54 protein-coding genes and 1 tRNA gene (2 of these 55 cut by a window edge) are annotated in these 56,674 nt (G+C 71.3%); 23 read left to right on the top strand and 32 right to left on the bottom strand.

The features are described 5' to 3' along the window. Positions 1 to 284, bottom strand: partial view of a VOC family protein gene (locus EW117_RS01620; RefSeq protein ID WP_129782957.1) — the 5' portion only. Its footprint begins 106 nt before the window's first position; 284 of the gene's 390 nt are visible here — the first part of the coding sequence; the start codon lies at positions 282 to 284; its stop codon lies off the left edge, out of view. Positions 285 to 403: 119 nt separating this feature from the next. On the opposite strand from EW117_RS01620, the gene EW117_RS01615 reads away from it, so the two are divergent. From EW117_RS01615 to EW117_RS01605, 3 genes are read left to right on the top strand one after another with little or no spacing between them, the layout of a single operon-like run. Further along, positions 404 to 1,678 (top strand): molybdopterin molybdotransferase MoeA, encoded by a 1,275-nt coding sequence (locus EW117_RS01615; protein WP_129782955.1) that lies wholly within the window; start codon positions 404 to 406, stop codon positions 1,676 to 1,678. Next, positions 1,675 to 2,325 (top strand): molybdenum cofactor guanylyltransferase, encoded by a 651-nt coding sequence (gene mobA, locus EW117_RS01610; protein ID WP_242504012.1) that lies wholly within the window; start codon positions 1,675 to 1,677, stop codon positions 2,323 to 2,325. The genes EW117_RS01615 and mobA overlap by 4 nt, the downstream gene beginning before the upstream one ends. 27 nt (positions 2,326 to 2,352) lie before the next feature. Next, the gene (locus EW117_RS01605) at positions 2,353 to 2,613 is read left to right on the top strand and encodes a DUF6457 domain-containing protein (protein ID WP_129782953.1); all 261 of its coding nucleotides are present in this window, start codon (positions 2,353 to 2,355) and stop codon (positions 2,611 to 2,613) included. Here EW117_RS01605 and EW117_RS01600 read toward each other — a convergent pair. Next, a complete protein-coding gene (locus EW117_RS01600) occupies positions 2,603 to 4,021 on the bottom strand; it encodes an MFS transporter (protein ID WP_129782951.1) in 1,419 nt (472 codons plus the stop codon). The genes EW117_RS01605 and EW117_RS01600 overlap by 11 nt on opposite strands. A 94-nt stretch (positions 4,022 to 4,115) precedes the next feature. Between EW117_RS01600 and EW117_RS01595 the strand changes: the two genes are divergently transcribed. The 4 genes from EW117_RS01595 to EW117_RS01580 all read left to right on the top strand — a co-directional run bounded on the left by EW117_RS01595 (position 4,116) and on the right by EW117_RS01580 (position 9,915). Beyond that, positions 4,116 to 4,925: a helix-turn-helix domain-containing protein gene (locus EW117_RS01595; protein WP_207211712.1), complete on the top strand. Its 810-nt coding sequence runs from the start codon at positions 4,116 to 4,118 to the stop codon at positions 4,923 to 4,925. Between the two features lie 98 nt (positions 4,926 to 5,023). Continuing rightward, complete coding sequence (locus EW117_RS01590; RefSeq protein ID WP_129782947.1) at positions 5,024 to 5,572, top strand: methylated-DNA--[protein]-cysteine S-methyltransferase; 549 nt, start codon at positions 5,024 to 5,026, stop codon at positions 5,570 to 5,572. Positions 5,573 to 5,625: 53 nt separating this feature from the next. Further along, positions 5,626 to 7,182, top strand: a complete 1,557-nt coding sequence (locus EW117_RS01585; protein WP_422890018.1) for a helix-turn-helix domain-containing protein — start codon at positions 5,626 to 5,628, stop codon at positions 7,180 to 7,182. A gap of 171 nt (positions 7,183 to 7,353) precedes the next feature. Continuing rightward, positions 7,354 to 9,915, top strand: a complete 2,562-nt coding sequence (locus EW117_RS01580) for a DEAD/DEAH box helicase (protein ID WP_242504010.1) — start codon at positions 7,354 to 7,356, stop codon at positions 9,913 to 9,915. 76 nt (positions 9,916 to 9,991) lie between these two features. Here the strand turns inward: EW117_RS01580 and EW117_RS01575 are convergent, their stop codons facing one another. From EW117_RS01575 to EW117_RS01535, 9 genes are all read right to left on the bottom strand, one after another. Next, complete coding sequence (locus tag EW117_RS01575) at positions 9,992 to 10,225, bottom strand: helix-turn-helix transcriptional regulator (RefSeq protein ID WP_242504009.1); 234 nt, start codon at positions 10,223 to 10,225, stop codon at positions 9,992 to 9,994. A gap of 4 nt (positions 10,226 to 10,229) precedes the next feature. Beyond that, positions 10,230 to 11,102, bottom strand: a complete 873-nt coding sequence (locus EW117_RS01570; protein WP_129782943.1) for an ABC transporter permease — start codon at positions 11,100 to 11,102, stop codon at positions 10,230 to 10,232. Then, a complete protein-coding gene (locus EW117_RS01565) occupies positions 11,099 to 12,091 on the bottom strand; it encodes an ABC transporter ATP-binding protein (RefSeq protein WP_207211711.1) in 993 nt (330 codons plus the stop codon). The genes EW117_RS01570 and EW117_RS01565 overlap by 4 nt, the downstream gene beginning before the upstream one ends. 61 nt (positions 12,092 to 12,152) lie before the next feature. Continuing rightward, positions 12,153 to 12,581, bottom strand: a complete 429-nt coding sequence (locus EW117_RS01560) for an Rv3654c family TadE-like protein (RefSeq protein WP_242504008.1) — start codon at positions 12,579 to 12,581, stop codon at positions 12,153 to 12,155. Beyond that, positions 12,578 to 12,922: a TadE family type IV pilus minor pilin gene (locus tag EW117_RS01555; RefSeq protein ID WP_129782941.1), complete on the bottom strand. Its 345-nt coding sequence runs from the start codon at positions 12,920 to 12,922 to the stop codon at positions 12,578 to 12,580. The genes EW117_RS01560 and EW117_RS01555 overlap by 4 nt, the downstream gene beginning before the upstream one ends. A 3-nt stretch (positions 12,923 to 12,925) precedes the next feature. Beyond that, positions 12,926 to 13,144 (bottom strand): DUF4244 domain-containing protein, encoded by a 219-nt coding sequence (locus EW117_RS01550; protein ID WP_129782939.1) that lies wholly within the window; start codon positions 13,142 to 13,144, stop codon positions 12,926 to 12,928. A 185-nt stretch (positions 13,145 to 13,329) separates the two neighbouring features. After that, the gene (locus EW117_RS29945) at positions 13,330 to 14,496 is read right to left on the bottom strand and encodes a type II secretion system F family protein (protein WP_242504007.1); all 1,167 of its coding nucleotides are present in this window, start codon (positions 14,494 to 14,496) and stop codon (positions 13,330 to 13,332) included. Then, positions 14,460 to 15,620 carry a TadA family conjugal transfer-associated ATPase gene (locus tag EW117_RS01540; RefSeq protein ID WP_129782938.1) on the bottom strand — a complete coding sequence of 387 codons (1,161 nt, stop codon included), beginning with the start codon at positions 15,618 to 15,620 and terminating at the stop codon, positions 14,460 to 14,462. Before EW117_RS01540 ends, EW117_RS29945 begins: the two co-directional genes overlap by 37 nt. Then, complete coding sequence (locus tag EW117_RS01535) at positions 15,617 to 16,402, bottom strand: CpaE-like family protein (protein WP_129782937.1); 786 nt, start codon at positions 16,400 to 16,402, stop codon at positions 15,617 to 15,619. The genes EW117_RS01540 and EW117_RS01535 overlap by 4 nt, the downstream gene beginning before the upstream one ends. A 289-nt stretch (positions 16,403 to 16,691) precedes the next feature. Between EW117_RS01535 and EW117_RS01530 the strand changes: the two genes are divergently transcribed. Further along, a complete protein-coding gene (locus tag EW117_RS01530; protein WP_129782936.1) occupies positions 16,692 to 17,522 on the top strand; it encodes an HAD family hydrolase in 831 nt (276 codons plus the stop codon). Positions 17,523 to 18,007: 485 nt separating this feature from the next. Here the strand turns inward: EW117_RS01530 and EW117_RS01525 are convergent, their stop codons facing one another. Further along, positions 18,008 to 19,099 carry an NADH:flavin oxidoreductase/NADH oxidase gene (locus EW117_RS01525; RefSeq protein WP_207211710.1) on the bottom strand — a complete coding sequence of 364 codons (1,092 nt, stop codon included), beginning with the start codon at positions 19,097 to 19,099 and terminating at the stop codon, positions 18,008 to 18,010. A 190-nt stretch (positions 19,100 to 19,289) separates the two neighbouring features. On the opposite strand from EW117_RS01525, the gene acs reads away from it, so the two are divergent. Continuing rightward, the gene (gene acs, locus EW117_RS01520) at positions 19,290 to 21,320 is read left to right on the top strand and encodes an acetate--CoA ligase (protein WP_129782934.1); all 2,031 of its coding nucleotides are present in this window, start codon (positions 19,290 to 19,292) and stop codon (positions 21,318 to 21,320) included. A 76-nt stretch (positions 21,321 to 21,396) separates the two neighbouring features. On the opposite strand, the gene EW117_RS01515 is transcribed toward acs, so the two are convergent. Together EW117_RS01515 and EW117_RS01510 are read right to left on the bottom strand one after the other, a co-directional pair. Further along, entirely contained in the window at positions 21,397 to 22,857 is a 1,461-nt protein-coding gene (locus EW117_RS01515) for an amidohydrolase family protein (RefSeq protein WP_129782933.1), read from the bottom strand. Further along, positions 22,854 to 23,420 (bottom strand): flavin reductase family protein, encoded by a 567-nt coding sequence (locus tag EW117_RS01510; RefSeq protein ID WP_207211709.1) that lies wholly within the window; start codon positions 23,418 to 23,420, stop codon positions 22,854 to 22,856. The genes EW117_RS01515 and EW117_RS01510 overlap by 4 nt, the downstream gene beginning before the upstream one ends. Before the next feature lie 138 nt (positions 23,421 to 23,558). On the opposite strand from EW117_RS01510, the gene EW117_RS01505 reads away from it, so the two are divergent. Beyond that, on the top strand, positions 23,559 to 24,158 hold the full coding sequence (locus tag EW117_RS01505) for a helix-turn-helix domain-containing protein (protein ID WP_129782931.1): 600 nt from the start codon (positions 23,559 to 23,561) through the stop codon (positions 24,156 to 24,158). On the opposite strand, the gene EW117_RS01500 is transcribed toward EW117_RS01505, so the two are convergent. Genes EW117_RS01500 through EW117_RS01470 form a run of 7 tightly spaced genes read right to left on the bottom strand, consistent with a single transcriptional unit; the run spans position 24,127 to position 32,021 of the window. Continuing rightward, complete coding sequence (locus EW117_RS01500) at positions 24,127 to 25,542, bottom strand: amidohydrolase family protein (protein WP_129782930.1); 1,416 nt, start codon at positions 25,540 to 25,542, stop codon at positions 24,127 to 24,129. The genes EW117_RS01505 and EW117_RS01500 overlap by 32 nt on opposite strands. Continuing rightward, positions 25,539 to 26,363, bottom strand: coding sequence for a creatininase family protein (locus tag EW117_RS01495; protein ID WP_129782929.1), 825 nt, complete (start codon positions 26,361 to 26,363; stop codon positions 25,539 to 25,541). The genes EW117_RS01500 and EW117_RS01495 overlap by 4 nt, the downstream gene beginning before the upstream one ends. Next, complete coding sequence (locus EW117_RS01490; RefSeq protein ID WP_129782928.1) at positions 26,363 to 27,712, bottom strand: FAD-binding oxidoreductase; 1,350 nt, start codon at positions 27,710 to 27,712, stop codon at positions 26,363 to 26,365. The genes EW117_RS01495 and EW117_RS01490 overlap by 1 nt, the downstream gene beginning before the upstream one ends. 5 nt (positions 27,713 to 27,717) lie before the next feature. Continuing rightward, positions 27,718 to 28,905, bottom strand: coding sequence for a substrate-binding domain-containing protein (locus tag EW117_RS01485; RefSeq protein ID WP_129782927.1), 1,188 nt, complete (start codon positions 28,903 to 28,905; stop codon positions 27,718 to 27,720). A 37-nt stretch (positions 28,906 to 28,942) separates the two neighbouring features. Further along, positions 28,943 to 29,812, bottom strand: coding sequence for an ABC transporter permease (locus EW117_RS01480; protein ID WP_129782926.1), 870 nt, complete (start codon positions 29,810 to 29,812; stop codon positions 28,943 to 28,945). Continuing rightward, the gene (locus tag EW117_RS01475) at positions 29,809 to 30,540 is read right to left on the bottom strand and encodes an ABC transporter ATP-binding protein (RefSeq protein ID WP_129783103.1); all 732 of its coding nucleotides are present in this window, start codon (positions 30,538 to 30,540) and stop codon (positions 29,809 to 29,811) included. The genes EW117_RS01480 and EW117_RS01475 overlap by 4 nt, the downstream gene beginning before the upstream one ends. A gap of 44 nt (positions 30,541 to 30,584) precedes the next feature. After that, positions 30,585 to 32,021, bottom strand: a complete 1,437-nt coding sequence (locus EW117_RS01470) for an amidohydrolase family protein (protein ID WP_242504005.1) — start codon at positions 32,019 to 32,021, stop codon at positions 30,585 to 30,587. 258 nt (positions 32,022 to 32,279) lie between these two features. Between EW117_RS01470 and mshD the strand changes: the two genes are divergently transcribed. From mshD to EW117_RS01420, 10 genes are all read left to right on the top strand, one after another. Then, a complete protein-coding gene (mshD, locus tag EW117_RS01465) occupies positions 32,280 to 33,257 on the top strand; it encodes a mycothiol synthase (RefSeq protein ID WP_129782925.1) in 978 nt (325 codons plus the stop codon). 375 nt (positions 33,258 to 33,632) lie between these two features. Beyond that, the gene (locus EW117_RS01460; protein ID WP_129783099.1) at positions 33,633 to 35,888 is read left to right on the top strand and encodes an RNA degradosome polyphosphate kinase; all 2,256 of its coding nucleotides are present in this window, start codon (positions 33,633 to 33,635) and stop codon (positions 35,886 to 35,888) included. Between the two features lie 77 nt (positions 35,889 to 35,965). Further along, positions 35,966 to 36,919, top strand: a complete 954-nt coding sequence (locus EW117_RS01455) for an NUDIX hydrolase (RefSeq protein ID WP_129782924.1) — start codon at positions 35,966 to 35,968, stop codon at positions 36,917 to 36,919. A gap of 94 nt (positions 36,920 to 37,013) precedes the next feature. After that, positions 37,014 to 37,613, top strand: a complete 600-nt coding sequence (locus tag EW117_RS01450; protein ID WP_129783097.1) for a hypothetical protein — start codon at positions 37,014 to 37,016, stop codon at positions 37,611 to 37,613. A 337-nt stretch (positions 37,614 to 37,950) separates the two neighbouring features. Then, positions 37,951 to 38,568 carry a DUF47 domain-containing protein gene (locus tag EW117_RS01445; protein WP_129782923.1) on the top strand — a complete coding sequence of 206 codons (618 nt, stop codon included), beginning with the start codon at positions 37,951 to 37,953 and terminating at the stop codon, positions 38,566 to 38,568. Between the two features lies 1 nt (position 38,569). Then, on the top strand, positions 38,570 to 39,574 hold the full coding sequence (locus EW117_RS01440) for an inorganic phosphate transporter (protein WP_129782922.1): 1,005 nt from the start codon (positions 38,570 to 38,572) through the stop codon (positions 39,572 to 39,574). Between the two features lie 76 nt (positions 39,575 to 39,650). Beyond that, on the top strand, positions 39,651 to 41,090 hold the full coding sequence (locus tag EW117_RS01435) for a sugar porter family MFS transporter (protein WP_129782921.1): 1,440 nt from the start codon (positions 39,651 to 39,653) through the stop codon (positions 41,088 to 41,090). A gap of 200 nt (positions 41,091 to 41,290) precedes the next feature. Continuing rightward, positions 41,291 to 41,794, top strand: a complete 504-nt coding sequence (locus EW117_RS01430; RefSeq protein WP_129782920.1) for a MarR family winged helix-turn-helix transcriptional regulator — start codon at positions 41,291 to 41,293, stop codon at positions 41,792 to 41,794. Further along, on the top strand, positions 41,791 to 43,398 hold the full coding sequence (locus EW117_RS01425; protein WP_129782919.1) for an MDR family MFS transporter: 1,608 nt from the start codon (positions 41,791 to 41,793) through the stop codon (positions 43,396 to 43,398). The genes EW117_RS01430 and EW117_RS01425 overlap by 4 nt, the downstream gene beginning before the upstream one ends. Positions 43,399 to 43,556: 158 nt before the next feature. Then, positions 43,557 to 44,102 (top strand): MarR family winged helix-turn-helix transcriptional regulator, encoded by a 546-nt coding sequence (locus EW117_RS01420; protein WP_129782918.1) that lies wholly within the window; start codon positions 43,557 to 43,559, stop codon positions 44,100 to 44,102. A gap of 15 nt (positions 44,103 to 44,117) precedes the next feature. On the opposite strand, the gene msrB is transcribed toward EW117_RS01420, so the two are convergent. Together msrB and EW117_RS01410 are read right to left on the bottom strand one after the other, a co-directional pair. Next, entirely contained in the window at positions 44,118 to 44,525 is a 408-nt protein-coding gene (gene msrB / locus EW117_RS01415; protein ID WP_129782917.1) for a peptide-methionine (R)-S-oxide reductase MsrB, read from the bottom strand. Positions 44,526 to 44,638: 113 nt separating this feature from the next. Then, positions 44,639 to 46,156: a DEAD/DEAH box helicase gene (locus EW117_RS01410; RefSeq protein ID WP_129782916.1), complete on the bottom strand. Its 1,518-nt coding sequence runs from the start codon at positions 46,154 to 46,156 to the stop codon at positions 44,639 to 44,641. A 190-nt stretch (positions 46,157 to 46,346) separates the two neighbouring features. Between EW117_RS01410 and EW117_RS01405 the strand changes: the two genes are divergently transcribed. Continuing rightward, on the top strand, positions 46,347 to 47,114 hold the full coding sequence (locus tag EW117_RS01405; protein ID WP_129782915.1) for a M50 family metallopeptidase: 768 nt from the start codon (positions 46,347 to 46,349) through the stop codon (positions 47,112 to 47,114). 94 nt (positions 47,115 to 47,208) lie between these two features. On the opposite strand, the gene EW117_RS01400 is transcribed toward EW117_RS01405, so the two are convergent. Then, positions 47,209 to 47,493, bottom strand: coding sequence for an iron-sulfur cluster biosynthesis family protein (locus EW117_RS01400; RefSeq protein ID WP_129782914.1), 285 nt, complete (start codon positions 47,491 to 47,493; stop codon positions 47,209 to 47,211). 222 nt (positions 47,494 to 47,715) lie between these two features. Here EW117_RS01400 and EW117_RS01395 point away from each other — a divergent pair. Further along, positions 47,716 to 47,788: transfer RNA gene (locus EW117_RS01395), tRNA-Lys, on the top strand. 1,384 nt (positions 47,789 to 49,172) lie between these two features. Continuing rightward, positions 49,173 to 50,267, top strand: a complete 1,095-nt coding sequence (locus EW117_RS01390; RefSeq protein ID WP_242504026.1) for a Fic family protein — start codon at positions 49,173 to 49,175, stop codon at positions 50,265 to 50,267. 59 nt (positions 50,268 to 50,326) lie between these two features. Here the strand turns inward: EW117_RS01390 and EW117_RS01385 are convergent, their stop codons facing one another. The 8 genes from EW117_RS01385 to EW117_RS01350 all read right to left on the bottom strand — a co-directional run. Then, positions 50,327 to 51,271 carry an SRA domain-containing endonuclease gene (locus EW117_RS01385; protein WP_129782912.1) on the bottom strand — a complete coding sequence of 315 codons (945 nt, stop codon included), beginning with the start codon at positions 51,269 to 51,271 and terminating at the stop codon, positions 50,327 to 50,329. A 119-nt stretch (positions 51,272 to 51,390) separates the two neighbouring features. Then, entirely contained in the window at positions 51,391 to 52,575 is a 1,185-nt protein-coding gene (locus EW117_RS01380) for a tyrosine-type recombinase/integrase (RefSeq protein WP_165362403.1), read from the bottom strand. A 10-nt stretch (positions 52,576 to 52,585) separates the two neighbouring features. Further along, positions 52,586 to 54,394, bottom strand: coding sequence for an ATP-binding protein (locus EW117_RS01375; protein ID WP_129782910.1), 1,809 nt, complete (start codon positions 54,392 to 54,394; stop codon positions 52,586 to 52,588). Next, positions 54,391 to 54,603: a helix-turn-helix domain-containing protein gene (locus EW117_RS01370; protein WP_129782909.1), complete on the bottom strand. Its 213-nt coding sequence runs from the start codon at positions 54,601 to 54,603 to the stop codon at positions 54,391 to 54,393. Before EW117_RS01370 ends, EW117_RS01375 begins: the two co-directional genes overlap by 4 nt. Before the next feature lie 47 nt (positions 54,604 to 54,650). Beyond that, positions 54,651 to 55,625, bottom strand: a complete 975-nt coding sequence (locus tag EW117_RS01365; protein WP_129782908.1) for a bifunctional DNA primase/polymerase — start codon at positions 55,623 to 55,625, stop codon at positions 54,651 to 54,653. 147 nt (positions 55,626 to 55,772) lie between these two features. Beyond that, complete coding sequence (locus tag EW117_RS01360) at positions 55,773 to 56,150, bottom strand: hypothetical protein (RefSeq protein ID WP_129782907.1); 378 nt, start codon at positions 56,148 to 56,150, stop codon at positions 55,773 to 55,775. Positions 56,151 to 56,181: 31 nt separating this feature from the next. Next, complete coding sequence (locus tag EW117_RS01355) at positions 56,182 to 56,508, bottom strand: hypothetical protein (RefSeq protein WP_129782906.1); 327 nt, start codon at positions 56,506 to 56,508, stop codon at positions 56,182 to 56,184. Position 56,509: 1 nt separating this feature from the next. After that, a protein-coding gene (locus EW117_RS01350) for a hypothetical protein (RefSeq protein WP_129782905.1) crosses the window boundary here: on the bottom strand, positions 56,510 to 56,674 show its 3' portion. The gene runs 936 nt beyond the window's last position; only the last 165 of its 1,101 coding nucleotides appear in the window; its start codon lies off the right edge, out of view; the stop codon is at positions 56,510 to 56,512.

The raw sequence follows: 56,674 nt of genomic DNA, 5'->3' as shown, positions 1-56,674 counted from the left end.
CCGAGCTCTTCGAGGCGGGCGCCGATGGACTCGAGATGCGCCACGTCGTCGGCCACGAGGGCGGGGTGGGCCTTGCGGGCGGGAGTGAACGGATCCTGGACGCCGACGTGGATCTCGGCCGTCGTGCGGCCCTCCGCGTCGAAGTCGCGGAACCAGCAGAGAGCCCGGCCCGCGAGTCCGGGCGGCGTCGGCACCTCGGCCAGTCCGAGACCTTCGCCGTAGAAGCGGCGAGCGGCGTCCTCGCCGCCGGGCGGGCACGTGACCTGTACATGGTGAAGCCTCATGGCGGCCACCCTTCCGAGCAGATATCTTGATGTCAAGAGATCTCACGCTCACAGGAATCGACGTCCTACTGTGAGACACAGGAAATCCCGTCCGAACGCGGCTCGCCTAGCGTCGTCTCATGGAGTCAAGGTTGCGGAGCGTCACCGAGCACGTCGAGCGCGTGCGCGCGCTCGTCGCACCGCTGCCCGCGGCCACTCTTGATCTCGGTGACGCCCAGGGCTCGGTCCTTGCACAGGACCTGTACGCCGCCGTCTCCGTCCCGCCCTTCGACAGCGCCGCGATGGACGGGTACGCCGTGCGGCTGGCGGATCTTCCAGCCGGCGGCGGGCCGGTAACGCTCCAGGTCGCGGGCGATGTCGCCGCCGGCCGCAGCGATGTGGCCGGGATCGGGCCGGGGCAGGCCGTGCGGATCATGACCGGTGCGCCCCTCCCGCCCGGGGCGGACGCCGTGATCCCCGTGGAGCACACCTCGACCGGCCGGTTCGTCGCGGGCGCGCCTCGGGCCGAGGACACGGTGACGCTCGCCCGGCGGCCTCGATCCCACATCCGGGGCGCGGGTGAGGACGTCCGCGAGGGGCAGCTGCTCGCGCGCGCCGGGAGGGAGGTGACGGCTGCTCTGGTCGGCACGCTGGCGGCGTCGGGCACGGTACGCGTTCCTGCCCGACGCCGGCCGCTGGTCGCCGTGATCTCGACCGGCTCGGAGCTGGTGCCCGTGGGCATGGCGCTCGGGCCGGGCCAGATCACGGACTCCAACGGGCCGATGCTCGCGGCCGCGGCCCGGGCGGCCGGTGCCGACGTGGTCCGGCTGGGGCCGGTGCCCGACGACCCGGTGACCCTTCGTGCCGCGCTCGACGAAGCCGTACGCGCCGCACCGGGCGACGCGAACGGCCCGGGTGCGGACCTGATCGTCACGGCGGGCGGCGTGTCGGCGGGTGCCGCCGACGTGGTGCGGGAGGTGCTGGCGGCGCCGACTCCCGGGACCGCGGCCCAGACCGAGGGCAGCGGCGCGACCGATGTCGACGTCGCCACTGTCGCCATGTCACCCGGCAAGCCGCAGGCGCTCGCCCGCTGGCGAGGCGTGCCCTGGCTCGCGCTGCCGGGCAACCCGGTCGGGGCGTACGCGTCGTTCGAGCTGTTCGCGCGCCCGGCGGTCGACCGCCTGCGGGGCCTCGACGTCCGGGTATACCGTTCCCTCCCCGCCGCCGTGGCATGGTCGAGTCCGGCCGGCAAGCTCCAGGTGCTCCCGGTGCAGGTGTCCGACGGCGCAGCCGAACCCTGCGGCTCGCACCATGCCCTCTCCGCGCTCGCCGCGGCCGACGGCCTCGCCCTCGTCCCGCCCGACGTCGAGAAGGTGCGCACCGGCGACCTGATCCAGGTGCTGATGCTCCGATGACGGCGCGGATGCGCGAGATCGTGTACGACGCCGTGATCCTGGCCGGCGGCCGGGCCTCGCGCCTGGACGGCACGTCCAAGGCGGGCCTCGTCGTGGACGGCGCGCGGCTGCTCGACCGCGCGCTCACCGCGAGCGCACGGGCACGTCGAGTCGTGGTGGTCGGTCCTCCGGAGCTGGCGGATGCGCTGCCGGTCCGTGATCCGGCGTCGGGCTATGTGGGGCCCGCTCCCGGCCTCACCAGGGAGGACCCGCCGTTCGGCGGTCCGGTCGCCGGACTCGCCGCCGGGCTGCGCGCCCTGCCCGACCAAGGTGCCCCATGGGTGCTGCTGCTCGCCGTGGACGTGCCGCGCGCGGCCAGGGCGATCAGACTCCTGGAGTCGGCAGTTTCACGTGAACCGGTGGACGGCGCCTACCTGGTGCGCGGAGGTCGGGCCCAGTGGCTGGTCGGGCTGTACCGCCGCGCCGCCCTCGACGCCGCCCTCGACGGGATCGAGACCGACGGGGCGCCGATGAAGCACCTGGTCGGCGCGCTCCGCTGCGTCGAGGTCCCGGACCGGGCAGGCTGGAGCGACGACATCGACACCCCCGCCGACGCGGCCCGTCTCGGCGCGCGTCTCGCCGGCCGGGGACCCGACCGAGACCGCTGACCGGCGAGGAACCCGAAAGGACACGAGATGGCAGAACTCGACAGCTGGGTGGAGGCCCTGGAGGCCGAGCTCGGCCTGCCCCCCGGGACGGTCGACGTCGGCGCGGTGCTCGACCTCGCCCGCGACGCCGCGCACGCCGTCGCCCGCCCAGCCGCCCCCGTGACCACCTACGCGGTGGGTTACGCGGCAGGCCTCGCCGCCGCGGGTGACATGGCCGCGACGGCGAGCCGTGGGCCCGACGCCGCGGAGAAGGCGAGCAGCCTCGCGGCCCGCTGGGTCACCGACTGATCGGAACTGCCGTGTCGGCCTTGCTGCTCGCCGGACCGGCCGCGCGCAGAGCCCCGGCCGCGCAGCCCGCCCCGACCACGAGCACCGCCGCCGTCGTGCCGAGCGCCCAGGCCAGGCCCGATGCCAGGTAGATCCCGCCGATCGCGGCGATCGCGACCGTCTGCGCCACGAGCGGACCCGTGGTGTTGAGCGCCGAGAACGCGGCTGCCCGGTGCGGCGGGACCAGGTCGGACAGCCCGGCGATCAGCGGGCTGTATCCGGCCGCGTGCCCCGCCCCCGCCAGCACGAGGAGCGGCGCTAGACCCCACGGTGCAGCCCCGGCCGCTACCAGGGACACGACGAGCGCCAGCACGACGGGTCCCGCCACGGGCAGCGCCCGGATGACGCGCTCCGGCATCCGCGCCCAGGTCAGGCTCATGGCACCGAACCCGATCGTGTACGGGAGGAACGCGAGGCCCGCGGCGAGCGGCGTCCAGCCCAGGTCGTCCTGCACGTGCAGCGTGAACGTGAAGAGAAGGGCCGCGTAGCCGCCCATCACGACGGCGCATGCGAGCAGGCCTGCTTTCATGCCGCGCGGACGGAGCACGACGAGGTCGAGCAGAGGATGCCGCACCCGCACCTGGTGCCGCACGAACCACGCGAGGAGTACGACCGAGCCGCCGAGGGCCGCCCAGGTCCACCACGGCCAGCCGGCCTCCCGGCCCAGCGTGAGCGACGTCGTGAACGCGGCCATGCCGAGCGCGAGGACGACGATCCCCGGGACGTCGAACCGGCGGACCCACAGCCGTCCGGACCGCTCGCCGGCCGCTAGCTCCCGAGCGGCCGGCCCGCCGGCCACCAGCCCGCCGGCGGGCGGCAGCACCTGCCCCACTGCGACGAGCAGCAGCGCGCCCACCGGCACGTTGACGAGGAACACGGGCCGCCACGACAGCCCGAACAGGTCCGCCGACACCAGGAGCCCCCCGAGCACCTGGCCCAACGCGACGCCCAAGGCGAGCACCATGGAGTACAGGCCGATGGCCCGGCGCCGGTCGGCTCCCTGGAAGTGGTGCTGGATCAGGGAGAACACCTGCGGGATCAGCAGCGCGGCCCCGGCGCCCTGCACCACGCGGGCGGCGACCAGGGCGAGCGGCGTCGGAGCCAGGCCACAGGCGAGCGACGCGATGGTGAACACCGCGAGTCCCCACCGGAACGCCGTGCGGTGCCCGAACAGGTCTCCCCACCGCGCGCCGGTGACGATGAGACTCCCGAGCACCACCAGGTATCCCGAGAGAACGAGCTGCTGCATCGCACCCGTCGCGCCGAGGTCCCGCTGGATCGCGGGCAGGGCGACGTTGGCGATCGAGCCGTCCATCGAGGCCATGATCTGAGCGGTGAGGAGTACCGCGAGGAGCCAGGGCTTCCGCATGCCCCCAGGGTCCGACGGCGGGGCGGGCGCCGTCTTGAAGATCCTTGTCCGACGCTCGGGCCGGAGTGTCGGTGACCCCGCCTACGGTGGGGTCGTGCGCCGCTCCACGCCCGTCCTCACCGCACCCGAGTACTCGGTGCGGGTCGTGGCGTGCTCGGACGACCACCGCGGGTGGTCCACGGCCGAGCCGGTCGAGACGTTCGGCCTCGTCCTGCCCCGGCGCGGACACTTCCGGCTGGTGAACGGGGGTGTCGAGCAGTCGGTGGACGTCACGCAGGGTTATGCGCAGGTCCCCGGGCTGGACCAGCGTTTTGCGCACCCGTCGGGGGGTGACGTGTGCACGTTCGTCGGGGTGGGCGCCACGCTCTGGCGGGAGATCGTCGGCGACCGCCCCACATCCACCACGGTGCGGGTCGACGGCGTCACGGAGCTGGCCCACCGGCTTCTGCTCCGGACGACGCACGACGCCGCCGACCCCGCCGAACGCCTGGTCCGCACGGTGGCCGCCGCGGCACGCACCTCGGCGGCAGACGGCGGCGGTGCCGCACGGACTCCCGCCGCTCGCGCGTCCCGGGCGCGGCTCGTCATGCACGCTCGCGAGGCCGTCCTGGACGACGTCCCCGCGTCGCACGACCTGGTGAGCCTGGCGCGCGCGCTGGAGGTGTCGCCCGCCCACCTGAGCCGGGTGTTCCAGGCGGCGACCGGCAGCAGCCTCACCAGGTTTCGCAACCGGGTGCGCATGAGCCGGGTGCTCGCCCGCCTCGAGGCGGGCGACGCCGACCTGGCCGCCGTCGCCGGCGACCTGGGCTTCGCCGACCAGGCGCACCTGACCCGCACCGTGCGGGCGACGCTCGGCACGACTCCTGCCCGGGTGGGCCGTGCGTTCGGCGCTCGGGCCGCCTGACCCACCGTGCGAGCTGGGCGATGCCGATCGCCTCGATCTGCCGGTGAGCGGCGCGACCGGCATCATCAATGTCGGTGAGCCCGCCTATCGTGTGGCGCATGGACCGGAACAGGCTCGAGTTCGCCGTGATCCCCACGGCGATCGGGGAGTGTGCGCTCGTCTGGAACGAGGCCGCGGAGATCGTCGGTTCGGCGCTGCCACACGGCGGTGCCGACCAGGTGCGGGGCGCCGTACGCGGCTGGTACCCGGACGCCGTCGAAGCCCCGCCCGCCCCGATCGCACCGGCGGTCGCCGCCCTGACCCGCCTGCTCGACGACGGCGTCGGGGACCTCGCGGAGATCCCGCTGAACATGAGCGCCGTCCCCGACTTCGACCGCCGCGTGTACGAGGTGGTCAGGGCCATCCCGCCGGGCGAGACCCGCACGTACGGTGAGGTCGCGACCGAGCTGGGCGCGCCAGGGGCGGCCCAGGCCGTGGGTCAGGCGATGGGCCGCAACCCGTTCCCGCCGATCGTGCCGTGCCACCGCGTCCTGGCCGCGGGACGCCGCATCGGCGGATTCTCGGCCCGTGGCGGCCCGCGCACCAAGCTGCGCATGCTGGAGAAGGAGGGCGTCTACCTGGAGCAGCCCACGCTCTTTGACCTGTGAGCAGCCCCACGCGTGCCTCTATCTCATATATGAGTTACGGTCGTGCCGTGACTATCGTTAACACCGAACGACCGCTGACCGGATCGATCCCCGCGGTAGATGCCGCTCAGGTAGGAGCACTGGTCCGCAGCGCGCGTCAACACCGCGGCCTCACCCAGACCCAGCTCGCCGACCGCCTGAGCACGAGCCAGAGCGCAGTGCACCGCATCGAGCAGGGGGCACAGAATCTCAGCCTTGAGATGATCGGCCGGATCAGCGCCGCCCTCGACTCCGAGCTCATCACCGTCGGCGCGTCCCGGCGCACCCACCTGCACATCGAGGGCGGGCACCAGCTCTCGGGCACGATCGAGGTGAACTCGTCCAAGAACGGAGCCGTTGCGCTGCTGTGCGCTTCGCTGCTCAACCACGGTCGGACAGTGCTCCGCAACGTCGCCCGGATCGTCGAGGTCGACCGCATCCTCGACGTGCTGCGCTCCATCGGTGTGAGCGCCACGTGGGCGCCGAACGGGCGCGACCTCGAGATCGTCCGCCCCGAGACGCTCGACCTGGCAGCCATCGACGTCGACGCCGCGGTGCGCACCCGGTCGATCATCATGTTCTTCGGCCCGCTGCTCGGGCGCGAGCCGAACTTCGAGCTCCCGTACGCGGGCGGGTGCGACCTCGGCACACGCACCGTCGAGCCGCACATGATCGCGCTGCGCCCGTTCGGCCTCGACGTCGTCGCGACCGCCGGCCACTACCAGGCCACGGTCACGCCCGGCACCGGCGACCTGTCCATCGTCCTCACGGAGCGCGGCGACACCGTCACCGAGAACGCCCTGATGGCGGCGGCCGGCCGTGACGCCGTGACCACCATCCGCAACGCCAGCCCGAACTACATGGTCCAGGACCTGTGCTTCTACCTGGAGCTGCTGGGCGTGCGGATCGAGGGCATCGGCACCACCACGCTGCGGGTGCACGGGCGTTCCCGGTTCGAGACGGACGTCGAGTACACCGTCTCCGAGGACCCGGTCGAGGCGATGAGCCTGCTGACCGCCGGCATCGTGACGGAGTCCGAGATCACGGTCTCGCGCGTGCCGATCGAGTTCATGGAGATCGAGCTCGCCACCCTCGCCGAGATGGGCCAGCGGTACACGCTCAGCCCGGAGTACCTGGCGCGCAACGGCCGCACCCGGTTGGTCGACGTCACGGTCCACCCGAGCGCGCTGCGCGCCCCGATCGACAAGATCCACGCGATGCCGTTCCCCGGCCTCAACATCGACAACCTGCCGTTCTTCGCCGTCATCGCAGCGCGCGCCACCGGCACCACGCTCCTGCACGACTGGGTCTACGAGAACCGGGCCATCCACCTCACGGACCTGACCCGGCTCGGCGCGGACGTGCGGCTCATGGACCCCCACCGCCTGCAGATCACCGGCCCGACGCGCTGGCGTGGCGCCGAGGTGAGCTGCCCGCCGGCGCTGCGCCCGGCCGTGGTCATCCTCCTCGGGATGCTCGCGTCCACGGGGACGTCGGTGCTGCGCGACGTCGACATCATCGCCCGCGGCTACGAGCAGCTCGCCGAGCGACTCATCGAGCTCGGCGCGCGGATCGAGACGTTCCGCGACTGAGCTGGTCCGCCGGCTGCTGATCGGCTGCCCGCTGACCGGCTGCCGAGAGGGCACGGAAACGTTACCCGGGCGAGGGGGTAACGCAGGGGTAGCACTGCTCCCCCAGTGTTACCCCCTTGGCTGAGTAGGTCTTTCCGGGAGAGTGTCCGTCCGAGTGGGAGACTGTCCAGCGTGCCCGACGTCTCCACTCACCCCCTCCTCGACGTGCTCCTCGCCGGTGGCGCGCGCGCCGAGCGGCTGACGGCGTCGCGCGTCCTTCCGGAGCGGGCGGCGGAGCACGCCGACTGGCCCCGCTGGGCGGACGCGACGGTGGTGCAGGGGTACCGGCGGCTCGGCGTCGACCAGCCGTGGACGCATCAGGCCGTGGCCGCCGATCTCGTCCACCAGGGCCGGCACACCGCGCTGGCGACGTCGACCGGATCGGGCAAGTCGCTGGCGTTCTGGCTGCCCGCCCTTTCCGCGGTCCGGACCGCGGCGGCGGCGGCCACGCTCGACCCTGGGAACATCGAGTCGGCGCACGTCCGCCCGACGACCATCTACCTCAGCCCCACCAAGGCGCTGGCCGCCGACCAGCTCAGCGCGCTCGAGCGGGTCCTCGACGCGGCGGGCACGCGGGACGTACGGGTCGCGACCTGCGACGGCGACACCTCGCGCGAGGAACGCTCCTGGGTGCAGGACCACGCCGACGTCGTCCTGACCAACCCGGACTTCCTGCACTACGCCCTGCTGCCCAACCATCGCCGCTGGGCGCGGCTGCTGAAGGGTCTGCGGTACGTCGTCGTCGACGAGGGTCACGCCTACCGCGGGGTCTTCGGCGCGCACGTCTCGCTGGTGCTCCGCCGGCTCGCGCGCCTCGCGGCGCGGTACGGCGACGGCTCGCCCACGTTCGTCGTCGCCTCCGCGACGACCGCGGAGCCCGCCGTCAGCGCGGCCCGTCTGATCGGCGTCGCACCCGACGACGTCGCCGCCGTCACCGCGGACGCGTCACCCGCCGGACGCAGCACCGTCGTGCTGTGGCAGCCGCCCGAGATCGTCAGCTGGCGGCCGCCCAGCGACGGCGAACCGGACCCCTGGGCGCTGCCCGCCGATGAGCCGGCGCCCGACCCGGAGCCCGAGGTGGACCCGGAAGCAGAAGCCGTCGCCGCCGAGACCCCGCCGGAACACCCCCGGCGGTCCGCCACCGCCGAGGTCGCCGACCTGCTCGCCGACCTCGCCTCGGCCGGCGCCCGCAGCCTTGCGTTCACCCGGTCCCGGCGCGGTGCGGAGTCGGTGGCCCAGCAGGCCCGCGACCACCTACGCCACGCCGACCCCGACGCCGCCCGCCGGATCGCGGCGTACCGCGGCGGCTATCTGCCGGAGGAGCGCCGCGAGCTCGAGCAGGCGCTCCGCACCGGGGAGCTGCTCGGCCTCGCGACCACCAATGCGCTGGAGCTGGGTGTGGATATCTCCGGCCTGGACGCGGTGCTCATCGCCGGGTGGCCGGGCACTCGCATGTCGTTGTGGCAGCAGGCAGGCCGCGCGGGGCGGGCGGGCGCCGACGGCCTGGTCGCGTTCGTCGCCCGCGAGGATCCGCTCGACACCTACCTCGTTACCCACCCCGAGGCGGTGTTCGACGCCCCGCTCGAAGCCACCGTGTTCGACCCGGCGAACCCGCACGTGCTCGCGCCGCACCTGTGTGCGGCGGCGCAGGAGTCGCCGCTGCGCTCGGAGGACCTCGCGGCGTTCGGCGATCCCGCCCACGTGCGCGGGATCCTGGAGGTGCTGGTCGCCCGGGGAGCGCTCCGGCGTCGGGCATCCGGGTGGTACTGGACCCATCACCAGGGCGCCGCGGGCCTCACCGACCTGCGCGGCGCGGGCGGCTCACCCGTGCGCGTGGTGGAGCAGGGCACGGGGCGCATGCTCGGCACGGTCGACGCGGCTTCCGCGGACGGCCAGGTGCACGACGGCGCCGTCTACGTGCACCAGGGCACCACCTACGTGGTGGCGCACCTCGACCTGGCCGACCACACCGCCGTCGTGCAGCGGCGCAAGCTCGACTACGGCACCTGGTCCCGCTCGGTCATGTCGGTGGCCATCGAGGGCTGGGGCGAGGACGCCGAGGACCCGCACGCCGCTGTCGACGGCGAGGACCGTCCCGGGCACGACCTGGTCACCCGCGAATGGGGACCGATCACCTGGGGTCTCGGCCCGGTCGAGGTGACGTCGCAGGTGGTGAGCTTCCAGCGCCGCCGCATCCCGGACATGCAGGTGCTCGGGACGGAGCAGCTCGAGCTGCCCGAGCACACCCTCGGCACGGTGGCCGTGTGGTGGTCGGTGCCCGAGTTCGTGCTGCGCGCCGCCGACATCACCCCCGAGCAGACGCCGGGGGCGCTGCACGCCGCCGAGCACGCGTCGATCGGGCTGCTGCCGCTGCTGGCGACGTGCGACCGCTGGGACCTCGGCGGAGTGTCGACCGAGCTGCACCCGGACACCGGCGAGGCCACCGTGTTCGTCTACGACGCCTACCCGGGTGGCGCCGGCTTCGCCGAACGGGCCTACGACCTGGGCGCCACGTGGCTGCGGGCCACCCGCGACGCGATTGCCGCCTGCCCCTGCGCCGACGGGTGCCCGGCATGCGTGCAGTCACCGAAGTGCGGCTCGTACAACGCGCCGCTCGACAAGGCGGCGGCCGTGCGGCTGCTCGACGCGGTGCTGTCCCACACCCCCGGGACCGCCCCCACCGACATCCCCTGACGTCCTTGGTTGTGGGCGCGATCGTTGCGCCTGAAACGGACGCATCGTCGCAACGGTCCCGCCCACAACCAGGGGGTCATTCGCCCAGGCGCTTGAACGGGGTAGTCGAGAAGACGACCTCGACGGCGACGTCGAAGTACTCGGCGATGCGCAGTGCGAGATGCAGCGACGGGCTGTACTCGCCACGTTCGAGGTACCCGACGGTCTGGTAGTGCACCCCGAGCGCCTCCGCCAGCTCACGCCGCGAGATGCCACGTTCGGCGCGCAGCATCGCTATGCGGTTGTGAACGACGTCAGCCTGCTCTGCCACCAACTCAGTACCCCTGGGTCATATAACGCTCCCGCGCCGCCGCCACTGTGGAACCCGACTCCCGGCGGGCCATCCTGCGAAGCACGATCGGCGCGAGCACCATACCCACGACCGCCCAGACGCCGAGCACCGCGAACATCTCGAGCGTGCGCCACGACTCGCCGATCTCCGCCGTCGCCATGGACTCCGGGAGCATCGCCGACCGCGCGCCCAGCCCGAGCCAGTAGTACGGGAACGCCTGGCCCACCCACTGCAACCACTCGGGCAGCGCAGTGATCGGATAGAAGATCCCGGACGGGACGATGAGGAGCATCGAGCCAAGGAACAGCAGTCCGGTCTGCGACGCTCTCTTGATCAGAGAGCCGAGCGCGACGCTGATCGGAACGGTGGCGACCATCCCGACGAGGAAGACCAGGATCAGGAGCACCCAGGTGCGGGCATCCAGCCGTAGGTCCCCCGCGACGCTGAACGCGGGGATGATGAGTGCGACCAGGCTGACCAGCGTGGTCAGGGCGAACATCAGGATCTTGCCGACGAGATAGCCGATCATCCCGTTGGGCGTCGCCTTCGCCCGCAGGAGCGTGCCGTCCTCCCGGTCGACGGCGATCGTGCTGGCCGGCCCCGTCAGCCCACCGAACCCGATCGACATGCCGACCAGGCCCGGCAACACGCTGGCCCCCAGCGCGAAGTCCGTGCCCGGCACGGTACTGCCCTGCATGAAGAGCAGGACCACCAGGTAGATGACCGGGAATGCCAGGGTCCAGATGAGGTCGGCGGGCTCCTGGATCGAGTACTTCGTCTCGAGCCAGCCCCGGGAAAGTCCGGCGCGCACGGCCACCCATCGTGCGTCGGACCGCGTGGTCGTGGTCGTGGTCATGACTGCACCTCCTCGGTCTGCCCGGTCCGGTCCAGCCGCTCGGCCCGGTCGGTCGTGGTCTGGTCTGTCTCGGCCCGGTGGACGAGCGTCATGTAGGTGTCCTCCAGGCTGGCTCGCTTGACCTCCAGCTCGGTGGCGCCCGGGTCGCCCTCCAGAAGCTCGCGGACGAAGCTGGTGGGGTCCTGCTCCACCACGGCGTGGACGTGCCGGCGTCCGTCCGACGTCCAGCGCACCTCCGCCTGGGTCGTCAGTTCGCGAGCCAGCTGTTCCGCGGAGCCGTTGGCGACGATCGTGCCCTCGTCGAGCACGAGGATCCGGTCGGCCAGCTTCTCGGCCTCGTCGAGGTCGTGCGTGGTGAGCAGGACCGTCGTGTTCTCGAAGTCAGCCAGGCGGTGCACCAGGTCGTGGAACTCCCGCCGAGCGTGCGGGTCGAAGCCCGCAGTCGGCTCGTCGAGAAACACGAGCTCCGGCCGCCCGACGATCCCGATCGCCACGTCCAGGCGCCGCCGCTGGCCGCCCGACAATGTCTGGACCTTGGAGTTCGCCTGCTCCGTCAGGCCCACCACCTTGATCAGCTCGTCCACGTCCCACGGCCGCGAGACGTCCGCGGTCGCGAACGGGACATAGAACCGGGCGAGGTATCCCAACAGCTCCCGTACGCGCCAGCGGCCGTGGTCGCGCCACGACTGCAGCACCACGCCGAGCCGTGCCCGCCATGCCTCGTTCCCGTGTGCCGGGTCCTCGCCGAGCACCGAGACCTCGCCGGCCGACCGCATGCGGAAGCCCTCGAGGATCTCGATAGTGGTCGTCTTGCCTGCGCCGTTGGGCCCGAGCAGGGCGAGGACCTCGCCCCGGTGCGCCGTGAACGACACCCCCGTGAGCACGTCCTTCGTCCCGTACCGCATCCGTAGGTCACGCACGTCGAGCGCCACATCGCCCGACGGCGGAGGCGCACTCTCCAGCCTTGTCGCATCCTCCGTACTATTCATAGCAGGGATGCTACGAGTCGCGCCCGAGCCTGTCACTCCATTTCTCGTCCCGGTTCCCTTCTCACCCGCTCGTGTCCACCCGCGGCCCGGCCCGCGCGGACGCCCGTGCCGGGCCCAGCGCGCCGCCGAGCTCTCCGGCCGGCCCGGCCACGGCCCGTGTCGCCACCACCCGCACCACACTTCCCCCGTGCACTTCGCACGACGCCGGCTCAGCGCCGTTACGCACGACGGTCGCGGCCGCCGTCCCGCACGGATCGAACCCGTCGCGCAGGGCGGTGGCACCGGCGAGCGCGCCGAGGTCCGCCGCCGCCTGTGCCGCTCCGCGGGCGTTCTGGGCCGCGCCGAGCGCCGCGATCCCGCCCGCGAGCAGCAGGACCACACCGACCACGCCGAGGATCAGGACCGTGCCCGCACCTCGCTCAGGATCCCGCCGCCCGGAACTGCAGCGCACCACGTCTCGCGACCGGGGGTCACGCACCGCGGGGGTCACGGCTCCACCCAGGCCGCCGCGGTACCCGTGGCCCGCAGCGGCCCGGACAGCCAGCTACCCGCCACCGGACGCGTGACGGTCACCCGGACCCACTCGCCCTCGTGGGCGAGCGACATCTCGGCCTCCGGCCCGCCGACCCGCGCCACGACCGCACTCACCGCCGGCCCCTGCTCTCCGATCGCCACCGCGCGCGCCCCCGCACGGGCCGCGTCCATGGCGCGCATCTGCGCCGTGGACGCGGCCGCGAGGGTGAGCACGGCGACGAGGACCAGCACCACGACGGGTAGCCCGAGGGCCAGCTCTGCCGTGACCGTGCCCCGTTCCGACTCACGCTCCGCCATGGATCAGCCGATCGAGAGCGCCGACTGGATCAGCGACGTGAGCATCCCCTTCACGTCACCGCCCTTGAGGATCGCCATCAGCGCGCCCGCGAATCCGGCCGCGGCGATCGTCACGATCGCGTACTCGGCCGTTGCCAGCCCTCTCTCCGACTCGCGCTCGTCAGCCTCCGTCTGCGGCCCGTCCTCGGGTTCGGGGCAGGCCACCGCCGTCGTCATCGTCATGTCTCCTCCTTCTCCGCCCGTGGCGGGCCTCCCGGCCTGCGCACGAGCACCCTGTACGGCTCGCCGTGACGAGCCCCGTCCGCCGTGCGGCGGACAGCACCGGCGCGCGAACGCGCCGAAGTCCTCTTCTCTGCCTGTTCTGTTCCCCGCCGTTCCCCGCCCGACGCCGGTTACCGGGCAGCGACTCAGCCCGTGAGTAGGTCGATCCCCAGCGCGAGCAGCACCGGGACCAGCCCCACCAGCACGAACGCGGGCAGGTAGCAGGCGCCCAGCGGGAGCACGAGCCGCACGCCGAGCCGAGCCGCCGCCGTCCGCGCCCCGGATCTGCGCTCGTGCCGCACCTCCTCGCCGGCGGCCCGGAGCGCGTCACCCGGCGCGGCGCCGTCCAACCAGGCACCGCGCAGAGCCCGGACCATCGGAGCGAGCACCGCCGGGGCGTCGGCCCACGCTCGCTCCCACGTGGCGCCGAGCACGAGGGCATGGGCGGCCCGGGTGAGCACCGCGCCGTCCGGGGCGCCGACCGCCACGCCCGTCGCTTCGAGGGCGCGTGGCACACCAGCACCGGACCGCAGGGCAGCGGCCACGAGCTCCAGCACGACCTGGACGTCCACACCCGACCGGTCGACTCCCCGCGCCGCGGCGACCATCCGGTCCGACCAGACGCGCCCGGCCACGAGCAGCGCCACCCCGAGGCTGACGGCCACGGTGCCGATACCGCCGTCCGTGGCCGTGGCGACCGGGTCAGCCCCGAGTGCCCAGCCGAGGAACCCGCCGACGATCGGCAGCCACATGAGCAGCCGCCCCGTCGTCCGGGGACCGGCGAGGGCCGCGTCCCGCTCGGCTCTCGCCTCGGCCTCCACCACGAGCGTTCCCGCTACCTGTTCCAGGACTCGCCCGAGCGGGGCGCCGACGTCGAGGGCCAGCCGGGTCGCGGCGACCACCGCCTCCGCGTGCCGCGCACCGAGCAGCCGGGAGAGCCCGTCGACGTCGGGCACCCCAGTGAGGTCGACGCCGACACCGACCGCGCGGGACCACGACAGCCCGGGCGATGTCCCGGCCCGGAGCAGTGCGACCACCTGCATCACGACCACCCGGACGTCACCGCCGGGGCGATGCTCGGTGCGCGGTGTGCGACCCCGCCGAGGCACTGACGTCGCGTCCGTCTGCGGCTCGGCGCCCCGGGGGAGACCGGGGGCGACACCGAAGTCCGCGCCGTGCGCAGCCAGCACCTCGCGTAACCGGCGGCCGCAACGTGCCAGCATCAGCCAGGCTCCGACGGCGACGAGCAGACCGACGCCGAGCGGCTCCGCGATCGTCACCATGGCCCGTACCGGCCCGTCAGCTCGTCCCACGTGCGAGGTTCGATCTCGTAGCTGCCGCTCCCGTCCCAGCGCGCGGCCGTCCGCACCTCCAGCTCCCCGGCGGAGGTCCGCCCCACCAGCCCGATCTCTGCCAGATACCGCGCCCCGTGCGATCGCCGGAGGTGCAGCACCACGTCGAGCGCACCCGCGGCCTGCGCCGCGACGGCCTCCCGGGTCATCCCGGCCAGGCCGGCGAGCGCCTCCAGACGCGCCGGCACGACCGCCACGGCATTGGCGTGCAGGGTCGCGAAGCCGCCGTCGTGCCCGGTGTTCATGGCCATGAGGACCTCGCGCACCTCGGCGCCACGGCACTCGCCGAGCACGATCCGGTCGGGTCGCATGCGCAGCGCGTTCCGGACGAGGTCGGCGAGGTCGACCGCGCCAGCGCCCTCCACGTTGGCGCGCCGGGCGGCGAGGTGCACCACGTGCGGATGCGTGGGCCGGAGCTCGCGGGCCTCCTCGACTGTCACCATGCGCTCGGTGTCGGGCACCAGGGAGAGCAGAGCGGCGAGCAGCGTCGTCTTTCCGGTGCCAGTACCACCGCTGACCAGGACATTCGCTCTGCGCCGCACGAGCGACCGCAGCAGGCCGGCCCACGGCCCGGGCAGGGCGCCGCCGGCCACGAGCTCGTCGATGGTGAACGCGCGGGTCCGCAGCACTCGCAGCGAGATCACGGCGCCGGTCTCGGCGAGCGGTTCGAGGACCGCGTGCAGCCGGGTGCCGTCGGGCAGACGCGCGTCCACGGTGGGGCAGGCGTCGTCGAGGCGCTGGCCGCCCAGCGCGGCCAGCCGGACGGCGAGCGTGCGCACGCCCGTCGCGGATCCCAGGCTCATCCGGACCCGCTCGAGCCCCGCGCCCCGGTCGACCCACACGTCGTCGGGGCCGTTGACCAGCACATCCGTGATGTCGGGCGCCTCGAGCAAGGGCTGCAGCGGCCCAGCGCCGGTGAGCTCGGCCCGGGCGGCACGCTCCAGGTCGTGCAGTGCGTCGGACCCGAGCACTCGCCCGGAGTCCCGCACCGCGTCACGCACGGCGGTGTCAGCGCCCGTACGACCGGTCACGAGCCGCGCTCGGACGTCGTCGAGCAGCGAGATCTCGGTGGTTGCCGCGCTCACAGGGCACTCGCCACGTCGGCTGCGAACCGGCCGAGCGTCGCCCGGTGGGACATCGCAGGGCCCTCGCCCCGCTCGATCGCTCGGGCCAGCCCGCCGTCGCGGGCCATGGCCACCGCGACCGGCAGCCCCAGGGCGGCGGCGACGTCGTCCTCGTCGACCGAACCCGGCGCCGGGCCGCGCGCCACGACCCGCACATCGGACACACCGGCTCCCCGCAGGGCGTCGCGGACCCTGCCGGCGCCCACGGTCGCCGGCAGGGTCAGGGGCACCACGATCAGCGCGGTCTCGCACCCCGCCAGCAGTGTGCGCACGGCCAAGCCGTCGCTGCCCCGCGCTTCGGCCGCAGGACCGGCTCCCCGGCGGGTCGCACTGCCCCAGGCGCCCGGGCGAGGCAGGTCGAGCAACAGGGTCTCGCCGGCCTGCACGAGCCCGCGGCAGACGTCGAGCACCACGTCGTCGTCCGGCGGTGGGCCCGATGCGGTCCCGCTCAGCACCGGCACCATGCCCCAGCGCGGCAGGGCAGCGACCACGCCCGCGCCCTCGACCTCCCCGCGTGCCTCGACGAGGTCTGGCCAGCGCGCGCCACGTCCGCCGTCGGCCCCCAGCAGCAGGTCAGTGCCCGGCCCGTGCGGGTCCAGGTCCACGAGCGTGGCGCGCTCGCCGCTCCGCCGCAGGCCATGGGCCACGCACGCGGCCACTACGGAAGCACCCGCTCCACCGCACGCTCCGACCACGCCGATCACGCGCCCCGGCCCAGCCACCCCACCCACTGTGCTGATCATCTCCGCCTCCTCCGCCCGGCCCCCCGGACCTCGCCGGACGCCCTGCCCGGCTCCTCGTCCCGGGCGGACAGCCCGGGCTCTGGTACGAGGCTGGACGCTCCGGGCCACGCCTCGCTGCGTGCGGAGGGCCGACTGTGCACGAGCAGCGGAAAACGACGCCTGTGGTCAGGCTCGCTCGCCCGCGCCGCCGTGATCGGGGTCGTTCGCTCGAACGGACGAGTTTCATCCGGGTCGCGGAACACTCCCGCGAGAGCCGCCCTGGACCGGGCCACCCCGCTACGCTCGGCGGGTGACCGAGCAGGTTCCCCAGATCGCTCCCCGGCCGTTGTCGCGCGCGCCACGCACGGCCGCGTTCTTCGACCTCGACAAAACGATCATCGCCACCAGCTCGTCGGCGGCTTTCTCCAAGCCGTTCCTCGCGGGCGGGCTGCTCTCGCGCGCCGACGTGCTGCGTAGCGCCTACGCCCATTTCGTCTTCATGATCGGCAATGCCGACGCCGACCAGACCGAGCGGATGCGCGCACACCTGTCGTCGCTCGTCACGGGCTGGGACGTCGAGAAGGTCCGGCAGATCGTCACCGAGACCGTGCACGAGCTCATCGACCCGTACGTCTACGCGGAGGCGGTCGAGCTCATCGCCGAGCACCATGCGGCGGGCCGGGACGTCATCGTGGTGTCGGCGTCAGCCGCGGTGCTGGTCGAACCCATCGCCGCCGTGCTCGGCGCCGACCATGTGCTCTCCACCCAGATGACCGTCGAGGACGGCCGTTTCACCGGTGAGATCGACTTCTACAACTACGGCGACAACAAGGCGGTGGGCCTCCGCCGTCTCGCGGCGCGCGAGGACTACGACCTCGCGCGCAGCTTCGCCTACTCCGATTCCATCACCGACGCGCCGATGCTGGCCGCCGTCGGCCACGCTTTCGTGGTCAACCCGGACCGCGTGCTGAAGCGGCGGGCGGCGCAGTCCGGTTGGGGAATCCTCGCATTCACTCGCCCGATCGCGCTGCGCCCGCGGATCGAGCCGGTCCCGCTGCTCGTGGTGGTCGGTGCGGTCGCCGTGGGAGTCACCGCCTTGCTGGTCTGGCGCGCTGCCAGACGCCGGTCCCGGCGCCGCTGATATCCACGCGAGTATCGGCCTTCAAAGTCAGTCGACCAACGTCGGCCGACCTACCGCAAACAGTCAAGCCCAGGTAAGGCTGAAGATTTTCGCAGCCAATTGGGGACATGACAGGAATTGGCAATTGTGAAGATCAGTCCGCTCAGGTTGCTTTTATAAGCACAAGGCAGTGTGATTGTGTTCACAGCAAGTATTCAGGGCGGAAGGGACCGTGCCCAGCACGGTCACCCCGCCAGCTGGTGAGAGCGGTATCCGGCTTGAGGATGCTCCCGGATTCCGTACTCGTGGGCCGAGATCTCGCCACCGCAGTGGCCGGGCCTTCGCACTTCCGGATCGCGATCGGAAATGCGAGGAGCCCGGCCGCACGGCGAATCGTTTCGCGGAATGCACGTCGGCCGGAAAAGAATCACCGCACCCGGCATTCTCCCGGCGCACCAGGCGCCGCAGGCTCAGGAATCGTCCTCAGCCCAACCCCTCGCCGTCGGTCACCGCCACTGTGCGCGTGAGTACTGCGGCTGCATTCCCACCCCGGAATCCACGGGAAGCGTCCCGATTTTCTCGCGCAGCGTGTTCGCCGCGCGCAGCGGCCAGTACGGGTCACGCAGGGCCTCCCGGCCGAGCATGACTGCGTCCGCCGAACCCTCCACGAGAATCTGCTCGGCCTGCGCAGGCTCACTGATCAGGCCCACGGCGCTCACCGGCAGCCCGGACACCTCACGCACGCGCCGCGCGTGCGGCACCTGGTAGCCCGGCCCGACGGCGATCGACGCCGGCGCCACACCCCCGGTCGACACGTCGATCAGGTCCGCGCCGAGGCCACCGAGACGGTCGGCCACCGCGGCGACGTCGTCCACGCCGAGGCCGTCCTCGAGCCAGTCGGTGGCAGACAACCGGACCAGCACGGGCAGATCCTCCGGCCACGCGGACCGCACGGCGCGCACCGTCTCCTCGACGAGCAGCGCGCGCCTGTCGGCCGAGCCGCCGTACTCGTCGGTGCGGGTGTTCGCGAGCGGCGACAGGAACTGGTGGAGCAGGTATCCGTGCGCGGCGTGCACCTCGACCGTGTCGAACCCGGCCTCGAGCGCCCGGCGAGCGGCCGCCGCGAACCGCTCGGGAACGTCCGCCACCTGCGTGGGCGTCATCTCCGCGGGGCTGTCGTACCCCGGGAAGGGCGTGGCCGACGGACCGACTGTCGGCCATCCGCCGTCGGCCACGGGGACCGTGCCCGTGACCGGGGACCAGGGGCGGAAGGTCGACGCCTTGCGCCCCGCGTGGGCGAGCTGGACGCCGATGCGCGCCCCGCGCTCATGCACGAAGTCGACTATGTGCTTCCAGGCCGCGGTCTGCTCGTCGTTCCAGATGCCTGTGTCCTGCGGGGAGATGCGGCCCTCCGGCACGACGGCAGTTGCCTCGGTCATGACCAGCCCGAACCCGCCGACGGCACGGGCGCCGAGGTGTACGAGGTGCCAGTCGTTCGGGAGCCCGTCGACCGCCGAGTACTCGCACATCGGCGACAACCAGACGCGGTTGGGGATGGGCAGCTCACGGAGCGTGATCGGCTGGAAGAGGAGGCTCACGCCTGCGCCAACGTGGCCGGTCGCCTGGCCATTCCGCCGTTCGTCCCCCGCGGCGGGCGCCGTCTCAGGAACTGACATCGGGTTGTGAGGGGTGTCACCGTCCGGGACTACACTCACCGACCAGAGAGAACGTCAAGGCAGCGCCAACACCTGCCCGAAACGAACGCGAAGACGCGCACCGGAGGTCACCGTGACAGACACCAACCCGACGTCGGGCCCGGCATCCAGCCCCAGCCTCGAGAACCTGCTGCACGAGACCCGGAGCTTCCCGCCGAGCGAGGAGTTCGCGGCGCAGGCGAACGCGAAGGCCGACCTGTACGAGAAGGCGTCGGCCGACCGCCTGGAGTTCTGGGCCGAGCAGGCCCGGGAGCTCGTGACCTGGAAGACGCCGTTCACCGAGACGCTCGACTGGAGCGGTGCCCCCGTCGCGCGGTGGTTCGCCGACGGCACGCTGAACGCTGCGTACAACGCGGTGGACCGGCACGTCGAGGCCGGCCACGGCGACCGGGTGGCCATCCATTTCGAGGGTGAGCCGGGTGACACCCGCACCATCACGTACGCCGACCTCCAGCAGGAGGTGTCCCGCGCGGCGAACGCCCTGACCTCGCTCGGCGTCAAGACCGGTGACCGCGTGGTCATCTACCTGCCGATGCTCGTCGAGTCCGTGGTCGCCATGCTGGCCTGCGCCCGCATCGGGGCACCGCACTCCGTGGTCTTCGGCGGATTCTCCGCCGACGCCCTGCGCAGCCGGATCGCCGACGCCGAGGCCACGCTCGTGATCACGGCCGACGGCGGGTTCCGCCGTGGTGCGCCGTCCGCGCTCAAGCCGGCCGTCGACGAGGCTCTCGCCCCCAAGGAGGGCGCGCCGGCGACAAGTGTGCAGAAGGTGCTCGTGGTGCGGCGCACCGAGCAGGACGTCGACTGGGTCGAGGGCCGGGACGTGTGGTGGCACGAGGCTCTGGCCGCCGCGTCCGACCAGCACGAGCCCGTGGCCGTCGAGGCGGAGCACCCGCTGTTCATCCTGTACACGAGCGGCACGACGGGGAAGCCGAAGGGCATCCTGCACACGACCGGCGGCTACATCACGCAGGCCGCGTACACCCACAAGAACGTGTTCGACCTGAAGCCGGAGACCGACGTCTACTGGTGCACCGCCGACGTCGGCTGGGTCACCGGCCACTCCTACGTGGTCTACGGGCCGCTCGTGAACGGCGCCACGCAGGTCCTGTACGAGGGCACGCCCGACACCCCGCACCGCGGCCGCTGGTGGGAGCTGATCGAGAAGTACAAGGTCTCGATCCTGTACACCGCGCCGACCGCGATCCGCACCTGCATGAAGTGGGGCGACGACATCCCCGGCGGCTTCGACCTGTCCTCCCTGCGCGTCCTCGGCTCCGTGGGCGAGCCCATCAACCCCGAGGCGTGGATGTGGTACCGCCGCGTCATCGGCGGCGACCGCACGCCGATCGTCGACACCTGGTGGCAGACCGAGACCGGCGCGATCATGATCAGCCCTCTGCCGGGCGTCACCGCCGCCAAGCCCGGTTCCGCACAGGTGCCGCTGCCCGGCATCGCGGCGACCGTCGTCGACGACGAGGCCAAGCCCGTGCCCGACGGCGGCGGCGGTTACCTCGTGCTGTCCGAGCCGTGGCCGTCCATGCTGCGTGGCATCTGGGGCGACCTGGAGCGCTACAAGGAGACGTACTGGTCGCGGTTCGAGGGCCTCTACTTCGCCGGTGACGGCGCCAAGAAGGACGAGGACGGCGACATCTGGCTGCTGGGCCGCGTGGACGACGTCATGAACGTGTCCGGCCACCGCCTGTCCACCACGGAGATCGAGTCCGCCCTGGTGTCGCACGAGATCGTGGCAGAGGCCGCCGTGGTCGGCGCGAACGACGAGACGACCGGCCAGGCCGTGGTCGCGTTCGTGATCCTGCGAGGCGAGCACGCAGGCCGGGCGGCGACGCCGGAGGGCGCCGCCGAGGTGCAGAAGGAGCTGCGCGACCACGTGGGCAAGGAGATCGGCCCGATCGCGAAGCCGAAGAAGATCCTCGTGGTGCCGGAGCTGCCCAAGACCCGGTCCGGCAAGATCATGCGCCGCCTGCTGCGGGACGTCGCCGAGGACCGCGCGGTGGGCGACGCCACGACGCTGGCCGACTCCTCCGTGATGGACCTGATCACGGCCGGACTGGCGGCCCCGTCGGCCGCCTCGGACGACTGACCCACCCCTCGCCGAGGTCATCTGGCGAGGTAGTCAGTTGGCGAGGTAGTCACGCAGCAGACGGTTCGCTGCGTGACTACCTCGGCAGGTCAGGGTCGCGCTTGCTTCGGGCCCGCGCGGACACCAGCTCCTCCGCCGTGACCGCGAGCCTGCGCCCGTCGGCGTGCGCCGCTCGTTCGATCCGTTCCGCCAGCTCGGCGTCGGCTTGCTCGGCGAGCGGCGTCGTCCCGCGTCCGTCGCGGGCGACGCACTGCCCTCCCACGTACGTCGCGCGCAGGTTGCGCAGGCCGCACGCGAGGACGTAGGTCGCGACGACGTCCCACACGGGTCCGGTGCTCGGCGAACGGTGGTCGACAAGCACGAAGTCCGCGTACTTGCCGGCCTCGAGGCTCCCCACCCGGTCGGCGATACCGAGCACCTCGGCCGCCCCGAGGGTGTGCATGCGGAGCGCGTCGCCCGAGGAGAGCACCCCGGCGTCGTGGTGCAGCGCGCGCTGGGAGTACAGGCCGAGGCGCATGTTCGACCAGGGGTCGGAGATGTCGGTGCATGACTGGTCGTCCAGACCGATGCCTATCGGGATGCCGGCGGAGCGGTAGCGCACGACGTCGGCGACGCCGGAGCCGAGCCGCCCGTTCGACGTCGGCTGCCACACCACCGGGCTGCCGGCGGCGGCGACGCGGTCGACCATGGCGTCGCTGGGGTGAACGAAGTGCCCGAGCAGCAGGTCGGGGCCGAGCGCCCCGGCGTCGTCGTACCAGGCGAACTTGGCCCGCTGCACGGCGATCCCCTCGGCTGTCTCGACGAAGTGCGCCTGGTCGGTGATGCCGTGCTCGCGCATCACGTGCACCTCGAGCTCCGCGGTCCGGGAGGTGGCCGCCCACTGGACCGCGCCCATCACGGACACTCCCAGGTGCTGGTCGCGGCCTTTCCGCTCCGGGGCGCGCGCCGCGGTCACCTTGCGGGCGAACCGCTCCAGGACCTCATCCTCCGGGCCGGACTCGTCGTCCAGCCGGATCGCGTGCACGGCGCGCAGGCCGGCGTCGACGGTGCCGTCCATCTGGCGTGTCGTGTAGTCGTCGGGGTGCACCCGGCCGAGCACGTTGCGCGCGGTGCGCGGGTCGTACAGCCACGTGACGCCGGACTGCATGAAGTTGTACGCGCTGGTCACCCCGTTGGCGAGGAAGTCCAGCGATCCGTGCAGCGTCGCCCAGTACATGTCCTCGGCGTCGGTGTGCCGGAACAGCTCCATCATCGAGCGCACCCACGGGTACAGCGTCGCGTCGGGGGAGATGCCGCGGAGGCCGGACGTGAACAGGTGCGAGTGCGCGGACACGAAGCCCGGCGCCACTATCGCGCCGCCCGCGTCCAGCACGGGCGTGCCGTCCGTGGCGGACGGCGGATCCCCGGGCCCCAGGCCGATGATGCGGCCGTCGGTGCCGACCTGGAGCCAGCCGAAGTACCACTCGGGCCCGGCGTCCGCACCGGGCAGGAGCAGGGCGTCGACCACAGTGAGGGCGAGCGGGGCGGAGCGGGTCACGGGGTTCCCTTCGTCACGGGCGAGTGGTTCGTGGCGGGTGGCTGGCCCGACGGCGCACGAGCCCCGCCGACCTGGTGAAACTCCCGGTCGAAGTGCACCAGCGCACGCCCCTGGTCGGCCACGGCGGAGTGCACCCGCAGGACCTGCCCGACCAGCAGCAGGTGATCGCCGGCGTCGAACTCCGCCCACGTCTCGCACTCGAGGACGTGCCGCGCGTCCTCGGTGAGCACCGGAACACCGCCCAGGCCCGGCCGCACCGCGCGGCCGGCGAACTTGTCCGGGGCCTTGGAGGCGAAGACCGTCGCCACCTCCTCGCGGTCGTGCGGCAGCAGGTGCACGGCGAACCGTCGCGCCTCGCGCAGCGGCGCGAGCGTCCGGCTGGACCGGTCCACCCCGACGGCGACCAGCGGCGGCTCGAGGCTCACGCTCATCACCGCGGTAGTCGTCAGCCCTGCGGGGATGCCGCCCGCCGCCGTCGTCACCACGCACACCCCGCTCGCCAGCCCGGCCATCGCGTCCCGGAAGCCGTCGGCGACGGATTCGTGAGGCGATGTTGATGACATCAACATTCCTCCATCCTCGGTGCTCGATGTTTCGCCCGGATCACCCCGGCGCGCGGGTTCTGTTACGACTGCCGGGACGCCGCCAGATCCCCCGGCGTCGGCCGCCGTCCGGCCGTCGCGGTCCCATAGCATCGAGACATGGACGCGCTCATCGACGAGGACACCGACCCCCTGGGCCGCTCCGTCGCTCGCCTGGGACAGAGGATCCGCGCGCTGCGGCACGACCGGAGCATGACCCTCGTCCAGCTCGCCCACGCGACAGGGCTCTCGCACTCGTTCCTCAGCCAGGTCGAGCGGGGCCGGGCCCGGCTGAGCATGTCGTCCCTGTTCCGCGTCGCGACGACACTCGGCACCACCCAGCAGCTCCTGCTCGCCGAGGCCACGGCGCCGCCCGCCGGCAGCACGCCCGTGGTGCGCCGCACGGACGAGGGATCGGCCTCGTCCCCGGGCGGCGGCACGGTCCGCGCGCTCGCGCCGGCCGGCGACCGCCCGTTCGACCCGATGGAGTTCACGGGCACGTCGCGCGAGCCGGGCCCGCGCTGGGCCCACGACGAGGACGAGTTCGTCTACGTCGTGGAGGGTCACGTGCTGCTCGAGCTCGACGGTGCCCTGGAGCGCATCGGTCCGGGCGACTCCGTCTTCTATCGCGGCGGCACTCACCACCGGTGGTCCAGCGCCGACGGCGAGCCCTACCGGCTTCTGGTCGTCAAGCAACGGCTCGCGCAAGGCGACGACTGAGCCCGCGGGCGGCCTCCCGCTCGTCCGCCGTCACCAGCCGGCCGTCGCGCACCACGACCCGGCCCCCGACGACCACGTGGCGCGGACGCCGGCCCGGCGCGGCCCAGAGCAGGCCCGCTACCGGGTCCGCCACCCCTGCGTCGGCGACGCCGCCGACGTCCCAGACGCACAGGTCCGCGGCCGAACCGGGCCGGAGCCGGCCGAGCTCCGGCCTGCCCAGCCCGTCCGCCGACCCGGTGGTCGCCGCGTCCAGGAGCTCGCGTGCGGTGAGCTGTCGGCCGACGAGCGCGGAGACCTGCATGCCCAGCCGCGCGTCCGCGAGCAGGTGACCGGCGTCGTTCGATCCTCCGCCGCTCGTGCCGAGGCCCACCGTGACTCCCGCGGCGAGGAGCCGCGCCACCGGCGCGATCCCCCAGCCCATCGGCACGTCGCACCCGGGCGCGTGCGTCGCGTGCGCCCCCGACGCGGCCACGCGGCTGATCTCGTCGGAGGTGACGTCGCACAGGTGCGCGACCGTGACGTCGGGGGCGAGCCAGCCCCACTCGTCCAGCAGGTCCAGCGGACGCCGGCCGTAGCGCTCGAGCGCCGCGACGACGTCGACCTGCTCGTTGGCCTGGGTGCGGCGGCGCAGACCGCGGCGTGCCGCCACCTCCGCCAGCAGCCGGAAGGTCTCCTCGCGATCGCTGTGCACTCCCGCCGGCCCGACGGCGACCTGCACCCCGCCGTCGGCCCGCACGCCGCCGGGCGCGTCGCCGACCAGCGCCACGGCGATGGCGTCGGCGCTCAGCGCCGCCGCCTCGGGATCGTCCCCGGCGGTACCGCGCACGAGGACGAGCCGCGCCCCGAGGTCAACGGCCGCTCCGGCGGCCGCGCGGGCGAGATCCACGGTGTCCGCGGGGCCGAGCGCGGCCGGCCAGGTCAGGTGGTGGTCCGCGACGGTGGTAACCCCGCTGAGCAGCGCCTCGGCCAGCCCGGCGCGCGCCGCGGCGCCCACCAGCTCGGCGTCCACGGAGGCGCGCCGGTACGCGGCGGCCATCAGGGCGAGCCACTCGCGCATCGAAACGCCGCGGGTGCCCGGCAAGGTCCGGAACGCGGTCTGGAGCAGGTGGTGGTGCGCGTTCACAAGTCCCGGCGTGACGACGCATCCCGTCGCGTCGAGCTCGGGCACCGCGGCGCCGCCGTCCGACGGGGCGGCAGGTCCGACGCTCACCACCCGCCCGTCGCCGCCGACGACGACGTCGCCACCTGGCTCGCCGTCGTCCGCCTCAGAACCCGCACCCGGCCCCGTACGGATCGCGAGCGCCCCGCGGACGACGAGCCGTGGCGGCGCCCCGCCGACCCCGTCGACGCTCGCACCGGGCCCGCCCCCACCAGCCGGCGTCATGCCCGGTCCCGTCCGCCGAGCGCGCCCGCGCCGTCCGCCGGCGTCGTGAACCGGGATGCCTCGACGAGCGTGCGCGCCAGCTGCCCGACCGCACGCTCGAACAGCTCCTTGCCCGCCTCGGCGGTCGCCGTCGTCGGGTCGCCGATGTGTCCGTCGGGGCCGAAGTCGCTCGACAGCCAGCCGAACGACGTCGCGCGGCCGAACCCGATGTGCTCGTATCCGAGCAAGTCCTCGGGCACGCGACGCTCCGCGCTGTCCATGCGGACCAGCCCGGGGCGCAGGTGCAGCATGAGCGACGTCTCCCCGTGGCCGCCGTGCACGCCGAGCCCGTGCTCCGCGCCGGACGCCGGGACGCCGCCCTGGTCGCGCGGCGTCGCGACGTGCGCGAAGAACGTGCGCAGCCCGAACCGGCGACGCAGCTCGCGGTTCGCCACCTGGCCGAGCGCCGAGTTCCCGCCGTGGCCGTTGACGAACAGCAGCCGGGTGATGCCCGACGCCGCGAGCGACCGCCCGACGTCGACCAGGACCCGCATGAGCGTGTCCCACGACAGCCAGATCGTGCCGGGGAACCCCGCGTGCTCGTCCGACTTGGTGTACGCGAGCGGCTCCAGCAGCACGACGGACGCCTCGCCGGAGGCCGCCACCGCCCCGACCGCCGCGGCCGCCGCCTCCGTGGCGGTCACCAGATCCGTCGACACCGGCAGGTGCGGGCCGTGCTGCTCGATAGCACCCAGCGGCAGGACCGCCACCGTGTCCGCAGGCAGCGCCTCGATCTCCCGCCAGGTCAGGTCCGCGAACCGCGGCACCCCGTCCCCGCCCATCAGCGCACCCCGATGTTGATCCGCGTGTCGACCGGCGGCGCGTCCACGAGCTTGCCCGGGTTGAGCAGGCTCTTCGGGTCCGTGGTGCGGGCCACCTCGCGGGCGAGGTCCACGTGCCGGTCCACGTACCACTGGTGCGGCGAGTGCACGCCGAGGCCGAGCGCCTCGAGGCGCTCGATCCCCGCGAGCACCTCCTCCTCGGAGACGTAGTCGGCGACGACCATCGCGAGCGGGGCCTTGCCCATGAGCTCGAGATGCAGGTGGACGTCGCCGTCGTAGACGGCCCGGACGTCGTCGGGACGGTCCCAGTGTGCGTGCCCGCCGGTCTCCATGTGGAACCAGGTGCGGTCGGGGTGCGCCTTCTGCAGGAAGTACACCGGGTGGTTGTACGACATGGACGACAGCTTGTCCGTCTCCGCGTAGTCGGCGAGACTCGCGACGACGACGCCACCCGCGGCCACCACCCGCGCCTTGATCTCCGCCACCGTCGACGCCTCCGCGATGATCCGCAGGCTGTGCAGAGCCGGGTCGAGGGACACGGGAGCAGGAAGGCTCGGCACGAGCGCCGGCGGGTCGGCGGACGCGAGCCGTGGCAGGGCCGGCAGGTCAAGCAGCGAGCGGTGCACGCCCGTCATCGACGCCCAGTCCTCGAACGCGGCGTAGACCGCCACCCAGTCGCGCGCGGGGTCGGTGGCGATCTCCAGCTCCACGATCACGCCGGTCACCCCGTACACGTGCACGTAGGGCATGACGTCCGGACCGGACACGGTGAATGTGCTGCCGCTGCCGTCCATGGGCGCCACGGTGAGCGAGAGCACGTAGCCGTCCGACGTCGACCCGTGCTCGATCGTCCCCGTTCCGGCCGAGCCGCCGCCGACGAACCCGCCGATCGTGGACCCCTTGGTGGACGGGTAGATCCAGATGTCCCGGCCCGCGGCCCGCGCCGCGACGTCGATCGCGGTGATCTTCGCTCCCGCGCCGGTGGTCACCGTACCCGAGTCGTTCACCCGGATCGTGTCGAGGCCGCGCAGGTCGAGCACGAGCCCGCCGTCGAACGGCGTCGCCTGACCGTAGTTGCCGGTGCCGGACCCGCGGGGCGTCACCGGGACGTCGTGCTCGTAGGCGATGCGCAGGACCTCGGCGACCTCGTCCGCGGAGCGGGGGCGCACCACGGCGTCCGGCAGGTAGCGGCCGGCAGGCACCTTCTCCTGCAGGATCGGCGACATGCGCGACCAGTCGGCGGAGGTCTTGAGCAGCAGCTCCTCCTCGGTCGAGACGAGGTCGGTGCCGAACCGGGCGACGATCTCGGCGGCGGCCCGTGCCGCCCGCTCAGAAGTGTTGTTGGTCATCCGTCTCACTTGCCCATCGAGATCGAGTCGTCGATGAACTCGTTGGTGTACAGCGTCTCGGGGTCGATGTCCGCCGAGTCGATCTGGCCGGCGTCCGCGAGGATCGTGCCGAAGGTGTCGACGATCTCCGCCATGCGCTCGGGGTCGATCTGGCCGAACACCCCGGAGGCCGGGTCGTCCGTGACGATGTCGAGGTCCTTCTGGGCCTGGACGGAGAACTCGGCCACGCCGAGCGAATAGGTCCATCCGGTCTGGTACTGGTCCACCAGGTCGACGATCAGCTCGTTCGTGGCCTGCGGGTCCTCGAGGTAGTCGATCTGCGCCTGCTGCATGATCGGCACGAGCTTGGCGAGGCAGTCGGCGTTCTCCTCGACCTTGTCGGCACGCACGGCGAGCGCCTCCGGGTACACCGAGTAGCCGACGTCGGCGAGCAGCTGGTAGTCGACGGGCTTGTTCCACTGGGGCAGCTCGTTCTCGTAGCTGTACGGCTCGGCCGTCGCGAACGCCTGCTGCAGGATGCTCGGGTCGGACACGAACCGCTGGGGCGTCCCCTCGTAGCTGAGGTCGATCTGCGACTCGTCGATGATGCCCTGCGCGGCGAGCATCTGCGGGAACACGTCGCCCGAGGCCACGAGCGGGTCGCCGTCGGCCGCTGCCTCCTCGATGGTGGTCGCGCCCTCGTGGCTCTCGGGGTCCCACATGACCATCTGCGGGCTGGTGGTGAGCTGGGACGTCACGGTGACGACGGGGTTGTCCGCCAGCGCGGCGATCTGCGCGTCGGACGTCACGGCGCCGAGGAGGATCGACTCGTCAAGGTACATGAGCGCCGGCACCGGCTGGAAGTTCACGTTGGGCCCGCCGGGCCGCACCTCGACGTCGACGCCGGTGTCGACGCCCTGGGCCACCAGCGAGCCGGTGACCGACTTGGCCTCGGTGTCGACCGTGTGGTCAGAGCCCACCAGGGAGTACATCGCCCCGTGCTCTGCCTCCGGCTGCCAGTCCTGCTGCAGGACGACGGTCGCCGGGCAGACGTCGGCGAGGTCGAGCGGACCGTCCGCCTCGGCCGCCGGGACGTCGAGCTGTGCTGCTCCGCCTGCCTGCGCGTCGGCGGACCCGCCGCACGCTGTCAGGGCGAGGAGGGGGACGAGAGACAGCGCGGCGAACGCGAGGCGCCGGGATCTGGAAAAGGACATGAGGACTCCAGGGTGTGGTGGTTCGTTCGATGCGAGGTCAGGACGTGCCGCGGCCGTACCAGCGGCCGATGACCGCCCGGTCCAGCGCCGCGAAGACGGAGAACACCGCGACCCCGAACAGGGCGGTGAGGATGATGGCCATGAACAGGGCGTCCATGTTGAGCCGGAGCGTGTAGGTGCGCAGGAGGCCGCCGATCCCTGGCGAGCCCTGCTGGAAGAAGAAGTCGCCGACGATCGCCCCGATGACGCTCAGGCCCGCCGCGTTGCGCAGGCCCGTGAAGATCGCCGGGAGCGCCGCCGGGAACTGGAGCTTGAGGAGCCGCTGCGCGCGCGTGGCCCGGTTCAGCGTGAACAGGTCGTGCGCGTCCGGCCCGGCGGACTGGAGCCCGAACAGCGTGTTGGCGATCATCGGGAAGAGCGCGATGATCACGCACACCACGATGCGCGCGCTGAAGCCGTAGCCCATCCAGATCCCGATGAGCGGCGTGAGAGCCAGGATCGGGATGGTCTGCAGGATCACGGCGTACGGGTAGAGGATCCGCTCGGCCCAGCCCGCCTGCGCCATGACCACGGCGTACCCGATGCCCAGGACGACGGCGATCGCAAGGCCGGACAGGGCCACGCCCACGGTCTGCCACAGCGCGTCGAGCATCGGCCCCATGACTGCCGGGTTGCCGAGCGTGGTGCCGAGCACCTGGTGCAGCGGGGGCAGCAGGAACCGGCGCTCGGGGGTGAGGACGAGGTAGGTGACGGCGTACCAGACGGCGACGATGCCCGCGACGGCCGCGAGGAGCGGCCACACCTTGGCCCCGGTCGCGGCCAGCCGGCGTCGGGCGCCCGCGCCGCTCGTGGCACCCGCGCCGCTCGTGCCGCTCTGCGGGCGGCCGGTCATCGTGGCGGCGCTCATGAATGCTCCCCGAGTGCGGCGGAGACCTCGCCGGTGAGCGCCGCGAACTCGGGTTCGAAGCGGAGCTCGGGCGGGCGGGGGTAGGACCAGGGAACCGGGATGTCGGCCACCACCCGGCCGGGGCGGCCGCTCATGACGACGACCCGCGTCGACAGGTACACCGCCTCGGAGACGGAGTGCGTGATGAACAGGCCGGCGAAGTTCTTGAGCTCGAAGAGGCTCTGCAGCTCGGTCTGCATCCGCAGCCGGGTGATCTCGTCGAGCGCGCCGAAGGGCTCGTCGAACAGTGCGAGATCGGGCTCGGCGACGAGCGCGCGGGCTATCGACACCCGCATCCGCATGCCGCCCGAGAGCTGCCGGGGGTGCTGCTTCTCGAAACCGGTCAGCCCCACCAGGTCGAGCGCCTCCTGCGCGCGCCGGCGCCGGTCCGCCTTCCCGGCGCCGCGCAGCTCGCCGACCAGCTCGACGTTCCGCAGCGCGCTGCGCCACTCCAGGAGCGTCGCCTCCTGGAACACGTAGGACGTCGACGTGGCGTTCACCTCGATGTCCCCGCCGGTCACATGGTCGAGTCCCGAGGCGAGCCGGAGCAGTGTCGACTTGCCGCACCCGGACGGGCCGACGACGGACACGAACTCTCCCGCCGCCACCGCGAGGCTCACCCCCTCGAGTGCGACCGTGCCGGTCGGGAACGCCTTGGTCACGTCGTCGAGCACGAGCGTGCGCGTCATGGACTTCGGCCGTGGGGTCGTCGTACTCACTGTGCTCACTGGTGTCACCTCACGAGCTGTTCGGGTGCGGAAAGTTCTGGGGCGGCCGGCCGGGTGGACGGCCGGGCGGACTGCGGGATGGCTTGCCGGGACGCCGGCCCGAGGGCGAGGCTGCGATGCACGCGCGTGTCCGCGACGACGCGGCCGGCCGCGAGGACCACGCGCGCGTGCTCCCCGCCGGCCAGCACGTCGCCGAGCGGTACGTCCGGCACGAGGACCAGATCGGCGCGGTGGCCGACGGTCAGGCCCGCCGGCGGCAGGCCGAGCACCGTGCGCGCGCCTGCCGTCACGGCGTCGAGCGCCTCCCGCGCGGACAGGTGCGCGGCGGTCATGAGCAGCGACGTCGTCTCGAACGGGTCGCCGCTGCCCGCGGGGTTGAAGGGGTCGCGCAGGTTGTCGGCCCCCGCGGCCACGGGGATCCCGGCGTCCAGGAGCGCCCGGACGGCGGTCAGGCCGCGGGGCGCGAGGTGCGTGGCGTCGCGGCCCTGGAGATAGAGGTTGGTGATCGGCAGCGTCACGACGCCGAGACCGGCGCGTGCGACGAGGCCGACGACGGCGGCGAGCCGCTCCGGCGGCAGCGATCCGAGCCGGACGGCGTGGCTCGCGGTCACCCGCTGGGTCAGGCCGCGGGCGATCACCTGCCGCGCGAGCTCCTCGACATCGAGCACGCCGTCGTCCGGCAGCGCCGTCCGCTCATCGGCGTGCAGGTCCACGGGGAGCCCGGTGCGTTCGGCGACGTCGAGCACCCGGGTGATCTCCGCGCGGGGGTCGGAGGCGAGGTGCGGGCAGCCGCCCAGGGCGTCCACGCCACGGGCCGCCGCCTCGGCGAAGACCTCGGTGGGTGTCTGCGACCCGCCGAGGAGGCAGACCTGGAGCGTCACGGATCCCGCGAGCTCCTCGCGCAGCGTGAGGAGCGCGTCGAGCAGGCGCAGCGGATCGCCGTCGGCGGGTGCGTCGACGTGCGTGCGGATGGTCGTGATACCCCGCGCGGCGTAGCGCCCGACGGCGGTCCGCGCACGGTCCAGGACGTCGGCGCCGTCGATATGGGGCACCAGCTCACGCCACTGGGCGACTGCCCCCACGAGGTCCTCGCCCGTTCCGGCGGGGAAGCGCGCCGCGGTCAGCGCCTTGTCGAGGTGGGCGTGCGGCTCGCAGGCCGCCGGCAGCACGAGCCAGCCGCTCGCGTCCAGCCGCAGGGCGGGCTCCCCGGCGAGCGCGCGCTCCGCCGCGGGGGCACGCGACCCGCTCTCCGGCGCAACAAGATCGCGCGGCCCGCGATCCGCCACCGCGACGACCCGGCCCTCGGCGATCTCGACGTCGACGACGGCGCCGTCGACAGTCCGCACGCCCTCCAGGACGGCGACGTCGGCGCCCGCGAGCAGCGCACCGCCGTCGGGCGGACCGACGGGTAGCGCCGCGGGTCTCATGGCGTCGTGCTGCACGGCGCCTCCTCTCACAGGGCCTGGATCGACTGTGAATGTTGATCAGAGAAACATTCAGAACGCTAGGTGCGACCTGTTTCCACTGCGTGTCCGCTGCGGCGCGGCCATGTGAAACGTCACCCCTCTCGTCTTGCCGAGGTAGAACCAGGGCGAGGTAGGACCAGGGCGAGGTAGGACTCAGGCGGAGCTGCGGTTCTACCTCGCCCTGCCCCTACCTCGCTGCAGTTCTACTTCGGCAGATGCAGGAGGATGGGTCCCATGCGTATCGCTGCTCCTATCGAGATCGGCCCGCTCGACGCCGACGCCCAGCAGGCAGTCCGAGACCTCGCGGCGGCGGCGGAGGCGCACGACGGCGTCGCGCCGCTGTCCGAACAGCCATTGCTCAACCTGGGCACGGACGCGGAGTGGATCACGCACGTCGTCGCGCACACCAAGGCGGGCAGCACCATTGGCTACGTGCAGGTCGACCGGTCCGGCGAGACCGCGAGCGCCGAGCTGGTGATCCACCCGGAGCACCGCCGGAACGGCCACGGCCGCATGCTGCTCAAGACCGCCGAGCGCGACGCCACGCTCCCGTCCCGTTCGGGGGAGCCCGGCCAGCACGGCAAGCATCTGCGGGTCTGGGCGCACGGCGACCTGGAGTCGGCCCGCGGTTTCGCCTGCGCGGCCGGCCTTCGGGCGGTGCGCGAGCTCTTGTTCCTGACCCGCCCACTTGCACCGGCCGGATCCCCCGCCGAACCGCCGGAGCCCCCCGAGGCGCCCGCCGGCTACCACCTGCGCACCTTTCAGCCGGGAGCCGACGACGCCGCCTGGCTCCGCGTCAACGCCCGCGCGTTCGCTACCCACCCGGAGCAGGGCCGGATGACCCTCGACGACCTACGCGCCCGCCAGAGCGAGAGCTGGTTCGACGCGGAGGGGTTCTTCCTCCTGTTCCCGGACGATGCTCCCGGGGGCGCGGACGACGTCGACCCGGCGGCGTTCCTGTGGACCAAGACCGAGCCTGACCAGCCGGACGGCACGCGGGACGGCGAGATCTACGTGCTGGGTGTGGACCCGGACCACCAGGGCAAGGGCCTGGGCCGACTGCTGACCGCCGTCGGGCTGGCGCACCTGGAACGCACCGGAGCGACGCGCGCCGTGCTGTACGTCGAGGGCGACAACACACCCGCCCTGGCCACGTACGAGCGGGCCGGCTTCACGCGGGCCGCCGTACACGTTCAGTATGCCCGCCCGTGACGAACGCTCTCCGGCAGCGTCACCCACTGTGTACCGAACGGTGACACCATGAACCCCATGAAGGACAGCGCTGCGAGTACCTCCGTCAGGACCCGGGACAAGAATGGCCGATTCATGAAGCAGAGCCCTCGCACAGCAAGCGCAGAGACAGCAGGAACAGAGACGGCAGGTACGGAGCCGGTGGAAGCGGAGTCCATGAACGGCGTGCCCGACGACCACCGCGAGCGCGCCGACAAGCTGGCCGTCAAGCCGGCCGAGCAGCCCGCCGACAAGCAGGCCGAGAAGGCTTCCGGCAAGGACGCCGCGACGAAGACCGCCACGAAGATCCAGCGGGCCGACGCACCGACGCCGGACGGGGCCTCGGCGGACGACATCATGGACCCGCACTTCGGGGACGCGAGCCTGGCCGCGCACATCGCGGAGCACATCGCGGAGAGCCCGGCCGGGACCACCCTGCTGGAGCCCCACCTCGGCGAGCCGCTGCCCACCGACCGGTTCGCGGACCGTGAGCTCAGCTGGCTCGCCTTCAACCAGCGCGTCCTGGAGCTCGCGGAGGACCCGCGCATCCCGCTGCTGGAGCGCGTCCGGTTCCTGGCGATCTTCGCGTCCAACCTGGACGAGTTCTTCATGGTCCGCGTGGCCGGCCTGAAGCGTCGTATCGCGACGGGTATCGCGGTCACGAGCGCCTCGGGGCTCAGCCCGCGCCAGGCGCTGTCGCGCATCTCGGAGGAGGCGCACTCGCTCATGGAGCGGCACGCACGCGTCTTCGAGGACGAGGTACAGCCCGCCCTGGCCGGCGAGGGCATCACGCTGGTGCACTGGGGCGAGCTGGACACCAAGGAGCAGGAGCGCCTGCACAAGTTCTTCCGCAAGCAGATCTTCCCGGTGCTCACCCCGCTCGCGGTGGACCCTGCCCACCCGTTCCCCTATATCTCCGGGCTGAGCCTCAACCTCGCCGTCGTGGTGGCGAACCCGGCGACGGGCAAGGAGCACTTCGCGCGTGTCAAGGTCCCGCCGCTGCTGCCGCGCTTCATCGCGGTGGACGCGTCGGGCAAGCCTCGGCGCCCTGGCACCAAGAAGGCCGACCCGCAGCGCGGGCCGCTCTCCTTCGTGCCGCTCGAGGAGGTCATCGCGCAGCACCTCGACTACCTGTTCCCGGGCATGGAGGTACGGGAGAACCACACGTTCCGCGTCACCCGCAACGAGGACGTGGACGTCGAGGAGGACGACGCCGAGAACCTGCTCCAGGCGATGGAGAAGGAGCTCCTGCGGCGCCGCTTCGGCCCGCCCGTACGGCTGGAGATCGCCAAGGACATCAGCCCGCGCATCCGCGACCTGATCGTCCGGGAGCTCGGCGTGAAGGACGAGGAGGTCTACGAGCTGCCCGCACTGCTGGACCTCACGGGGCTCAACCTCATCGCCGACCTCGACCTGACGTCGCTGCACTACCCGCCCTTCGTCCCCTCCACGCACCGGCACCTCGCCGAGGTCGAGAGCGCCAAGCCGACGGACGTGTTCGCCGCGATGCGACGGCGGGACATCCTGCTGCACCACCCGTACGACAGCTTCTCCACGAGCGTGCAGACGTTCCTGGAGCAGGCGGCGGCCGACCCGAACGTGCTGGCGATCAAGCAGACCCTGTACCGGACGTCGGGCGACTCACCCATCGTGGACGCCCTGATCGACGCCGCCGAGGCGGGCAAGCAGGTGCTGGCCCTGGTCGAGATCAAGGCCCGGTTCGACGAGGAGGCCAACATCTCCTGGGCGCGCAAGCTCGAGGAGGCGGGCGTCCACGTCGTGTACGGGATCGTGGGCCTCAAGACACACTGCAAGCTGTCGCTGGTGGTGCGCCAGGAGCCGGACGGCTCCCTGCTGCGCTATTGCCACGTCGGCACGGGCAACTACCACCCGAAGACGGCGCGCCTGTACACCGACCACGGCCTGCTGACCTGCGACTCGGACGTGGGCCAGGACCTGACGCGCCTGTTCAACCAGCTGTCCGGGTACGCCCCGAAGTCGACGTTCCACCGCCTGCTCGTGGCACCCCGCGCCGTGCGGTCGGGCCTGGTCGAGCGCATCGAGCGCGAGGCGACGGCGGCACGCGCCGGCCACGAGGCGTGGGTCAAGATGAAGATCAACTCGGTGGTCGACGAGACCGTGATCGACGCCCTGTACCGCGCCTCCCAGGCCGGCGTGCAGGTCGACCTCGTGGTGCGCGGCATCTGCGCCGTGAAGGTCGGCGTCCCCGGCCTCAGCGAGAACATCCGGGTGCGGTCCATCCTGGGCCGGTTCCTCGAGCACTCCCGCATCTTCGCGTTCGCCAACTCGGTGGGCCCGGCCCTCGCGGAAGGGCCCGAGTCCGGCCCTGAGGTGTTCATCGGCTCGGCCGACCTGATGCACCGCAACCTCGACCGCCGTGTCGAGACGCTCATCCGGATCTCCGACCCGAACCATATCGGCGAGCTCCTCGGCCTGCTGGACGAGTCCATGGCGGACACGACGGCGTCGTGGCACCTGCTGCCGGACGGCAGCTGGGAACGCCCCTCCACAGGTTCGACGGGCAACGGCCTCCGCGACCTGCAGGCGGTCCTGATCCAGCGCCAACGGCGTCGGCTCGAGCCTGTCCGGTGACGGGCCGGCGGTCGGCGGTGGGCACGAGTCCGACGACGGCGGGCTCCCCCATCGGAGGATTGCACACCCCGGTCGTGATGACCGCGGGCGGGGTCGTCTGGCGCCGTCGCGGCGGGCGGCTCCAGGTGCAGCTGGTGCACCGCCCCCGGTACGACGACTGGTCGTGGCCCAAGGGCAAGCTCGAGGTCGGGGAGTCCTTCCAGGGCGCCGCGATCCGCGAGGTCGGCGAGGAGACGGGCAAGGAGATCGTGCTCGGCCGCCCCCTGCCGGGCCTGCAGTACCTGACGCCCGACGGGCGGGTGAAGCGCGTGCACTACTGGGCGTCGCGCCGCGCCCGCAAAGGACACGACACCGCCGCCCTCACGGCGCGCGTGCCGATCGCACCGGTCGACCGCACCGAGGTGGACAAGGCGGAGTGGCTGGACGTGGCCGAAGCGGCACAGCGCCTCACCCGGACGTCGGACCACGAGCCGCTGGACGCCCTCGTGAACGCCGAGGCGGAGGGCTTGCTCGGCACCCGCGCGCTGGTCATCGCGCGGCACGGCCGAGCCGTCCCGCGCACGGCATGGCACGGCTCCGAACGCGACCGCCCGCTCACCCCGCTCGGGCACGGGCAGGCGGCCGCCCTGGTCCCGGTGCTGGCGGCCTACGGCGTCGAGCACGTGATCAGCTCCCGGTGGGAGCGGTGCGCCACCACCATCGACCCATACGTCAGGGCCGCGGGGCTGCGGCCGAGCTACAGCGAGTACCTCACCGAGGCACAGCACGAGCGGTCGCCGTCCCGTGTCGCCGCCACCGTGCGCGACCTGCTGGACGAGACCACCGAGTCGTCGGTGATCTGCACCCACCGCCCGGTCCTGCCGACGGTGCTGGACGTGCTGACCCAGCACGCGTCCCGCGCGGTGGCGGACGGCCTGCCCTCGCTCGACCCGTTCCTCGAACCCGGCGAGGTGCTCGTGGCGCACGTCGCCGACACATCGTCCGGACCGCGGGTGGTGGCCACCGAGAAGGTGAGCGCGCCGGTGTGGTGACCTGGTTCGATCGGACAGTGGTGGACACACGTTCCATTTCGGCGCACTATCGGTCATCATGAGCAGCGACCAACGACCGCCGCGACGGCCGGCCATGCTGGACCCCCGGGACGCCGAAGCCCTCCCGGGTGAGGTGGACCCTGCCCTGCGCGACGAGGTCGCGCACGCGACGGCGCGTGCCCTCGTGGACCGGGCTCGCACCACCGAGGACCCGAAGGTGGTCGAACGGCTCATCCACCTGGTCGAGAACGAGGGCCTGGACACGGTGGCAGGCCTGTGGGCGGACGCCGCCGCCGTCTCGCTGCCTGGGTCGCTCTGGCGCCTGTACGTGCTGCGCGAGTGGGTACGCCGGGACATGGGCACCGTCATGCTCAGGTATCGACTCGGTGTGGAAGCCGCCCCCGTCCAGGAGGCCGTCGCGGGTGTGCCGAGCCCTCCGGAACCACGTGACCTGCAGATCCTGGCCGACGCCGTCCTGTCCGGCGTCTTCACCGGGGACCTCGCCGTCGCCCTCGAACGGGCCGGTGCGTTCTGCCGCATCCTGTCGACCGGAGCGGCGTTCGACGCGGACTCCCGCGAGGTCGCGGATCCCACCGGCGCCACCCGGATGACGCGCAGCGCGAGCTCCCTGCTGCGCACCGCCGAGGAGCTGGAACGGGCCGGTGACCTGTGGCGGACCGGCTCTCTCGAGTAGGCCCCGCACACTGTCAAGCGGGAGCCGCGCGAGGGCGCTGTGACGTCCGACCCCCTTGGCAGATCCGCTCACGCGATTAGGATGGTGCAAGCGACGCCGGGCTGCGGTAGCCCCGGGCTCCACCTCAAGCCGCTACGAGCGGCCCCGCGCCGAGAGGCGCTCCCGGTTCGGCGTCGCTCTCTCCTTCCTCTCCGGGCCGTCGATGACGGCGGCGCGGTGCTGCCTGCGCGTCGACCGCGTTTGTCACGAGTTGTCAAAGTTCGACCTTGCAAATTGGCGATGGTCGGCAACAGCTCTACGCTGAGCCTGTTCCAGAGCCCTCAGAACGGGAGCCTTCGTGCGCCTCACTCCGCGCGACACCACGTACTTCGATCTGCTCGCCGCCTCGGCCCAGCACCTGGTCCGGGGCTCGTCCCTGTTGGCGGAGCTGCTGGGAGCGGACAAGGCCGGCCGCGAGAAGCTCGCCGAGGAGATGCACGAGGTCGAGCATCTCGCCGACGAAGCCACGCACTCGGTGATGCGGCGCCTCAACCAGACCTTCGTCACGCCGTTCGACCGCGAGGACATCTCCGGTCTGGCCTCGGCGCTGGACGACTGCATGGACGAGATGGACGAGGCCGCAGACCTCATCGTCCTGTACAAGGTCGACGCCCTGCCGGACCGCGTGTCCGAGCAGGTGCAGGTGCTGCAGCGGTGTGCGGAGCTGACGGCGGAGGCCATGCCCCGCCTGCGCTCGATGGACAAGCTCGCGGACTACTGGGTCGAGGTGAACCGGCTCGAGAACCAGGCGGACAAGCTGCACCGCAAGCTCCTCGCCCAGCTCTTCGACGACCTGGCCGGCGACCCGGTCCTGCTCATGAAGCTGAAGGAGATCGTGGAGGTCCTCGAGAACGCCGCGGACAGCTTCGAGAAGGTGGCGAACATGGTCGAGACCATCGCCCTCAAGGAGTCCTGAGTTGGAGGTCGCTCTTGTCGTCCTCGTGGTCGCGCTCGCCCTGAGCTTCGACTTCACCAACGGCTTTCACGACGCCGCCAACGCCATCGCGACGTCGGTGTCGACCCGGGCTCTCACGCCCCGGGTGGCGCTCGTCATGGCGGCCGCCATGAACTTCGCCGGCGCGCTGCTGGGCACCGAGGTCGCGGAGACCATCGCGACGTCGATCGTCAACCTCGCGGGCGCCAGTACGCACGCCGAGCTCACCGTCGTGCTGTGCGCCCTGCTCGGCGCGATCGTGTGGAACCTCATCACCTGGTGGTTCGGCCTGCCGTCGTCGTCCACGCACGCCCTCATCGGCGGGCTGGTCGGCGCCGGGCTCGCCGGCGGCATGGGCGTCTACTGGTCCGCGATCGTGGACAAGGTGGTCGTGCCCATGATCGTCTCGCCGCTGGTGGGCTTCGGCCTCGCCTTCGCAGTGATGGTCGCGGTCATGTGGATCTTCCGCTACGCGGCCCCGGCCAAGACGAACCGCCGCTTCCGGATCGCGCAGACGGCGTCGGCCGCCGCGATGGCGCTCGGCCACGGCCTGCAGGACGCACAGAAGACGATGGGCGTCATCTACCTGGCGCTGCTGACGGTCGGCTGGGCCAACGCCTCCGCCGGCATCCCGCTCTGGGTCAAGCTGTCCGCCGCCGCGGCGATCTCCGCCGGCACCTACTCGGGCGGCTGGCGCATCATGCGCACGCTGGGCCGCAAGATCATCGAGCTGGACCCGGCGCGCGGCTTCGTGGCCGAGTCCGTCTCGGCGCTCGTGCTGTACGTCAACGCGTTCGCGCTGCACGCCCCGGTCTCGACCACGCACACGATCACCTCGGCGATCATGGGCGTCGGTGCCACCCGCCGACTCTCCGCCGTCCGCTGGGGTGTGGCCGGGAACATCGCCGTCGCCTGGGTGCTCACGATCCCGGCCGCTGCCCTCGTGGCGGCTCTCGCGACCTGGGCGCTCTGGCCGCTGCTGACCTGATCCCGGCGGTGTCTCGTTTTTCACAGCCGGGGATTCCGCGCGCGACGGGCCAGGCGAGCGACTTAGCATCGACGGTATGAGTTTCACCCCAGCGGCCGGGAACACCGCACGATCAGCCCACCGCAAGGCCACGGCCCTCGCCTTCGCCGCAGCGGTGGGCGGTTTCTTGTTCGGCTTCGACAGCTCGGTGATCAACGGCGCGGTGAATGCCATCGAAGGCCAGTTCGAGCTCGACCCGTCGGTCACCGGCATCGTCGTCGCCATCGCCCTGCTGGGCTGCGCACTGGGCGCCTGGGCCGGCGGCCGCCTGGCGGACCGCTGGGGCCGCACCAACGTCATGGTGCTCGGCGCCGTCCTGTTCTTCGTGTCGTCGATCCTGTCCGCCATCGCGTTCTCCGCGTGGGACCTGGCCGTCTGGCGCTTCATGGCCGGCGTGGGCATCGGTATCGCGTCCGTCATCGCGCCCGCGTACATCGCGGAGATCGCGCCAGCGGCCATGCGCGGCCGGCTGGGCTCGCTGCAGCAGCTCGCGATCACCGTCGGTATCTTCGCCGCGCTGCTCTCGGACCAGCTCCTCGCCGAGTCGGCCGACGGCGCCGCGAACGTCCTCTGGCTCGGGTGGGAGGCATGGCGCTGGATGTTCCTGGTCGCCGTGGTCCCTGCCGCGGTCTACGGCATCCTCGCGCTGCGTATCCCGGAGTCGCCCCGCTACCTCGCCGCCAAGGGGCGCGACGGCGAGGCGCGCGCCGTCCTGGCCAGCGTGCTCGGCCCCGACGAGGACGTCGACGACCGCCTCGCCCAGATCCACCGCAGCATCGCCGTCGACGAGCTGAACGCCGCGCAGGCCTCGCTCCGCGGTAACACGCTGGGACTCAAGCCGATCGTCTGGGTGGGCATCCTGCTGTCGGTCTTCCAGCAGTTCGTCGGCATCAACGTGATCTTCTACTACTCGACGACGCTGTGGCAGGCCGTCGGGTTCGACGAGAGCCAGGCGTTCCTGGTCTCCACGATCACGTCGGTCACGAACGTCGCCGTGACCTTCATCGCCATCGCCCTCATCGACAAGGTGGGCCGCCGCCCGCTGCTCCTCATCGGCTCCGCCGGGATGACCGTGTCCCTGGGCCTCATGGCGATCGCCTTCACGCAGGCCACCGGCTCCGGCGCCAACATCTCGCTCAGCGGGCCGTGGGGCGTGATCGCGCTGATCTGCGCCAACGCGTTCGTCGTGTTCTTCGGCGCCTCGTGGGGGCCGCTCGTCTGGGTGCTGCTCGGCGAGATGTTCCCGAACCGCATCCGGGCCGCCGCCCTCGGCGTCGCCGCGGCCATGCAGTGGGTCGCCAACTTCGCCATCACCATGACGTTCCCGCCGATGCTGGCCGCCTTCGGCGCCAGCGTGCCGTACCTGATGTACGCGATCTTCGCGGCGCTGAGCTTCTTCTTCGTGTTCACCAAGGTGCGCGAGACCAAGGGCATGGAGCTCGAGGACATGGGCGAGGAGAGCCGCGCCAGGGCCTGATCCTCGGCACCACCGGCTCGGCCCGCCGAACGGCGCCGCTCCCACCACGGTGGGGGCGGCGCCGTTCTCGTCGCGCCGCCGTTCTCGTGCGTGCCGTGCGGCGCAGGTCACACAGCGCCTGTCGAATCGTTTCCCGTAGAACGCTTGCTTTCGGCATCCAACTATATATAGTTGCTCTAAGCAATCAATTGCGAGGCACGATGACTTCCACACCCAGCGGGACGCCGTCCGGCACCGAAGCGCCGGCCGTCGCCCTGATCTCCGCGCTCCAGAGCCTTTCGCGCGCCCAACGGGAAGCGGCGGCACGGATCGCCCACGAGCTCGACTGGCCCCGGTCCGGCGTGACCGTGCTGCACCTGCTCACCAAGTGCGGCCCGGTCTCCCTGACAGATATCGCGGCGCACCTGCGCGTCGACCTCTCGGTCGCGAGCCGCCAGGTGAGCACGCTGGCCGACGCCGGTTACGTCGTCCGCACGGTCGACGCCGACGACCGCCGGGTCCGCACGGTCGAGCTGACCGACGCAGGACGCGACCTCGCGGCCGAGGCCTCCGAGCAGTACACGAACATGATCGACCGGGCCTTCGCCGCCTGGACGCCTGCAGACCTCGACGAGGCGACCCGCATGCTGGACCGCCTCATCGACGCCATCAGCGCGGACACCGCGCACCGGAGATCGCCCCAGAACCAGCAGGAGTTTGCATGACCAGCCCCAACACCCAGTCCGTCGTGGTCGAACCCGACCACCTCCAGGGCGAACCGCCCGCCATGACGCACAGCGAGGTTCTCCGGGCGCTGTCCGGGATCCTGCTGGGCATGTTCGTCTCGGTCCTGGCGATGTCGGTCGTGTCGTCGTCCCTGCCGAAGATCATCACCGACCTGGAGGGCAACCAGTCGGCCTTCACGTGGGTGGTCACGGCGACCCTGCTGACCTCGACGATCTCCACCCCGATCTGGGGCAAGCTCGCCGACCTCACGAACCGCAAGACGCTGATCCAGATCGCGCTGATCATCTCGGTGCTGTCGGCGGCCGCCGCCGGGTTCGCGCAGGACACCGGCCAGCTCATCACCTTCCGCGCATTCCAGGGCATCGGCGCCGGCGGCCTGCAGTCCCTGTCCGCCGTGCTCATCGCCGACATCATCAGCCCGCGCCAGCGTGGCCGGTACATGGGCCTCATGGGCTCGATCATGGGTATCGGCATGGTCGGCGGCCCCGTCCTGGGCGGGTTCCTCACCGACGCCATCAGCTGGCGCTGGAACTTCTTCGTGGGCCTGCCGTTCGCGGTGGCCTCGATCATCGTGCTGCAGCTGACGCTCAGGCTCCCGACGCGGCCGCGCGGCTCGGCCCGGATCGACGTCATCGGCGCCACGCTGATCTCGGTCGGCATCGCCACCCTGCTGCTGTGGATCACGTTCGCCGGCACCGAGTTCGACTGGCTCTCCTGGCAGACGGCGGTCATGGTCGGCGGCTCGCTCGTGGTCCTCGCGATCGCCGTGCTCGTCGAGCTGCGGGTCAAGAACCCGCTCATCCCGATGTACCTGTTCAAGAACCGCACGCTGGTGCTCGCCGTCATCGGATCGGTCGCCGTGGGCGTCGCGATGTTCGGCTCGTCGGTGTTCCTCAGCCAGTACATGCAGCTCTCGCGCGGCAAGACGCCCACGGAGTCCGGGCTGTACACGATCCCGATGGTGGTCGGCCTGTTCCTGTCGTCCACGGTGAGCGGGCAGCTCATCTCCAAGACCGGCCGGTACAAGCCGTACATGGTGGTCGGCGGCGTGCTGCTGACCGGTGGCCTGCTGCTCCTGTCGACCCTGGACTACAAGACGTCGTTCGTACTGGTGTCGATCTACCTGTTCGTGCTCGGCGCGGGCGTCGGAATGCTCATGCAGAACATGGTGCTGGCCACCCAAAACACCCTGCACATCAAGGACTCGGGCTCGGGTACGTCCACCGTGACGTTCTTCCGGTCGCTCGGCGGCGCGATCGGCGTCTCCGCGCTCGGCGCGATCCTCGGGCACAGCGTGAAGGTGGGCCTGCAGGACGGCGTCGCCGAGATCGCCCCGGAGCTGGCGAAGCAGGGGATCGACCCGGCCGCGCTCGGGTCCGGCGGCAGCACGCTGCCCGACCTGGCGTCGCTCCCGCCGATCCTGGTGGAGGTCGTCGAGAAGGCGTACGCGAACGGTATCGCCGACATCTTCCTCGCCGCCGTCCCGCTCGCGCTGATCGCGCTGCTCTGCGTGTCCCTCATCAAGGAGGTGCCGCTGGGCCACCGCTCGGGCATAGACCAGCTCAAGGACCTGAAACCCTGACCCGTCGTTTGGTTGTGGGCGTGATCGTTGCGCCTCAAACGGACGCGTAGTCGCAACGATCGCGCCCACAACCAAGCCGAGTCAGAAAAGGTGACTGGCGCGGGGGAATTCGAGCCCTCGGGCTGGGCTCCCGGCGCTCGACGCGTCATCATGGGCGCATGCTCTCGAGTACAGGCAGGTCCAGCACGGACACGTCCGAGGCGCCGGACGCCGGCAAGGGTGCCGACGACCAGTCCCTCGGCGACGACGGGGCCGGCCTGGGGCCGTTCGAAGGACTGGAACGTGAGATCCGGTTGCTGATCCGCCGCGCGCAGTCCTCGGGGACGTCGATCGCCCGGCGGGTCCATCCCGAGCTCGACGCCAGCGCGTACCCGCTCCTGGCACACATCGCCGAGCGGCCCGGCGCGCGCGGCTCGGACCTCGCCACGTTCTTCGGCGTCGGGCGCGCCACCGTGTCGCGGCAGCTCAGCCGCCTGGTGGAGCTCGGCCTCGTCGAGCGCACCGTCGACCCGGAGGACAGCCGCGGGCAGCGCATCACCCTGACGCCCGACGGCGCCGAACGTCTCGACCGGGCCCGCGCCAGCCGGGTCGCCATGCTCGAGGGGGCGCTGGCCACCTGGGAGACCGAGGACGTCGCCCAGCTGGCCAGGCTCCTCAACCGCTACTCGGCGGACATCGTGGCGTGGAAACAGAGCGGTCGCTGACCGACCTGCTCGTCGTCAGCTCTCGTCGAGCTCCTCGAACGTGAGGCTCACCGAGTTCATGCAGAACCGGTCGCCGGTCGGCGTCTGCGGCGCGTCGTCGAAGACGTGGCCCAGGTGCGAGCCGCAGGTCGCGCAGCGCACCTCGGTGCGCACCATGCCGAGCGAACGGTCCTCGATCAGCTCGACGGAGTCACCGGCGAGCGGGCTGTAGAACGACGGCCAGCCGCAGTGCGAGTCGAACTTGGTGTCCGACCGGAACAGCTCGGCGGAGCACGCACGACACCGGTAGACGCCGGTGCGCTTCTCGTCGAGCAGCTCGCCCGTCCACGCGCGCTCGGTGCCCGCCTGGCGCAGCACCGCGTACTCCTGGGCCGAAAGCTGCTCGCGCCACTCCTGGTCGGACTTCGTCACCTTGTAGGTCATCTCGACACCTCCGCGCAGTGCAACTCCCAGTCAGGGTGGGCTGTTCCCACCTTACGAACACGTCAGGCCTGCAGATCACTCGAGTGATCTGCAGGCCTGACGAGTACGAGCCGCTAGCTCGCGGCGGAGGCGTTCGGGTTGCCCGCCCCGCGGCCGCGACCACCGCGACGACGGCGGCGGGGAGCGCCCGCGCCGTCCGGCCGCGGGAAGTGGTCGGCAGCGGTGCGTCCGCCGCCGGACGCCGGACGACCGCCGCTGCGCTGCCCCGACGCCGAAGCCTGGCCGGCGCCCTGGCCGCGCGCCTGGCCCTGACGGCCGCCGCCCTGACCACCCTGGCCGGCCTGGCCGGTGCCCTGACCGCCGGACCGCGAGCGCCCGCCCTGCCTCCGGGGCTGGCCCTGACGACCCTGCGGCTGCGGGGCCGGCGGCACATACTCGACGTACGGCGCGACCTCGCCGACCAGGCTGGTCACCGTCGCGTCGCCGGGACGGACGTCCTGCGGACGCGCGGTGATCTTCGCCTTGCGGGTCAGGTCACGCACGTCGCCGCGCTCCTCGGGCAGCATGATCGTCACGACGTCGCCGCCGGAGCCGGCTCGCGCCGTCCGCCCGGAGCGGTGCAGGTACGCCTTGTGCTCGGCGGGCGGGTCCACGTGCACCACGAGCTCGACGTCGTCGACGTGGATGCCGCGTGCGGCGATGTCCGTCGCCACCAGCACCCGCACCTCGCCGGACGTGAACGCGGCGAGGTTGCGCTCACGCGCACCCTGGCCGAGGTTGCCGTGCAGGTCGACGGCGGGCACGCCCGCGGCGGTGAGCTGCTTGGCGAGCTTCTTGGCCTGGTGCTTGGTCCGCATGAACAGCACACGCCGGCCGGTGCCCTGCGCGAGCTGGTGCACCACGTTCTTCTTCGCCTCCTTGTCGGCGACGGCGAGGATGTGGTGCGTCATCTGCGGGGGCGGCGCGGCGGCGTCGTCCACGGAGTGGGTGACGGGCTGGTGCAGGTAGCGCTTGACCAGCACGTCCACGCCGTTGTCCAGCGTGGCCGAGAACAGCAGGCGCTGGGTGCGCGCCGGCGTCCGGTCGAGGATCCGCTTCACGCCGGGCAGGAACCCGAGGTCGGCCATGTGGTCGGCCTCGTCGAGCACGGTGATCTCGACGTCGTCGAGCGTGAGGTGCCGCTGGCCGAGCAGGTCCTCGAGCCGGCCGGGGCAGGCGATGACGATGTCGACGCCCGCGTTCAGCGCGGTGACCTGGCGCGACTGCGCCACGCCGCCGAAGATGGTGGTGGTCTTCAGGCCGAGCGCCTGCGCCAGGGGTGCGATCGACTCGTCGATCTGGTTCGCGAGCTCACGGGTGGGCGCCAGGATCAGCGCGCGGGGACGGCCCGACGCACGCCGCGACTGCCCCGCCGCGGCGGACCGGGCGCCGGACGTCGCGAGGCGCGTCACGACCGGCAGCGCGAACGCGAGGGTCTTGCCGGAGCCGGTGCGGCCGCGGCCGAGCACGTCGCGACCGGCGAGGGAGTCCGGCAGCGATGCCGTCTGAATAGGGAACGGCGAGGTGATGCCGCGGTCCGTCAAAACGCCCAGAACGGGCGCGGGCAGACCGAGGTCGGCAAAGGTAGTCAAAGGAGTTGGGCCTCTCGGGCTCGGTGGCGGCGCGTCTCGCGCCGGTGGTCCGCCGTGCTCACACCAGGCGGCGGGGTGCTAACCCGGGCCGGGGCCACGACGTCGGGCGGCTGAAGCCGCCCACGACCACCCACTATCTCACGTCATCGTCACCACTGGCTGCGGCGAACGTCACGTTCGGTGTGGTTCTATGTGCCGCATGATTCCCGCAGCGACCAGCTCCGCCGGACCGTTCGCCACCATCGGCGACGTGCTCGGCACCATCTGGACCAACGCGGTCACCCCGGTCGACCCGCCGTCGAACCTGGTGGTGCTCGCCATGTGCGCGATCGCCCTGGTGGTGGTGCTGTTCCGGCCCCTGTGGCACGTGACGCGGCACGTCATCACCATCGCCCACGAGGCGTCGCACGGCCTCGGCGCGCTGCTGACGGGCCGCAAGCTCGAGGGCATCCGGCTGCACTCCGACACCTCCGGCCTCACCGTGTCGCGGGGCAAGCCGCGCGGCCCGGGCATGGTGATCACGGCGTTCGCCGGCTACGTGGGACCGGGCATCATCGGCCTCGGTGCGGCGTGGCTCCTCAAGCTGGGCTACGCCGTCGGACTGCTGTGGCTGCTCGTCGCACTCCTCGCGCTGCTGCTCCTGCAGATCCGCAACTGGTTCGGCCTCTGGTCGATCCTCGTCAGCGGCACGGCCCTGGTGTTCGTCACGTGGTTCCTGGAGCCCGACGTGCAGAGCGCCGTCGCCTACGCCGTGACGTGGTTCCTCCTGCTCGGCGCGGTGCGTCCGGTGTTCGAGCTGCAGGTGCAGCGCTCCCGCGGGCACGCCCGGACGTCCGACGCCGACATGCTCGCCCGCCTGACCGGCGTCGCCGGCCTCTTCTGGGTGACGCTGTTTCTGCTGGTCACCCTGGGCGCGCTGGTGCTGGGCGGCTCGTGGATCCTCGGCGTGGCCCTGTAGGGCGGTCCGAACAGCGACGAGCCCCCGAGCGGCTGCCTGGCCGGCAGCTTCTCGGGGGCTCTCGACTGTGCGGCGCCCGGAAGGGCGCCGGGAGTCACGCCTTGGGCGTGAGCACGAAACCCGGACCCTCGGCACCGGGGTCGGTGTCCAGGGTCAGCGTCTCCAGAGCAGGGGCAGCCTGCGCCTCGACGAACACGTTGGTGGCACCCGAAGCGTCGACGACCTGGTCGTCGGGCTGCGGCGCCGGAACCAGCGCGAGCTCGAAGTTGCCGGGCTGGCCGGACGCCTGCGCGATGCGCAGCCCGCCTTCGACCGGCACGCCAGCCTGCTGAGCGAGGTCCTGGACGGCCGTACGGGCATTGTCGGTCACGGTGAGCACGTTGAGCTCCTCACATTGGTTCTCCGCGGTCCCGTCCACCGAACCAAGCCCACCCCCTCACCGCAAGCGTGAGACGCGTTTAACCCGATATCTCCCGGTGGGTGAGACAGCGAGTGACAAGCGTCGCGAGAAGACGTAGGTTGCCCCGCTCGACCGCATCTACGACACGACCGGTGCTGACCGGTAGGCTTTCTACTCGCGCCGCCCGGATGCCGGGCGCGCGGGCCTCTAGCTCAACTGGCAGAGCAGCGGACTTTTAATCCGCGGGTTCCGGGTTCGATCCCCGGGGGGCCCACCGTCGCCCCAGGTCAGAAGCAGTTCCCGACCTGGGGTGCCCGGGTTATCGGGCTCACATCCAGCGCATACCCACCGCTTACGTCCGACGCTCGCTCGTTTGCCAAGTTCTCGACTAGCTCCCAACCTTGGTATGAGGCTTGAGGCTCCATGGGTGGACCGTTGCGGGCATCGATCCCGCATGCGGCACTGACGCAAGCCCTCAGGCGTGGGCGGAGAGTTACACGGTTGTGATCCCAAGTGGATGTTCGGTTCGCTTGGCAAGTTCGCGAACATCCCAAGCTGGGTTACCAGTTCCTTGGCGAACCAAGTGGAAGCTCGGTTCGCTTGGGTTGTCCGAGACGAGCCAACCGGAAGCAACCCGATGTTCCCGGAGTCGGAGTCGGGAGCGTGCCGATGCTCGTAGACCGGGAGACTCGATGCGGAGCGTCCCCCGGAGTTACACGGTTGTGATCCCAAGTGGATGTTCGGTTCGCTTGGGAAGTTCGCGAACATCCCAAGCTGAGTTACCAGATCCCTGGCCAACCCAAGTGGAAGCTCGGTTCGCTTGGCAAGTTCGCGAACATCCCAAGCTGGGTTACCAGTTCCTTGGCGAACCAAGTGGAAGCTCGGTTCGCTTGGGTTGTCCGAGACGAGCCAACCGGAAGCAACCCGATGTTCCCGGAGTCGGAGTCGGGAGCGTGCCGATGCTCGTAGACCGGGAGACTCGATGCGGAGCGTCCCCCGGAGTTACACGGTTGTGATCCCAAGTGGATGTTCGGTTCGCTTGGGAAGTTCGCGAACATCCCAAGCTGAGTTACCAGATCCCTGGCCAACCCAAGTGGAAGCTCGGTTCGCTTGGCAAGTTCGCGAACATCCCAAGCTGGGTTACCAGTTCCTTGGCGAACCAAGTGGAAGCTCGGTTCGCTTGGGTTGTCCGAGACGAGCCAACCGGAAGCAACCCGATGTTCCCGGAGTCGGAGTCGGGAGCGTGCCGATGCTCGTAGACCGGGAGACTCGATGCGGAGCGTCCCCCGGCGTTACACGGTTGTGATCCCAAGTGGATGTTCGGTTCGCTTGGGAAGTTCGCGAACATCCCAAGCTGAGTCACCAGATCCCTGGCCAACCCAAATGGAAGCTCGCTTCGCCTGGGTCGTCCGAGACGAGCCAACCGGAGCAACCCGATGCTGGGCCAGCGCTCTGCGCACGCCAGGACCTAGTCTGCAAGGGTTGTCTGGCTACTGAGCGTCCCAGAAACCAACTAGACACGGCAGTTGCTTGTTAGAAACCAACTGATCCGACAGTAGAGTTGGTCTGTGGACATCGAACGGTTCGCTGCTAGCCCGATCGGGGCGCTGCGCCCTATCCGGGGAGTCGACGGTCGCTATAAGAGGCCGTACGAGCACATGGCGTACGCCCCTGACCCACTGGGCGACGAGCCGGTCCTAGAGCCGGCGACCTGGCGCGCCGTAACGAGAGCCAGTCGCGCCATAGCGAAACTGGACCAGGCGTCCCGTCAAGTACCCAACCCGTCTCTGCTGCTTCAACCGACACTTCGGCGCGAAGCGCAAAGTACGTCGGCGCTAGAGGGAACGTTCGCACCGATGGAAGACGTGCTCGCAGCCGATGCGGCCGAGCCAATGCGAAACGAAGCGCTCACAGAGGTCATGAACTATGTTGCCGCCGCTTCAAGAGCCTTTGAATGGATATCGAAGTACGGCGCACTCTCCGTGTCGCTGATTGAAAACGTCCATGGCGTATTGGTGAAGGGCACCAAATCGGAGACGGTTGATGCGGGGCGCTTCCGCACCTGCCAGGTCGCGATCGGTAGTTCCAATGGGTCGGTCGAGAGTGCTAGATTCGTTCCGATTCCACCCGGGGTTGAACTAGAAGCGTCCATCAGAGATCTCGTGGACTGGATCAACCCCACCAAGGATCGAGAGCCGCTAATCGCTGCCGCGATGGCGCACTATCAATTCGAGTCACTCCACCCGTTTAATGACGGGAACGGCCGAATTGGCCGACTTCTGATTGTCCTACAGTTGATGATCGACGGGGAGATTAGCGAGCCGCTGCTGAGCGTCTCACCCTGGTTCGAAGCCAGGAGGGTCGAATACCAGGAGCACCTGGCCGAGGTTTCGGCAACCGGGGACTGGAATCCATGGGTTCGATTTTTTAGTGCGGGCATTGAAGCTTCAGCCATCGATACAGCGCAGCGCATAGATCGAATGCTCGACATCCAGGAGGACTACCGCGCGCGTCTTCAGGGTGCAAAGATCCGTGGCGGACTTGCTCGCGATATCGTGGATATTCTTATTAGTTCGCCGTATGTGACTGTGCCCAGCTTGGCGCGGCGATTTGGAAAGTCCCAGCAGGGTGTCGATCTGGCCGTGCAGAAGCTAGTTGACCTCAAGATACTTACCGGCCCGCACGGGACATACAATCGGATGTTCATGGCGAACGACATCTACTTGGCGATTGTCGACCCCGTCCAGTCGTGATCGCATGCGGCAGCTGATCGGCGGCGCTGGCGATGACCGCAGTCACTTCACGGCTAACTTCACAGGTCAGTCAGGCCAGCTGCCGTCACTCGAACGAGGCTGCCGTTCTCGCGTGCCACAAGGTCGAAGCCAAGAGCGTGAATCAGCTCGACCAAGTCGGGGGCGGGTCGGACAGGCAGCACCACACAGCAGTGTGTTAGGCCATTGACGAAACGCCGGTAGTCGAAGAGCTGACCGATCGCGACTCGCACCATGTTGCGAGTGCTAGTGGCCTTGACCTCGTAGAGCACGCCGTTCGTAGAGTCGAACGTGTCTGTCAGTAGTCGCACACTCGATTCCGGCACCGATAAGCGGAGGCGACCGACCTTGCGACCGCCCGACCGAAGAGCAGCTTCGAGCTCTGCCATCAGCTCGGCCTCATGGCGCTCCGCGACCGTGCCCTCTCGGGCCGCGACGTCGTACGCCTGCACCACGTTGTTCTCGGGCGGCAGGAACTCTTGCGCCGGCACGGCCGCGGGAAGATCCGACAAGGTCTCCTCAGCGGCCGGCGGCTCTGCCTCGACCGGCAGTAGCTTGAACACCAGAACGGTTCGCTGGAGCCCGTCAGAATCGAGTGACTCCTGCCGGCGCCATGGCGCGCTCGGGTCGAGGCGGAAGGAACCGATGTATCGCTGCGGCTTGCCGCCCTTCTGAGTGGCCTCCGGCACCGCTTCAAAGACGCGAAGGGCCATCTCCCGACTCGCGTGGTCGCGGATCGACCGGTTGCCCCGTATGAACTCCTGATCGCCGTGCTGACCATCGCCGGTGTAGTAGAACGCCCCATCGGCCGCCCAGCCGTCGAAGTTGTAGCCGTGGCGCCGGCCCACTGCTGGATCGGAGTAGATCATCACGTTCTTCGACGTGGCCGAAGACGAAATCCCATTCTGCGGCGACCCACCGAACCGCTCGGCAACCTTGGCACGAGTCGTCACTGTTCCGATCGCTATATCCCAGTCTTCAGCCATATCGCCAAGGTAGCCGCCACCACTGACACGGACTCCCGCGAGCGGAAGCCGCCGAGGGCCGCGGGCACCAGAATCAAACGCTATTCCGGTACCCGCGGCCCGATCAGCTGGCGTGACTCTCAGGCGCCGAACTGTTCCAGAATCTCCCGCTGGTCCGGCCCCACGTCCGGCGTCGCGACGTAGTACTTCGCCGTGATGGCCGAACTCGCGTGCCCAAGCTGCTTTGCGGCAGCCGCAATGTCCGCGCCCCTCTCCACAGCCGTTCCGACGCTCTTACGGAACGTGTGCGGCGTGATCCACGTCCACTTTGGGTGCTGCTCGCGGAACTTCCGCCACTGCTTCTCGACCGTGCTTCCCTCCCGGAGCCCCTGCACCGCGGAAGGGAACACCAGACCGAGCGGCCCCGGCGGCACCTCGGCAGCACGCCGTTCCAGCATCGCCATGGCGAACTTCGGCACCAAGTAGCCGCGCGGCTTCTTGCCCTTCGTCGTGTCCTGCCGGAACAGGCCAACGCCCTTCTCCCGGACCACGGTGCCGGTCAGGTAGACGATGTGCTCGTCAAGGTCCACCTCTGACCAGCGCAGCGCCAGCGCCTCCCCGATGCGGCACCCCGTGGCGAGCATGACGTCCACGAGGTCGGGGAGGTCTCGTGCCACCGCCTTGGCGTCATCGGCGAGCGTCGCGCGCAGCTCGACGACGCCGGCGACATCCAGTGCGCGAACGTCCTTGGATAGCGTGGCGGGAACCGGGGTGACCGAGCGCGCGGGATTGACGCTGATCGCGTCCTCACGCACAGCAGTGTCCAGCATGCCCTTGAGGCAGGTGAGCGCGATCCGCGCATTCGCCGGGTGCTTTGCCGCCTCAGCAGCTACCCATGCTTCCAGGCGCGAGACCGTGCACTCACGCAGGCGGAGACCGCCCAGACCAGGGGCGACGTACTGCTCCGTGATGTACCTGTAGGTCTGGCGCGTTCCGACCGCCCGGCCGCTCGGATCGACCTTCGTTCGCAGCCAGTAGTCCGCAAGGACTTCCAGTCGCGTGTCTGCCGTGATCGTGTCCGACGAGGTGCGCTTCCGAGTGGTGAGCTCGGTCTGGAGACGCTGCTCTGCGTCAGTGCGCGTGCCGCCCCACGCCTCGACAGGGCGAGTGCGGCCGTCGTTGTCGCGGAACCTGCAGCGCGCGGCCCATCGGAGCATCTTGACGGGGACCTGGTGGCCATCCTGGGTGTGCCAGGTCTTACCGCTACCGACGACCCGAGCGCCGTTGTAGTACGGGGTGGTGTTGATCTTGCCGTGGGTGCCCACGGGCATTGGCTTACGCGACATGGTCAGTGACCTCCAGGTTGGTGGCTTCGTGCTTGGGGCGGCATCGAGTGGTGTAGCCGGGGCCGGCCAAGGGCTCGCCGCACTCCGGGCAGGCGGCGACCTGAGATGGTCCGTATCCGTCCCCCGCAACACCCGCACCCCCGTTTGTGCTGGTCAGAGGGTTGCGGCGTGCGGGGGTTGCGGGGGTTGCGGGTGTTGGGCTTGCGGGTGTTGCTTCGGGCGACACCCGCGCTTGACCCGCAACACCCGCATCCCGCAACGCTGTGACCTGGGCATACGGAGGTTGCGGGGGTTGCGGGTGTTGTTCCCGCACTTCCTCAGGTGGCGTGAGTGCCCAGACGGTGACCTTCTGCCGGTTGTGCGCTCCGAGGTCGTCCACGGTCCAGCCGGCCGACCGCAGCGCCGGCGCGTTGCGCTTGAGCACACCGGCCACGCCGCGCGCGCTGCGTGGCCACGATCGCGGGGGCTTGCCATCGGGCTGGACCAGGTCGAGCAGATCGGCAGCTGAGCCCTCCCAACGGGCCGTCACGTGTTCGGCGATGGCGGCGAGGAACGGGTCAGAAGTGACGGCGTCCAGGGCCAAACTGTTGGCTTGGTCGCTGTACGCAGTCAGGGAGTCGGTGCCGTGGATCTGGTCCAGCGCTGCGAGGACCATGGCGAAGTCGGCCATGCGCGGCATAGTTCCCAGCCGGACCGAGGGCATCCGTGTCCTGCAGGCCCGGACCTGGTCCAGCAGGGCGCCGAACACGCGCGGGTGCGCTGATTCCCATGCGGTGGCGAGCTGCGATTCCGGCCGGCGTCGGTCCTCGGTGATCCGGTCCAGGTTGACGACGATGGACCGGTCTGCGAGGTCGGGGGCCATGGCGCCGACGTCAATCCCGTTCATGAGGATCACGCGGCGGAACGAGAACACGGAGAGCCCGTCGTCGCTGTACAGCTCGCGGCGCACGTCGCCGTCACCGGTCACCGCCCGGCACAGCGAGTCCGACAGCCACGGCGGGATCGTGCTCAGGTTGTCCAGCCCGACCACCCACGAACCCTGAGCAGCGGTCACCCACCCGTCCGCGTCACGAGGCGGCTTGCGCAGCGGCACCGGAGACGGGTCAACGAGCTGCACCAGGTTCTTCGTCGCGGACGACTTCCCGGTGCCCTGCTCACCCAGCAAAGCGAGCATGGGGTGCGGGATGTGCGCCCAGCCCAGGGCAGCGACGAGCCACCCGAGCACCAGCGGCTGGTCAGCCTCGGTTACGTTCAGCAGCGCCCACAGGTCGTCCAGGCTCCCGCCGGTCTCGGGCATCGGCAGGGCACCGGTCAGGGCGGTGCGGCGGAACAGGACGGGGGCCTCGGTGACGACGGACCAGCCGTCGACGCCGACGCGCACGACGTGTTCGGCGGCGTCGCCCAGGTCGATCCAAGTCGCCCCGCCATGCTCGGCAACGCGGACATGCACCGCTTCCGATTCGGCCTCGGTAGCGGTGCCTTGGAGCACGAGCAGCGCATCAGCCAGGGCCTGCTGACCGGCAATTGCCCCGGTCTGCTGCCGGTACGCCTTGGCGAGCTCGGCGCGCAGCGAGGACCGCCCGCCGCGCAGCATCCGCACCACGTTCCCGCCCGTGCGAGGCACGGCGTAGGCGTCGCCGTCCGGGGTGCATCCGAGGTCGTAGCGCTGCAACGCGAGATCCACAAGGACCGAGGCGGCGGTCTTCTTCTCCGGGGCGCCATCGGCCGCCACGGCAACAGCCGCGGGGTCGGGCGTGGGGGTGTCGGGCGCTGTCTGGTTCGGCTGCGGGGCGTTCATGCTGCGCTCCGGGTGAACTGCTCCTCGACCCACGCCTCGACGTCGGCGAGTCGGTAGCGCAGGTGACGGCCGATCTTCACGCCGGGTGGTGTCGGGCGGCCGGCGGAGCGCTGTACGTACAGGCTGCGGACCGGGATGCGGAGCAGGTCGGCCACCTCCTGCGGTGTGAGCAGCACTTGAGCGACGGGGGCGGCAGTGTTCGTGGTCATGACGGTCTCCCTCTGCGGCGTGCGCGGACGTGGTCGGGTGAGCGAGGTCATGCGGCGGTACGAGGCTTGGCGGCCCCGCGACGGAAGCCGGAGCGGACCGTGGCGAATGCCTCGGCCTCGGTGAACGCCCCGGCGGCGATGTGGCCGGCGCACGCGTCGAGCAGCGTTCCGGTGGCGTCGGCCTCGGTCAGCGAGCCCCCTGCGATCAGTTCTCCGAGGCAGCACGCAGCAGCGAACAGGGCGTGATTGCGGCCGCCCTCGGCGGCCTCGCTCACGTGCCGCGCCTCACTGGTCAGCACGGCGCGCAGGTAGGCGGAGCGGTGCGTGACCGGGCGCAGCTCGCGCGGGCTGACCGGTGCGGCCGGGCGGGGTGTGAGTTGCTTGACCAGCCAGGCGGGCAGCGGGGCGGCCTGGTCGTCGGCGGTGACCTCGTAGCGCCCGGTGTCGGTCACGGTCGGCGGGGCGACGACGTAGCCGCCCGTGCCTCGGGTGTCGATCAAGGCGCCAAGGCGACCGGCCGTGTTCCCGAGGGGTGTGGTCAGGTGCTCGCTGGTGTAGTACCGGTGCACGCCGCCCGATGGCGTGGTCACGGTCCAGGTGGCCGGGAGCGTGGCGCCGTCGTGCGCGGCGACGAGGGAGGCCAGGTTCTCCTCACCCGACGTCGGAAGCGCGGCGGCCGTGCCGGGCTTGGGGGTGTCGGTGTCGATGACCAGCAGCCCGGAGGGGCCGCACGCGATCCCGACCCCGTAGGCGGCCGTGGTCCATGCTCGAGTGATGCGGTCGGGGTTGGTGGTGGCGCGCTGTTCCCAGCCGGTGTGCCCGGAGCGGCACCACGGGTCGGTGTGGTCGCAGTCGGTGGCGGTGTGACGCGGGGTGGCCGGCCGTTTGCTGCCCGGGGTCAGGGGGAAGACGTGCCATCCGCGGTTGGCGTACTCCAGGGCCGTGGCCAGCAGGACGCCACGGTGGTGCTCGGCGGTGGTGCTGCCCGCGTGCGTGCTGGTCCAGCGCGTTGCTGTGCTCATCTCGGGCGTTCCTCTCCGATGATTCGGCCACGTGAGCGGCCTGTTTTTGGCATGGGTGGGGTAGGGGCACGGCGGGTAGCGGTAGCGGCCCGCCGTGCCCTCAGTGGTGGGTGTGGAGGGTGTTTCGGGGGTGCAGCGTCGAGGCTGCTACCCCGCTACTTCGGCGGAATCACGCCGTTCTGGCGGTAGCGGTGCCGCTACCGGTAGCGGGCCTCTCGCTACCGTTCGCCGGGTGCTCGACGAGGCCGGCGGGGGTGGTGGGGCTACCTCGGCGGGTGCGGGACCGAGGGCGATCCGGGCCATGAGCAGGACCAGCGCGGCGGTGAACGCGGTCACGGCGACCACGGCGGCGAGCGAGGCGACCAGGTCCAGCCCGAGGGCCGTTCCGGCGACGGTGAGGCCCATCGTTGCGACGAACACGGCGCCGGTGCGGCGAACACCGCGCTCGACGGCGGCGACGAGGGCGCGGGCGTCGCGGACCAGGTCGGCGTACTCGGTCGGGCTCATGGTGTCGTTGCGGTTCATGGTTCCTCCTGCGAGTAGCGGGCTATTGGAGTCAGGCGGCGGTGTGCCAGTGGTCGGGTAGCTCCTCTGCCTCGGCGGCCCAGAGCCGTTCGGCCCAGGCCCGCTCGAATGCCTCGACGGTCAGGCGGGGTGTGGTGGCCCAGAACTCGCGCAGCTCCTCCGAGGCGTACGCGGCGGCGAACGATCCGCCGGTGAGGAACAGGCGTTCCTCGCTGACTCCGGCGGCGCGGCCGCGCGGGTTGAGTAGGACGCCGTTGGTGGCGTCGTAGGCGGCGGCGATGTGGGCTTCCAGGTAGTCGCCGTACTCGGACCGCATCGCGGCCCACTCCCGGGCGGCGCGCTGGAAGATGGGCGACATGTCACGCCGCCTCAGTGTCGGTGTCGGCACTGGTGTCCGTGTCGGCCGTGCGGGCGTCGGACAGCAGGCGGCGCGCGGTCCGGTCGGTCACGTGGTGCCCCTCGGCCGCGAGGGCGGACAGGGCGTCGCGCGCGGTGGCGTCCGGGTTGGCCTCCAGCAGCCCGGA

The organism is Promicromonospora panici (genome assembly GCF_900608595.1).
GTDB classification, from domain to species: Bacteria; Actinomycetota; Actinomycetes; order Actinomycetales; family Cellulomonadaceae; genus Promicromonospora; species Promicromonospora panici.
The sequence above is the reverse complement of the archived record's forward strand: the minus strand, read 5'-3'. Positions and strand labels throughout refer to the sequence as shown.

Bases quoted from the DNA above. Each gene is read 5' to 3' on its own strand.
- EW117_RS01615 (WP_129782955.1), top strand. From the start codon at position 404: ATGGAGTCAAGGTTGCGGAGCGTCACCGAGCACGTCGAGCGCGTGCGC.
- mobA (WP_242504012.1), top strand. From the start codon at position 1,675: ATGACGGCGCGGATGCGCGAGATCGTGTACGACGCCGTGATCCTGGCC.
- EW117_RS01605 (WP_129782953.1), top strand. From the start codon at position 2,353: ATGGCAGAACTCGACAGCTGGGTGGAGGCCCTGGAGGCCGAGCTCGGC.
- EW117_RS01600 (WP_129782951.1), bottom strand. From the start codon at position 4,021: ATGCGGAAGCCCTGGCTCCTCGCGGTACTCCTCACCGCTCAGATCATG.
- EW117_RS01590 (WP_129782947.1), top strand. From the start codon at position 5,024: ATGGACCGGAACAGGCTCGAGTTCGCCGTGATCCCCACGGCGATCGGG.
- EW117_RS01570 (WP_129782943.1), bottom strand. From the start codon at position 11,102: ATGACCACGACCACGACCACGCGGTCCGACGCACGATGGGTGGCCGTG.
- EW117_RS01565 (WP_207211711.1), bottom strand. From the start codon at position 12,091: ATGAATAGTACGGAGGATGCGACAAGGCTGGAGAGTGCGCCTCCGCCG.
- EW117_RS01555 (WP_129782941.1), bottom strand. From the start codon at position 12,922: ATGGCGGAGCGTGAGTCGGAACGGGGCACGGTCACGGCAGAGCTGGCC.
- EW117_RS01550 (WP_129782939.1), bottom strand. From the start codon at position 13,144: ATGACGATGACGACGGCGGTGGCCTGCCCCGAACCCGAGGACGGGCCG.
- EW117_RS01535 (WP_129782937.1), bottom strand. From the start codon at position 16,402: ATGATCAGCACAGTGGGTGGGGTGGCTGGGCCGGGGCGCGTGATCGGC.
- EW117_RS01510 (WP_207211709.1), bottom strand. From the start codon at position 23,420: ATGTCATCAACATCGCCTCACGAATCCGTCGCCGACGGCTTCCGGGAC.
- EW117_RS01505 (WP_129782931.1), top strand. From the start codon at position 23,559: ATGGACGCGCTCATCGACGAGGACACCGACCCCCTGGGCCGCTCCGTC.
- EW117_RS01500 (WP_129782930.1), bottom strand. From the start codon at position 25,542: ATGACGCCGGCTGGTGGGGGCGGGCCCGGTGCGAGCGTCGACGGGGTC.
- EW117_RS01495 (WP_129782929.1), bottom strand. From the start codon at position 26,363: ATGGGCGGGGACGGGGTGCCGCGGTTCGCGGACCTGACCTGGCGGGAG.
- EW117_RS01490 (WP_129782928.1), bottom strand. From the start codon at position 27,712: ATGACCAACAACACTTCTGAGCGGGCGGCACGGGCCGCCGCCGAGATC.
- EW117_RS01485 (WP_129782927.1), bottom strand. From the start codon at position 28,905: ATGTCCTTTTCCAGATCCCGGCGCCTCGCGTTCGCCGCGCTGTCTCTC.
- EW117_RS01480 (WP_129782926.1), bottom strand. From the start codon at position 29,812: ATGAGCGCCGCCACGATGACCGGCCGCCCGCAGAGCGGCACGAGCGGC.
- EW117_RS01475 (WP_129783103.1), bottom strand. From the start codon at position 30,540: ATGACGCGCACGCTCGTGCTCGACGACGTGACCAAGGCGTTCCCGACC.
- mshD (WP_129782925.1), top strand. From the start codon at position 32,280: ATGCGTATCGCTGCTCCTATCGAGATCGGCCCGCTCGACGCCGACGCC.
- EW117_RS01460 (WP_129783099.1), top strand. From the start codon at position 33,633: ATGGACCCGCACTTCGGGGACGCGAGCCTGGCCGCGCACATCGCGGAG.
- EW117_RS01455 (WP_129782924.1), top strand. From the start codon at position 35,966: ATGACCGCGGGCGGGGTCGTCTGGCGCCGTCGCGGCGGGCGGCTCCAG.
- EW117_RS01450 (WP_129783097.1), top strand. From the start codon at position 37,014: ATGCTGGACCCCCGGGACGCCGAAGCCCTCCCGGGTGAGGTGGACCCT.
- EW117_RS01435 (WP_129782921.1), top strand. From the start codon at position 39,651: ATGAGTTTCACCCCAGCGGCCGGGAACACCGCACGATCAGCCCACCGC.
- EW117_RS01430 (WP_129782920.1), top strand. From the start codon at position 41,291: ATGACTTCCACACCCAGCGGGACGCCGTCCGGCACCGAAGCGCCGGCC.
- EW117_RS01425 (WP_129782919.1), top strand. From the start codon at position 41,791: ATGACCAGCCCCAACACCCAGTCCGTCGTGGTCGAACCCGACCACCTC.
- EW117_RS01420 (WP_129782918.1), top strand. From the start codon at position 43,557: ATGCTCTCGAGTACAGGCAGGTCCAGCACGGACACGTCCGAGGCGCCG.
- msrB (WP_129782917.1), bottom strand. From the start codon at position 44,525: ATGACCTACAAGGTGACGAAGTCCGACCAGGAGTGGCGCGAGCAGCTT.
- EW117_RS01405 (WP_129782915.1), top strand. From the start codon at position 46,347: ATGTGCCGCATGATTCCCGCAGCGACCAGCTCCGCCGGACCGTTCGCC.
- EW117_RS01390 (WP_242504026.1), top strand. From the start codon at position 49,173: ATGGCGTACGCCCCTGACCCACTGGGCGACGAGCCGGTCCTAGAGCCG.
- EW117_RS01385 (WP_129782912.1), bottom strand. From the start codon at position 51,271: ATGGCTGAAGACTGGGATATAGCGATCGGAACAGTGACGACTCGTGCC.
- EW117_RS01375 (WP_129782910.1), bottom strand. From the start codon at position 54,394: ATGAACGCCCCGCAGCCGAACCAGACAGCGCCCGACACCCCCACGCCC.
- EW117_RS01370 (WP_129782909.1), bottom strand. From the start codon at position 54,603: ATGACCACGAACACTGCCGCCCCCGTCGCTCAAGTGCTGCTCACACCG.
- EW117_RS01365 (WP_129782908.1), bottom strand. From the start codon at position 55,625: ATGAGCACAGCAACGCGCTGGACCAGCACGCACGCGGGCAGCACCACC.
- EW117_RS01360 (WP_129782907.1), bottom strand. From the start codon at position 56,150: ATGAACCGCAACGACACCATGAGCCCGACCGAGTACGCCGACCTGGTC.
- EW117_RS01355 (WP_129782906.1), bottom strand. From the start codon at position 56,508: ATGTCGCCCATCTTCCAGCGCGCCGCCCGGGAGTGGGCCGCGATGCGG.